The 49616-nt window shown below is 40.8% G+C and carries 45 protein-coding genes and 1 other RNA gene; 39 read left to right on the top strand and 7 right to left on the bottom strand.

What is annotated here, in order from left to right:
* The 7 genes from AXF17_RS08685 to uvrA all read left to right on the top strand — a co-directional run.
* The coding region (locus AXF17_RS08685) for a hypothetical protein (RefSeq protein ID WP_169711351.1) at positions 1 to 748 on the top strand (748 nt) is incomplete at its 5' end.
* A 95-nt stretch (positions 749 to 843) separates the two neighbouring features.
* Entirely contained in the window at positions 844 to 1227 is a 384-nt protein-coding gene (locus AXF17_RS08680) for a thioesterase family protein (RefSeq protein ID WP_094234672.1), read from the top strand.
* Positions 1228 to 1361: 134 nt separating this feature from the next.
* On the top strand, positions 1362 to 2480 hold the full coding sequence (locus AXF17_RS08675) for a cation diffusion facilitator family transporter (protein WP_094234671.1): 1119 nt from the start codon (positions 1362 to 1364) through the stop codon (positions 2478 to 2480).
* 23 nt (positions 2481 to 2503) lie between these two features.
* A complete protein-coding gene (locus AXF17_RS08670; RefSeq protein WP_094234670.1) occupies positions 2504 to 3766 on the top strand; it encodes an ArsB/NhaD family transporter in 1263 nt (420 codons plus the stop codon).
* Between the two features lie 19 nt (positions 3767 to 3785).
* Complete coding sequence (locus AXF17_RS08665; RefSeq protein WP_094234669.1) at positions 3786 to 4289, top strand: hypothetical protein; 504 nt, start codon at positions 3786 to 3788, stop codon at positions 4287 to 4289.
* A 68-nt stretch (positions 4290 to 4357) separates the two neighbouring features.
* A complete protein-coding gene (uvrB, locus tag AXF17_RS08660; RefSeq protein ID WP_094234668.1) occupies positions 4358 to 6331 on the top strand; it encodes an excinuclease ABC subunit UvrB in 1974 nt (657 codons plus the stop codon).
* Positions 6332 to 6352: 21 nt separating this feature from the next.
* Complete coding sequence (gene uvrA / locus AXF17_RS08655) at positions 6353 to 9205, top strand: excinuclease ABC subunit UvrA (RefSeq protein WP_094234667.1); 2853 nt, start codon at positions 6353 to 6355, stop codon at positions 9203 to 9205.
* A gap of 129 nt (positions 9206 to 9334) precedes the next feature.
* Here the strand turns inward: uvrA and AXF17_RS08650 are convergent, their stop codons facing one another.
* On the bottom strand, positions 9335 to 10372 hold the full coding sequence (locus tag AXF17_RS08650; protein ID WP_094234666.1) for an SPFH domain-containing protein: 1038 nt from the start codon (positions 10370 to 10372) through the stop codon (positions 9335 to 9337).
* Positions 10373 to 10752: 380 nt separating this feature from the next.
* Between AXF17_RS08650 and AXF17_RS08645 the strand changes: the two genes are divergently transcribed.
* Positions 10753 to 12150 (top strand): alanine/glycine:cation symporter family protein, encoded by a 1398-nt coding sequence (locus AXF17_RS08645; protein WP_094234665.1) that lies wholly within the window; start codon positions 10753 to 10755, stop codon positions 12148 to 12150.
* A 480-nt stretch (positions 12151 to 12630) separates the two neighbouring features.
* On the top strand, positions 12631 to 13632 hold the full coding sequence (locus AXF17_RS08640) for a helix-turn-helix domain-containing protein (RefSeq protein ID WP_094234664.1): 1002 nt from the start codon (positions 12631 to 12633) through the stop codon (positions 13630 to 13632).
* A 106-nt stretch (positions 13633 to 13738) separates the two neighbouring features.
* Here AXF17_RS08640 and brnQ read toward each other — a convergent pair whose 3' ends face one another.
* Positions 13739 to 15097, bottom strand: coding sequence for a branched-chain amino acid transport system II carrier protein (gene brnQ, locus AXF17_RS08635; protein WP_094234663.1), 1359 nt, complete (start codon positions 15095 to 15097; stop codon positions 13739 to 13741).
* Positions 15098 to 15396: 299 nt separating this feature from the next.
* Here brnQ and AXF17_RS09825 point away from each other — a divergent pair, with 299 nt between their 5' ends.
* From AXF17_RS09825 to AXF17_RS08610, 5 genes are read left to right on the top strand one after another with little or no spacing between them, the layout of a single operon-like run.
* Positions 15397 to 16080, top strand: coding sequence for an energy-coupling factor transporter transmembrane component T family protein (locus AXF17_RS09825; RefSeq protein ID WP_094234662.1), 684 nt, complete (start codon positions 15397 to 15399; stop codon positions 16078 to 16080).
* Positions 16077 to 17489: an ABC transporter ATP-binding protein gene (locus AXF17_RS08625; protein WP_094234661.1), complete on the top strand. Its 1413-nt coding sequence runs from the start codon at positions 16077 to 16079 to the stop codon at positions 17487 to 17489. The genes AXF17_RS09825 and AXF17_RS08625 overlap by 4 nt, the downstream gene beginning before the upstream one ends.
* Positions 17479 to 18069, top strand: coding sequence for an MptD family putative ECF transporter S component (locus AXF17_RS08620; RefSeq protein ID WP_094234660.1), 591 nt, complete (start codon positions 17479 to 17481; stop codon positions 18067 to 18069). Before AXF17_RS08625 ends, AXF17_RS08620 begins: the two co-directional genes overlap by 11 nt.
* A gap of 1 nt (position 18070) precedes the next feature.
* Positions 18071 to 19813 (top strand): ABC transporter ATP-binding protein, encoded by a 1743-nt coding sequence (locus tag AXF17_RS08615; protein WP_094234659.1) that lies wholly within the window; start codon positions 18071 to 18073, stop codon positions 19811 to 19813.
* Positions 19813 to 21531 (top strand): ABC transporter ATP-binding protein, encoded by a 1719-nt coding sequence (locus AXF17_RS08610; RefSeq protein ID WP_094234658.1) that lies wholly within the window; start codon positions 19813 to 19815, stop codon positions 21529 to 21531. The genes AXF17_RS08615 and AXF17_RS08610 overlap by 1 nt, the downstream gene beginning before the upstream one ends.
* Positions 21532 to 21757: 226 nt before the next feature.
* Here AXF17_RS08610 and AXF17_RS08605 read toward each other — a convergent pair whose 3' ends face one another.
* On the bottom strand, positions 21758 to 23203 hold the full coding sequence (locus AXF17_RS08605) for a nicotinate phosphoribosyltransferase (RefSeq protein WP_094234657.1): 1446 nt from the start codon (positions 23201 to 23203) through the stop codon (positions 21758 to 21760).
* 18 nt (positions 23204 to 23221) lie between these two features.
* Positions 23222 to 23641, bottom strand: a complete 420-nt coding sequence (locus tag AXF17_RS08600) for a hypothetical protein (RefSeq protein WP_094234656.1) — start codon at positions 23639 to 23641, stop codon at positions 23222 to 23224.
* Between the two features lie 161 nt (positions 23642 to 23802).
* Between AXF17_RS08600 and AXF17_RS08595 the strand changes: the two genes are divergently transcribed.
* From AXF17_RS08595 to ssrA, 4 genes are all read left to right on the top strand, one after another.
* On the top strand, positions 23803 to 24813 hold the full coding sequence (locus AXF17_RS08595; RefSeq protein ID WP_094234655.1) for an RluA family pseudouridine synthase: 1011 nt from the start codon (positions 23803 to 23805) through the stop codon (positions 24811 to 24813).
* The gene (gene lepB, locus AXF17_RS08590; protein WP_094234654.1) at positions 24806 to 25330 is read left to right on the top strand and encodes a signal peptidase I; all 525 of its coding nucleotides are present in this window, start codon (positions 24806 to 24808) and stop codon (positions 25328 to 25330) included. The genes AXF17_RS08595 and lepB overlap by 8 nt, the downstream gene beginning before the upstream one ends.
* Positions 25331 to 25356: 26 nt before the next feature.
* Complete coding sequence (smpB, locus tag AXF17_RS08585) at positions 25357 to 25824, top strand: SsrA-binding protein SmpB (protein WP_094234653.1); 468 nt, start codon at positions 25357 to 25359, stop codon at positions 25822 to 25824.
* Positions 25825 to 26001: 177 nt separating this feature from the next.
* Positions 26002 to 26353, top strand: a transfer-messenger RNA (tmRNA) gene (ssrA, locus tag AXF17_RS08580).
* Between the two features lie 350 nt (positions 26354 to 26703).
* Here ssrA and AXF17_RS08575 read toward each other — a convergent pair.
* Positions 26704 to 27381: a hypothetical protein gene (locus AXF17_RS08575; RefSeq protein ID WP_094234652.1), complete on the bottom strand. Its 678-nt coding sequence runs from the start codon at positions 27379 to 27381 to the stop codon at positions 26704 to 26706.
* A 208-nt stretch (positions 27382 to 27589) separates the two neighbouring features.
* Here AXF17_RS08575 and AXF17_RS08570 point away from each other — a divergent pair, with 208 nt between their 5' ends.
* From AXF17_RS08570 to AXF17_RS08550, 4 genes are all read left to right on the top strand, one after another.
* Positions 27590 to 28777 carry an oxygen-binding di-iron domain-containing protein gene (locus AXF17_RS08570; protein WP_094234651.1) on the top strand — a complete coding sequence of 396 codons (1188 nt, stop codon included), beginning with the start codon at positions 27590 to 27592 and terminating at the stop codon, positions 28775 to 28777.
* Between the two features lie 58 nt (positions 28778 to 28835).
* On the top strand, positions 28836 to 30221 hold the full coding sequence (locus AXF17_RS08565; protein ID WP_094234650.1) for a hypothetical protein: 1386 nt from the start codon (positions 28836 to 28838) through the stop codon (positions 30219 to 30221).
* Between the two features lie 577 nt (positions 30222 to 30798).
* A complete protein-coding gene (locus tag AXF17_RS08555; RefSeq protein WP_094234648.1) occupies positions 30799 to 32109 on the top strand; it encodes a M18 family aminopeptidase in 1311 nt (436 codons plus the stop codon).
* A gap of 11 nt (positions 32110 to 32120) precedes the next feature.
* The gene (locus AXF17_RS08550; RefSeq protein ID WP_094234647.1) at positions 32121 to 33191 is read left to right on the top strand and encodes an ankyrin repeat domain-containing protein; all 1071 of its coding nucleotides are present in this window, start codon (positions 32121 to 32123) and stop codon (positions 33189 to 33191) included.
* Positions 33192 to 33285: 94 nt separating this feature from the next.
* Here the strand turns inward: AXF17_RS08550 and AXF17_RS08545 are convergent, their stop codons facing one another.
* Positions 33286 to 34152, bottom strand: coding sequence for a DMT family transporter (locus AXF17_RS08545; protein ID WP_094234646.1), 867 nt, complete (start codon positions 34150 to 34152; stop codon positions 33286 to 33288).
* 186 nt (positions 34153 to 34338) lie between these two features.
* On the opposite strand from AXF17_RS08545, the gene AXF17_RS08540 reads away from it, so the two are divergent.
* Positions 34339 to 34914 (top strand): HD domain-containing protein, encoded by a 576-nt coding sequence (locus AXF17_RS08540; RefSeq protein ID WP_094234645.1) that lies wholly within the window; start codon positions 34339 to 34341, stop codon positions 34912 to 34914.
* 64 nt (positions 34915 to 34978) lie between these two features.
* Here the strand turns inward: AXF17_RS08540 and AXF17_RS08535 are convergent, their stop codons facing one another.
* Positions 34979 to 35290 (bottom strand): YhbY family RNA-binding protein, encoded by a 312-nt coding sequence (locus AXF17_RS08535; protein ID WP_094234644.1) that lies wholly within the window; start codon positions 35288 to 35290, stop codon positions 34979 to 34981.
* 98 nt (positions 35291 to 35388) lie between these two features.
* Here AXF17_RS08535 and AXF17_RS08530 point away from each other — a divergent pair, with 98 nt between their 5' ends.
* From AXF17_RS08530 to AXF17_RS08455, 16 genes are all read left to right on the top strand, one after another.
* Positions 35389 to 35706, top strand: a complete 318-nt coding sequence (locus AXF17_RS08530) for a hypothetical protein (protein ID WP_094234643.1) — start codon at positions 35389 to 35391, stop codon at positions 35704 to 35706.
* 45 nt (positions 35707 to 35751) lie between these two features.
* Entirely contained in the window at positions 35752 to 36045 is a 294-nt protein-coding gene (locus tag AXF17_RS08525) for a TIGR04197 family type VII secretion effector (RefSeq protein ID WP_094234642.1), read from the top strand.
* A gap of 15 nt (positions 36046 to 36060) precedes the next feature.
* Positions 36061 to 36381, top strand: a complete 321-nt coding sequence (locus AXF17_RS08520; protein WP_094234641.1) for a hypothetical protein — start codon at positions 36061 to 36063, stop codon at positions 36379 to 36381.
* Between the two features lie 11 nt (positions 36382 to 36392).
* On the top strand, positions 36393 to 41588 hold the full coding sequence (locus AXF17_RS08515) for a DUF6531 domain-containing protein (protein ID WP_094234640.1): 5196 nt from the start codon (positions 36393 to 36395) through the stop codon (positions 41586 to 41588).
* Between the two features lie 11 nt (positions 41589 to 41599).
* The gene (locus tag AXF17_RS08510; RefSeq protein WP_094234639.1) at positions 41600 to 42154 is read left to right on the top strand and encodes a DUF5104 domain-containing protein; all 555 of its coding nucleotides are present in this window, start codon (positions 41600 to 41602) and stop codon (positions 42152 to 42154) included.
* 33 nt (positions 42155 to 42187) lie between these two features.
* Positions 42188 to 42751, top strand: a complete 564-nt coding sequence (locus tag AXF17_RS08505) for a DUF5104 domain-containing protein (RefSeq protein WP_094234638.1) — start codon at positions 42188 to 42190, stop codon at positions 42749 to 42751.
* A 33-nt stretch (positions 42752 to 42784) separates the two neighbouring features.
* On the top strand, positions 42785 to 43339 hold the full coding sequence (locus tag AXF17_RS08500) for a DUF5104 domain-containing protein (RefSeq protein ID WP_094234637.1): 555 nt from the start codon (positions 42785 to 42787) through the stop codon (positions 43337 to 43339).
* A 32-nt stretch (positions 43340 to 43371) separates the two neighbouring features.
* The gene (locus AXF17_RS08495; RefSeq protein WP_094234636.1) at positions 43372 to 43917 is read left to right on the top strand and encodes a DUF5104 domain-containing protein; all 546 of its coding nucleotides are present in this window, start codon (positions 43372 to 43374) and stop codon (positions 43915 to 43917) included.
* A 20-nt stretch (positions 43918 to 43937) separates the two neighbouring features.
* On the top strand, positions 43938 to 44498 hold the full coding sequence (locus AXF17_RS08490; RefSeq protein WP_094234635.1) for a DUF5104 domain-containing protein: 561 nt from the start codon (positions 43938 to 43940) through the stop codon (positions 44496 to 44498).
* Positions 44499 to 44531: 33 nt separating this feature from the next.
* Entirely contained in the window at positions 44532 to 45095 is a 564-nt protein-coding gene (locus tag AXF17_RS08485) for a DUF5104 domain-containing protein (protein ID WP_094234634.1), read from the top strand.
* Between the two features lie 33 nt (positions 45096 to 45128).
* Positions 45129 to 45674, top strand: a complete 546-nt coding sequence (locus tag AXF17_RS08480; protein ID WP_094234633.1) for a DUF5104 domain-containing protein — start codon at positions 45129 to 45131, stop codon at positions 45672 to 45674.
* Between the two features lie 20 nt (positions 45675 to 45694).
* Entirely contained in the window at positions 45695 to 46252 is a 558-nt protein-coding gene (locus AXF17_RS08475) for a DUF5104 domain-containing protein (protein WP_094234632.1), read from the top strand.
* A gap of 33 nt (positions 46253 to 46285) precedes the next feature.
* Positions 46286 to 46831: a DUF5104 domain-containing protein gene (locus tag AXF17_RS08470; RefSeq protein ID WP_094234631.1), complete on the top strand. Its 546-nt coding sequence runs from the start codon at positions 46286 to 46288 to the stop codon at positions 46829 to 46831.
* Positions 46832 to 46851: 20 nt separating this feature from the next.
* The gene (locus tag AXF17_RS08465) at positions 46852 to 47406 is read left to right on the top strand and encodes a DUF5104 domain-containing protein (RefSeq protein WP_094234630.1); all 555 of its coding nucleotides are present in this window, start codon (positions 46852 to 46854) and stop codon (positions 47404 to 47406) included.
* A gap of 30 nt (positions 47407 to 47436) precedes the next feature.
* A complete protein-coding gene (locus AXF17_RS08460) occupies positions 47437 to 47982 on the top strand; it encodes a DUF5104 domain-containing protein (RefSeq protein WP_094234629.1) in 546 nt (181 codons plus the stop codon).
* 136 nt (positions 47983 to 48118) lie between these two features.
* The gene (locus AXF17_RS08455; protein ID WP_157682610.1) at positions 48119 to 49294 is read left to right on the top strand and encodes a DUF4317 domain-containing protein; all 1176 of its coding nucleotides are present in this window, start codon (positions 48119 to 48121) and stop codon (positions 49292 to 49294) included.
* Positions 49295 to 49616: the final 322 nt, after the last annotated feature.

Here is a 49616-nt window from a genome sequence, read left to right as displayed (position 1 = left end):
GTTCAGAAGAGAAAGCCGTGATATAGAAGGTGTGATTTCTGAACTTCATGAATTGGTAAATCAAGCTGATGATATAAAAGAAGAACAGCAGAGAGGAAATCATCAGGCAGTACAAAGCTTTGAGCTCTATTTCAGCAGCATTGATGATTGGAGAAACTTCGAAGAAAATGGTGGAATCAGAAATCTGAACGAAAAAATCGGAGAAACAACAGATCTCTTATACAAAGTTCTTCTGCCAATGGCGGGAATCCTGACGGAGATAGGTAGAGAGGATAATTCCCTGCCGCCAGAAATTGTCCCATATATCGGAAGTATCACGAAGGGGCGTGAAGAGCAGATTTTACAGGACAACTACAAAGCGGTTGCAAAACTTGCGCTGGCACGCGGAATCTATGTAGCACATCTCGGTTGGCTAGCTAAGATGGTTGAGATTGGAGCAGAGGTTGTTGCTGATCCTGGACTTAATGCGTATAACCATATGAGCATTTCTGTTCTCAATGGGCTCGGAGCGAAAGCAGTTAACTGGAGTCTAGAGCTGGCAAGTAATTCAGATGGGAATTATCCGCTTATGCAGACTGAACACAGATTCCCGATGGCTAGGCTAAAGGGTAAACGCGAACACGATGTAAGGATAGTAAACAACGAGTTTAGCAGTCAGTCGGTGGTTCTACCTTGTGGAGATGATTCGAACCTCAGCGAGAGAGTCTTGAAATGCTTACGAGAAGGGCGTTTTAGACTATATGTATAGTACTCAAAGCAACTTAGTTTATATCTGCACTTAATTTTATAATACGTTTGATTGATACTAAATACAGGCATATAATCACTGTTTGGAGAAAAGATATGGATACAGGAATTAAAGGTTTTAAAGAAATTACTGTGACGAAGGAACTCACGGCTATAAGCATGGGAAGTGGAGATCTCGAGGTATATGCGACACCGGCGATGATTGCACTCATGGAAGGAACTGCTTCAGAATCTGTGAAACCCGAATTTGAGGAAGGTCAAGGCTCTGTCGGAACAAGCATCGCGATTAAACATCTTGCTGCCACACCGGTTGGTATGTACGTGAGATGCGAATCTGAACTAGTCGAGGTGGATGGTCGCAGGTTGGTGTTCAATATCACAGCATATGATGAAAAGGATAAAATTGGCGAAGGAACTCATGAGAGGTTTATAATATCGAACGATAAGTTCCAGAGTAAGGTTAATAACAAGTTAGATTAACCAGTAACTGATGGGGTTTTAGTATTTGAATAATTAGTGGTTCCAGAGTAAGGTTAGTAGCAAGTTAGATTAACAGCTTGATTGGAATATTGTTATTAGATGGTAACAATATTTTGATGTCGAGGTGAGAAGAGATGAACGAACATACTAATAGAAATAGAATAATAATTAGAACGAGTATCATAGGTATAATTGCTAATATGCTTTTGGCTGGGTTTAAAGCGATTATAGGTACTGCTACGAATTCTATAGCCATTGTCATGGATGCTCTAAATAACTTGAGTGATGCATTATCTTCGATTATTACAATTGTGGGAACTAGATTGGCTGGCAAAGCTCCCGATAGAGACCATCCACTGGGACATGGAAGATACGAAGATTTAACAGCAATGGTCATTTCAGTAATCGTCCTATACGCTGGCATAACAGCGCTTCAGGAATCGATAAAGAATATCCTTCATCCAGAGAAACCATCCTATACGACGATTTCTCTAGTGATAATCGGAGCAGCGATTGTGGTTAAGATGCTTCTCGGCAGATATGTGAAATCCGTAGGAATCAAGGTTAATTCTAATTCACTCGTGGCGTCGGGAAGTGACGCGTTATTCGATTCTATTATTTCGATTTCAACTCTCGTGGCAGCAGGAATTTACATTGTGGCTGGAGTAAGCCTGGAGGCTTATCTAGGTGCATTTATAGCGGCATTCATAATCAAGGCTGGCATAGACATGCTTCGTGAGACAATCAGTAAGATTCTAGGTGAAAGAGCAGATAGTAGTCTGACGAATGAAATAAAAAATGCGATAACGGAGATTGAAGGCATTTATGGAGCATACGATTTGCTGCTTCATAACTATGGTCCTAATACCGTGATTGGAGAGGTTCACATCGAAGTGCCGGATACTTATACTGCATCGATGATTGATAACCTGACTAGAGAGATTCAGGAAAAGATATACAAGAGATACGGCATCGCTATTGCGACGGTAGGCGTATACTCGATGAATACAAATGATGATAAAGCGCTTGAAGTCAAGAGTGATATCACGAGACTTGTGATGTCAGAGGAGTTCGTGTTACAGATGCACGGCTTTTATCTTGATGAAGAGAAAGCGCTGATGATATTTGACATCATTGTTGACTTCAAAGCTCCGGATAGGACTCTCGTTCGCGATAATATAATAAAAAAAATCAAGGACAGATACCCGGATTATGAGGTGAGAATCACGCTCGATCTGGATATCAGCGATTGATTGAGATTAAAGGGGGATAGATGATGGAAATTATTTCTATTGTAGTGTTCGTAGTCGTCATCGGACTGATCATGAGTGAAAAGGTTCATAGAGCGGCGGCTGCTCTCGCTGGTGCTGTGGTACTCGTATTCACAGGTGTTATGAGCGGTGAGAAAGCACTCTCCTATATCGACTTCAATACTATTGGAGTTCTCGTGGGAATGATGACACTGGTCGCTGTAATCAGACAGTCGGGACTGTTCGAATATGTCGCAATTAAGGCGGCAAAGATGGTGCACGGAGATCCGTGGAAGATAATGATTGCTTTTATCTTAATCACCGCAATTCTATCTGGAATATTAGATAACGTAACGACGGTACTGCTCGTCGGACCGATGACTATAGCTATTGCGAAGATGCTTGAGATTAATCCGGTGCCATTTCTGATGACGCAGATTCTCGCATCTAATGTCGGAGGTACGGCAACACTCATCGGTGACCCTCCAAATATCATGATTGGAAGTGCTGCAAAACTCTCTTTTATGGACTTTCTCGAAAACACTGGCTTTGCCGTTGCGCTTGTAATCGTATTTATGATTATCACGATGCGCTTCAAGTATAAGAAGGAGATTAAGGTAGAGGGACTTGATACATCCAAGATTATGAATCTTGATCCAAATAAATCGATTACCGATAAGCCGCTACTTATCAAGGGAGTTGTAGTTATCGGACTCGTAATCTTGGGATTTATATTCCACGATAAGCTAGGATTAGAATCATCTGTAATTGCGCTTGCGGCAGCAGCAATTATGCTGATTATAGGTGGTACAAGTGTTGAGAATGCCATTCAGGATGTAGAGTGGACAACTATTGCATTCTTCATGTCGCTGTTCGTAGTAGTTGGAGGACTTACGGAAACTGGAGTTATCAAGCAGATGGCCGCAGTGGTAATCGAGAAGACAGCAGGTCACCCGGTTATGATGATGCTAATATTGCTATGGGCATCAGCTATTCTGTCATCTTTCCTCGATAACATACCTTTCGTAGCGACGCTTATTCCACTAGTGCTCGCACTAAAGGCAGACGGCATGGATGTTGAGCCACTATGGTGGGCAATTTCACTCGGAGCTTGTCTTGGTGGAAATGGAACGATGATCGGAGCTTCTGCAAACGTAGTACTTTCAGATATCAGTACGAAGCACGGATATCCGATTACATTTAAGAGCTATCTGCGCGTCGGAATGCCATTTATGATTGGATCAGTATTTATTTCGATGGTATTCCTGCTAGTTAAGTACGGAATGTAGCGGAGGATGGAGGCAACATATGGCAAATACATTTACCACAGACAGAGTTATAAGTGATATGATCAACATGATGGTCAAGCAGCTCGGCGCGACGACCGTTAAGACTATGCCTGCACATATCAACATATATGAGTTTGAGATCAGCGATGAGCTTACTATCAAATATATGCTGGATCTCAGACGTGACCATGCTATGTACCTGCGCAGGGTAAATCCATATCCGATGCTTCTCGGAAAATTTTATGGTGAGACGGACGTTGTGGATTTTATCAGACGCGACATAGCGAAGTTTAAAAATGCTAGTAAGACGGACAAGTTCAACCAGTTTATCGAACTCACAGATAATCTCACTCAATTCAACAGGGAGATTGAACAGCTTTTCCTAAATAGAAAAGTTCCAACAGCTGCATTTGAAGAGTTCTCTGAAGAGATGGAGCGCGTAAGAGAGACAATCGAGCAGATTGCCCGTGAATGCCCGATGCTCTACGAGGATGAGAGAATAATAGATATAGAGAACAAGTAATTGAACACGTGACAGTTAGCTGATTGTGTGGAAAAAGTTCCTTGCATGACGAGAAAGTCGAGGTTAATATGCCTGAATTCAAAGTTCATTCTGATTTTGAGATGATGGGTGATCAGCCCCAGGCTGTTAAGAAAATCGCTGAAAGCATAGAGTCTGGAAATCGTTTCCAGACTCTGCTTGGCGTTACTGGATCCGGTAAGACTTACACGATGGCGAAAATCATAGAGAAGGTGCAGAAGCCTACACTGATTATTTCGCACAACAAGACTTTAGCGGCACAGCTCCATGGTGAGATGAAGGAGTTTTTTCCTGAAAATGCAGTAGAGTACTTCGTGTCCTACTACGATTTCTACCAGCCAGAGGCGTACGTCGCTTCAACTGACACGTATATTGAAAAAGATGCCGATATAAACGACGAAATAGATAAGCTCAGACACTCCGCAACGGCGGCAGTACTCGAGCGTAGAGACGTTATCATCGTTGCCAGTGTTTCCTGCATCTACGGTCTCGGTAGTCCTGATTCATATAGAAATCAGCTCTTATCTCTGAGACCTGGAATGGAGATGGACAGGACGATGATGATGCGCAAGCTCATCGATATGCAGTACGAGCGAAATGACATCGACTTTCACCGCGGTACGTTTCGTGTACGTGGTGACATCATCGACATATATCCTGCTGGCGGTGAAGAGGCGGTCCGCGTTGAAATGTTTGGTGATGAGATAGAGGAAATCAAGGAGATGAACGCACTAACTGGTGAAATTACTGGTGTGCGCAACCATATCTCAATATTTCCGGCATCTCACTACGTAACCAGCAAGGAAGATATGCAGCTGGCGGTCGGCACTATAAAGGAAGAACTTGATGAAAGAGTAAAGTGGTTTAAGGAGAATGGTAAGCTCCTCGAAGCAGAGCGCATCACGCAGCGCACTAATTATGATATGGAGATGATGATGGAAATTGGAACCTGCAAGGGTGTCGAGAACTATTCGAGGCATCTGAACTTCCTGAAGCCTGGGGAGAGACCGTACGTTCTTCTCGATTATTTCCCAGATGATTTTCTGACCATAATCGATGAGTCTCACGTAATGCTGCCGCAGCTCCGTGCTATGTATAATGGAGATAGGGCCAGAAAGAGCTCGCTTGTCGATTTTGGATTCAGACTTCCTTCGGCACTAGATAACAGACCGCTCAAGTTTGAGGAATTCAATGAGGTTACGAACGACCTGCTATTTGTAAGTGCGACGCCAGGCAAGTACGAGCTTGAACACTCAAATGGGATAACCGCTGAGCAGGTTATTAGACCGACAGGACTACTCGATCCGATTATAGAGGTCAGACCGATTGAGGGTCAGATTGACGATATAATCGGAGAGATATATAAGACTGTAGATAAAGGCGAACGAGTTCTTATCACGACGCTCACCAAGAGAATGGCAGAAGACCTCACAGGATTCCTCAGAAATGAAGGAATCAAGGTCAGATATCTGCATTCAGAAATAGATAATTTCGAGAGATTAGAGATAATTAGAAACCTCCGCCTGGGTAAATTCGACGTTTTAGTCGGTATCAACCTGCTTCGTGAGGGTCTCGACCTACCAGAAGTATCGCTCGTTGCGATCCTGGATGCTGACAAAGAGGGCTTTCTTCGTACAGAGACCTCACTTGTTCAGACTGTCGGCAGAGCTGCGCGTAACCAGAACGGCAGGGTTATCATGTATGCCGACCGCATCAGCAAGGCGATGAGATATACCATCGATGAGACGGCCAGAAGACGAGAGCTTCAGGAAGCATACAACAAGGAGCATGGAATCACACCTAAGACTATTATCAAGCCTATACGAGATGTAATCGAGGCGACGAAGGCATATACTGGAGATACTGAGCTCAAGAATCCTAAGGAGATGACTACGAAGGAGCTGCAGCGTACGATCAAAAATCTCGAGAAGGAGATGAAACAGGCAGCCAAGGATCTTCAGTTCGAGCGAGCAGCAGAGCTCAGAGACCTGCTATTTGACCTAAGGAGCAGCAAGAGAGCATAAATAATTTGAAAGGGTATTTCTATGGAGAAGAACATAGTAATTAAAGGTGCAAAGGAGAATAATCTTAAGAGCGTGGATCTTACGATTCCTCGTGACAAGATGATTGTTTTTACCGGGCTTTCGGGCTCTGGCAAATCTTCGCTTGCATTCGACACGATATATGCGGAGGGACAGAAGAAGTACGTTGAGTCGCTTTCTTCGTATGCGAGACAGTTCCTGGGTCTTATGAAAAAACCTGATGTACAGCTCATAGAGGGACTTTCGCCGGCGATCTCGATAGACCAGAAGACCACTAACAAGAACCCGAGGTCGACTGTCGGAACTGTTACAGAGATATATGACTACCTGAGACTCTTGTATGCAAGAGTCGGTATCCCGCACTGTCCTGTTTGCGGCAGGGAGATTTCCAGCCAGTCTGTAGACACTATTGTTGATCATATCATGGCTAACGATGAAGGCACGCGATTAACCATCATGGCACCGATTATCAAGGGACGTAAGGGAGAGCACAAAAACGTAATTTCTCGTATCAAACGCGACGGATTTATCAGAATCAGACTCGATGGCGAGATGGTTAGGGTGGATGAGCAGGAGGAATTTGATCTCAATAAGAATGTTAAACACACCATCGATATAGTTATCGATAGAATTGTATTAAGACCTGAAAATAGAAGCCGTATCGCTGAGGCGATAGAGCTCGCTGTTAGAGAAGGTGAAGGCGCAACCAATGTGCTGTTTCAGTACAAGAGTGAAGATGGAACTACGAAGGACGTGGAGGAGACTTTCAGCACCCAGCTTGCCTGCCCAGAGCACGGCGTGGGAATCGATGAGATGGAGCCGAGAATGTTTTCATTCAATGCTCCATACGGCTCTTGCGAAACTTGCACTGGACTTGGCTTTACCCTAAAGATTGAAGATGAAAACGTCGTGACTGAGCCGGATAAGAGCATCCTCGATGGTGCGATGGGTCAGGTGTTCTCGACGATGGATGCGATGGGATTCTACAGACAGATGCTGAACCAGCTAGCAGTAGACCATAAGACTGACCTCAGTGTCCCATACAAGGAGCTGCCGATAGACTTTAGAAATGAACTGCTGCATGGAACTGGTAATCGCAAGCTCAAGTACACATATACCAGCAAGTCTGGACGTATATCCCATATGAATCATACTTTCGAGGGTGTAATTCCTAGTCTCGAGCGCAGATACGGAGAGACTAATTCAGACTATATAAAAGAAAAAATCGCTGGTATGATGACGAAGGCACTATGCCCGAATTGCCATGGCAAAAAGCTGAAAGACACCGTGCTGGCTGTTACAGTTGGTGACAAGAATATCATCGAGCTTACTGATATTTCGGTTGAACAGGCGATTCTATTCTTTGAGAAACTGGAGCTGACTCCGAGGGAGCAGCAGATATCGAGGCTTATCACTAAGGAAATCAAGGATAGACTCAGATTTCTCAAGCAGGTTGGCCTCGGATATCTGACTCTGTCGCGTGCCGCAGGTACGCTCTCAGGTGGAGAATCACAGCGTATCAGGTTGGCTACGCAGATAGGATCGGGGCTCGTCGGTGTGCTATACATCCTGGACGAGCCTTCCATTGGGCTCCACCAGCGAGACAACGACAAGCTGCTTGGTGCACTCAGGAACCTGACTGATATGGGCAACACGCTCGTTATCGTTGAGCACGATGAGGACACTATGAATGCTGCTGACCATATCGTGGATATCGGGCCTGGAGCCGGAATTTACGGTGGCGAGCTGGTGGCTCAGGGAACTATCGACGATATCAAGGCCTGCAAGGATTCTATAACTGGACAGTTCCTGTCCGGTGAACGCAAGATTGAAGTTCCTAAGACCAGAAGAGCTGGAACTGGCGCTTATCTTGAGATTATCGGCGCTAAGCAGAATAACCTCCGAGATATAAATGTCAAGATTCCAGTCGGAAAGCTCGTCTGTGTAACCGGTGTGTCGGGATCAGGAAAGTCATCGCTTATAAATGAAATCCTTTACAAGGGCGTTGCAAGCATCACGAACAAAGTGCAAGAAAAACCTGGCGAACACAAGGAGATTCGCGGTATAGAAAACTTCGACAAGGTTATCGATATCGACCAGTCGCCAATCGGACGTACTCCTAGATCTAACCCTGCAACATATACGGGAATGTTCGATCCGATTAGAGATCTATTTGCACAGATGCCTGAAGCGAAGATGCGTGGATATCAGAAGGGACGCTTCAGCTTCAATGTAAAGGGCGGAAGATGTGAGGCATGTCGCGGAGACGGTATAACCAAGGTAGAAATGCACTTCCTGCCAGATGTGTATGTACCGTGTGAAGTGTGCGGTGGTGCGAGATATAATCACGAAACTCTAGAGGTTAAATACAAGGGCAAGAATATTTCGGAAGTTCTCGAGATGAGCGTTACTGAGGCACTACCTTTCTTTGAGAATCACAAGGCTATAGAGAAATATTTACGCACGCTAGATGATGTAGGCCTCGGATACATTAAACTCGGACAGCCTTCTACACAGTTATCTGGTGGTGAGGCACAGAGAATCAAGCTCGCGACAGAGTTATCCAAGAAGAGCACCGGCAAGACTCTATACATATTAGATGAGCCGACAACAGGACTTCATTTTGCAGATGTCGAGAAGCTCATGTATGTGCTAAGTCGACTTGCTGATGAGGGTAACACAGTGGTTGTAATCGAGCACAACCTTGATGTAATCAAGTGTGCCGATCATATTATCGACCTGGGACCAGAGGGTGGCAGCGGCGGTGGAACCATTGTGGCTACAGGAACACCTGAAGAGGTTGCTAAGTGTGAGAAGTCATTTACGGGACAGTATCTACGGAAGATGCTTAAATAGTGACTATAGGACAAGAAATAGAAAAAAGGGCGGAGAGAAATCTCCGTCCTTTAGCAGTCTATTAAGTAGTGCTACGCACCAGCAATAATCGTCTAAACTCAATGTGGTGCGTCGAGATAGATTGCCTGATTAGATTATGTCTTCTCTTCTATTCTCTAGGTCAATCTCGATGCTTGCGTTAGTTCCGGCAACTTCTTTTGTTACTTTAGAAGATGTATCCTTCAAGCAGCTGTCATTGTAGCTTCCTTTGTCCGGAACAGGTAACTTATCAATCTCGGTATAGTCGCCAATTCCTAACGCTTCAGAAGCAACGCCAAGATTCGATACGATGCTCGCCAAATCTGTAGGCATAAATATCTTAGTTGCGCGGCCATCTGCGATATCTCTTAGAGCTTCTAGTCCCTTCAGCTTGAGAACTCCTTCGTTGATGTTAGCTTCCTTAAGCTTTTCAAGACCTTGTGCCTGAGCTTCGTATACGAGCCTGATAGATTCAGCCTCACCGACAGCTAGAGCGATTCGAGCTTCCTTTTCAGCTTCTGCAGCGAGAACTTTAGCTTCCTTATCTCCCTCTGCACGAGATACTACAGATTCCTTGTGAGCCTGTGCCTCGAGTACAGTCTGACGTCTCTCACGCTCCGCTCTCATCTGCTTGGTCATTACTTCTTCGATTTCTTCTGGTGGAATGATATTCTTGAGCTCTACGCGATTAACCTTTAATCCCCAAGCATCTGTTGCCTTATCAAGAATTACCTCCATATCCTCATTGATTTGCTCTCTAGAGGACAGTGTAGTATCAAGTTCCATTCCCCCTATGATACTTCTGAGCGAAGTTGCAGATAGGTTCTGGAGACCGGCGATTGGGTTTTCTACACCGTATGTGTATAGTTTAGGGTCAAATACTTTTGCAAATACAACTGAGTCTACACGTACAGATACGTTATCTTTAGTGATTACTGGCTGAGGAGGGAAGTCAAGAACTTGCTCCTTAAGTGAGATTCTGTTGATTACATTATCTATAATTGGAACTTTGAAGTGAAGTCCTGCGTGCCATGTGCAGAGATACTTTCCGAGTCTTTCGATTACATATGCATGCTCCTGTGGGACGATCTTAATACAGGAGAACAGCAATATTAGGAATATTAGTAATAAAGGAATTGTATAAAACATAATTAACCTCCTTACCAGAAATATAACTGGTTTCACTTGCTATTCTCATAATAGGAGCCATATATGTAAAAGTCAATGAGTTTAAGGTGTAAATAAAATCAATATTACAATTATTCCTATATGAAAATTTATAATGTGCAAAAATCGAATAAACTAGCGAATTGTTAATCTAATACATAGTAGAAGGTAACCAAAATTTAATCTATAAAAGTTATCATAGAGATAAATATTAATAAAAAATACTGATACAGTCCATTAAATTGTTCAATTTCACAACAAAACAAAAAATAATTTATTAACTTTACTAAATAGTATTGCAGGAACGCCAATAATATTTTAGAATTAAAACATGGATTTCACATTATTACAAGGAGTCATATATGCTTAAAATGATTGTTTTTTATAACGACAGGCTAAATGCTTTCATATGGGGTGTACCTTCGATGATTTGCATTATGGGAGTCGGAATTTGGCTGACACTTAACTCGCGCTTTCTTCAGTTTAGAAAATTCGGATATACACTGAAGCACACCTTCGGTGCGATGTTTGATAAAAAGGAAGCGGGAGACGGAGCGCTTACTTCGTTCCAATCTGTATGTACCGCGCTTGCGGGAACCGTTGGAACCGGAAATATCGCGGGTGTCGCCGGTGCTATCGCTTTAGGTGGACCTGGAGCTGTGTTCTGGATGTGGGTTTCTGCGTTACTCGGTATGTGTACGAAGTTTGCTGAGGTTACACTAGCGGTACACTTCAGAGAACGAAACGACCACGGAGACTGGGTAGGCGGTCCTATGTACTATATCAAAAATGGTCTTAGCAAAAAATGGGGCTGGCTCGCAGCAGTGTATTCTATATTCGGAATACTCACTGTATTCGGTACAGGAAATGCTACGCAGGTAAATACTATTACTACGGCTATCGATTCGGCTCTCGTATCTACAGGCGTATTCAAAAATGGTCTGCCATCGGGTGTAAATCTCGGTATCGGAATAGTGATTACGTTACTCGTGCTAGTAATCCTTATCGGAGGGATTAAACGTATTGGAAGCGTAACGGAAAAGCTGGTTCCGTTCATGGCTCTATACTACATAATCTTTGGACTTCTCGTAGTTATCTTGAACTACAAGAATGTTCCTGGAGTATTCAGAGACATCTTTGAAGGTGCATTTGCACCAAGAGCTATAACAGGCGGTGTTGTAGGTTCGATGTTCATCGCTATGAGAAGGGGTGTATCGAGAGGTATCTTCTCTAACGAAGCAGGTCTAGGTACTGGTTCAATTGCCCACTCATCAGCTGACGTAAGTCACCCGGTTCAACAGGGGCTATGGGGAATTTTCGAAGTTTTCGCAGATACGATTGTAATCTGCACGATTACAGCTCTCGTAATCCTCTGTAGTGGTGTTAAGATTAAATTCGGCGAGACTGCAGGTGCAGAACTCACAATCTCGGGTTTCACATCTACCTTTGGAAGCTGGGTTTCGGTAATGCTGGCTGTGGCACTTTGCTGCTTCGCCTTCTCGACTATCCTAGGCTGGGGGCTATACGGCTCAAGATGTATCGAATTCCTATTCGGTAAGGTTGCGATAAAACCGTTCATCATCGTGTATTCGTTTGTGGCTATTCTAGGAGCTACCGTGGATCTTGGAATCATTTGGAGCATCGCAGATACATTTAACGGACTCATGGTAATACCTAACTTGATTGCTGTTCTATTGCTATCAAGTACAGTTATCAGACTAACAAAGGATTATTTCGATAAAGAAAAGTCCGAAAAATAGAATTTATTTACTTTAAATAAACATCACGATTGAGACTCTCGTCCGCAAGGGCGGGAGTCTTTGTCGTAACAACCAAATCTCTCAAAATACGCATTTTTATTGTATAATACATAAGTGCAACTACTGATTGCAACCGTGAGTTGACAAATTTCCAAGTCTAGTTGGTGGTGAAAGGGGTGTCGCTACCATAAAATAAAATCATAGAATGCAGCTGCTCTATAAAGCGAAAATTAAAAACGAGAAAGAAATTCAAAAGAAGTTCTAATGGATTTGGAAATTTAAAAGCTTCATATCAACTATATAATATGAAGCGCAATACGCAATAGGAGACCAGCAATGAGATGGCAATACACTCCTATTAAGTAGTCAAGGCTACAGGGTAAAATAAAAAGTCCACAGTATCTGAATGTATTATGACACAAACAGTAAAATTGGAAAGGAGAGTATGATTTAGCTTCTAATTAATCATACAAGGGTATTATGATAATTGCAGAGAAGATAATGAGCCTACGCAAACAGTATGGTTGGAGCCAGGAGGAACTGGCAGATTTAATTGGTGTATCGAGACAGTCTGTATCGAAATGGGAGTCGGCAGCAGCGATGCCAGATATACAGAAGATAATCAAGCTGAGCGAAGTTTTCGAGGTTTCGGTAGACTATCTACTTAAAGATGAGATGGAATTGCCAGAAAGCACAAAAGTCGTTAGCACTGCAGATATAGGAGTGGATAATGACAGTTCGATTAAGATTGTATCGCTCGAAGAAGTAAATGAGTATATGGATGCTACAGAAAAGCATGCGACCAAGATAGCTTGTGCTGTGGCACTATTTATTCTATCTCCAGTAGCTAATCTGCTCGCTGAAGCGGTTGGAAGGGCAAATGATGGTGATATACTTGAGAGACTATCAATTACTATGTTGTTCCTAATGGTTGGAATAGGGGTTGCTTTATGCGTGATATCGGGTTTTGCCATATCTAAATATGAATATCTATCAAAAGAACAGATAAAGCTAGGATACGGTGTTGAGGCGGCAGTGAAGCGCAAATATGAACCGTTTAAGCAGGTTATGGGACAGCGAATAGCAGGAGGAGTGTTCCTTTGTATCGTCGGCACACTGCCAGGTATCCTCTTTGATAATGGGGATAAATACACTTTTGGTCTAGCGAAAGTATCGGCACCGATTATGCTGATAATGGTTGCAGTTGCTGTATATATGTTTGTTAAAGTGGGAATAATAAGTGGAGGTTATAGCAAGCTTTTTCAAGAAGGAGATTACACTCCGGAGCACAAGCGTGTTGAGCAGAAGATGGAGCCAATTGCTGGTCTTTACTGGATTACTGTAACAATCATATATCTGATACCGGGGTTTTTACTAGGTTATTGGAACAAGACATGGATTATATGGCCAGTTGCAGGAGTAATCTACGGAGCTATATACAAGCTATATGAGATACATCTAAATAGAAAGTACGATAAGTAAGTATCTGGCACGGAAACAATTAATTAAGTTACTAAGATATAAAAACTCCCTTTGAAGGAAAACCTCAAAGGGAGCTTTGTTTTGCTGTTAAGTTTATCTGAATTAGTTAAGCTGCTGCTTGAGTCTTATTGGACTTCACTGCATATAGCACAAGTCCTACTACGAATCCAACTACTGCTGGTACAACCCAGTCCATTCCGATATCGGATAGTGGTAGGAAACCTCCAATTGACTTGATGAATCCTTCCAGGTGTAGTGCAGAGATAGTCTCTGGAGGAAGACTCTTTAGACCGTCAAATAAAGCAGGCACCATAGTGAATCCGATTGACCATCTGTAAACTGTTGTGTGGTAGTTGAACAGTCCACCGATGAGGCTGACTAGTATGATAACAATAGTTAGCGGATATAAGAACATCAGTACTGGTATTGAGTAAGCGATAATCTTAACTAGTCCGAAGTTTGCAAATGTGAACGAGATAACTGTGAATACTACCGCCCAAGCCTTGTATGAAAGCTTGTTAGGGAACATCTCGCCAAATGTCTCTGCGCATGCAGTTACAAGTCCGATAGCTGTCTTGAGACAAGCTAGAGTGATCATTAGCGCTAGGAATACTCCGCCTACGCCGCCAAAGTAGTGGCTAGCTAGCTTGTTGAGAAGTGTTCCACCATCTGGCTGTACTTCGAAGATTCCTCTTGACTGAGCACCTGCAACTACTAGAGCTAGGTAGATAATAGCCATAAGCAGTGCGCATCCTACACCAGCAAGTGCTGTGGACTTAGCGATGTTCTTAGGCTCTTTAACACCCAGGTTTCTAACTGCGTTGATGATGATGATTCCAAATGCAAGTGATGCAAGGGCATCCATTGTGTTATATCCCTCGAGGAAGCCTCTGAAGAATGGGTGAGCTACGTACTCACCTGTTGGAGCAGCACTTGAAACGGAACCCATTGGCTTAACGAAGCACATAACGACTAGAACTGCAAGGAATGCAAGGAATAGTGGGTTGAGAACCTTACCAACGTTAGTAAGGATGTTTGACGGTCTTAGCGCAAAGAATAGAACTACTGCGAAGAAGCATAGGGAGAAAACTCCGAGCACTACTGGAGAGTCCTTGCCAACTGCTGGAACTACTCCGACAGAGTAAGGTACAGTAGCGGTTCTAGGAAGTGCGAAGAAAGGTCCTATAGTAAGGTATAGTAGACACGTAAAGAACAAGCTGTACGGTCTCGACACCTTGCATCCTAGGTCATAGAGACCTTCACTACGTGATAAGGAAATCGCAATAATACCGAGCAGTGGTAATCCCACTCCTGTAATGATAAAGCCGAAAGTTGCCGCTGCTGTGTGACTGCCTGCCATCTGTCCCATAAGTGCTGGGAAAATCAGATTACCTGCTCCGAAGAATAGTCCGAAGAGGAGGGAGGCTAGAACTACGTATTCCTTCATAGTGAATTTCTTATCCATTTTTTGTCCCCTTTTCAAATAATTTGTATAAATTTAATAAAGAGCATAGCATATTTTATTAAAAATCACAACATATTTTTTAAATTTTAAAAAATAGTACAAAAATGATACAACCTTAATATTAAAATTACGTCGACTAAAATGAAATGCAAGAAATATTGCTTTTATGTTGGAACAGGCTTATACTGATATGTAAGTTAGTTACGTCTAACCGATATGAGAGGTCGATGATTTGTTGCAACTGCACATGGAGAGAGTATGTCTGAATTATTGTTAACAGAACAAATGGATGTGGAAAAATGAAAAAGCGTAGGCGAAAAAGAATAAACCCGCTGACGCTTATCATAATCAATGCGGTTATCCCGATTGTTACTATGATATTTCCTTCAGATAAAAGTATTATTCTGGGCTTATGTCTTGGATATATAGCGTTATTTATTGCGGGCAAATATAAGACTGCTTTTAAATCTGTACTGTGGTTAGGTGTTGCTGTACTGATTTATATGATTAATGTCCTATATCTGCATAGTAGCGTTTTTGGAGCGATGCTTAAAATGACGATGTGTTTCCTGCCTTGCATACTCATAGCGATATTAATTGTTACTGATTATAACTCATCTGAGATATTGTCAGCACTACAGAGGCTGCATCTGCCCAAAATATTCATTATTGGCTTGACAGTAACAATTCGTTATATACCTACTTTCAGGAGAGAATTCCTAATAATCAAACAGGCTATGCACATAAGAGGAGTAAGATTCTCAGTGCTAAATCCTCTTCGTACTTTCGAATACTTGCTTGTGCCACAGCTTTTTAGGTGTGTAAGCTTGAGCTCGGAACTTACTGCAGCCGGACTTACCAAAGGAATAGCTTCAGATCAGAAGAGAACTAGCTATTTTGCCGACAACTTTCACAAAGTCGACTATATCCTGTTTATTTTCGGAACAATTGGCTTAATCGTGATCGTGGGAGGTTTTGTATGAGCAGTGTTATAGAAGCTAAAGATCTTTCGTTTATATATGAAGGAGAAAAAATGCCTGTACTTCGGGATGTCAACTTCAAACTTACGGAAGGAAATATAGTTTTTATCTCTGGATTAAGCGGTTCAGGTAAATCTACTTTGCTAAATATAATTAACGGTCTGATTCCGGAAGTTATTGAGGGAAAGGTAAGCGGAGAATTGCTTATTGATGGTAAGTCAGATCTTAACATGGTGGAGAGAAGTCGTATTATCGGTAATGTTTTTCAGAATCCACGCAGTCAGTTTTTCACTACTGATACCACAGCTGAGCTTGTATTTGCGATGGAAAACTTTGGGATAACTAAAGAAGAGATGGAAAAAAGACTCGGAGATATCACAGACAAATATAACATTAGATACTTGCTAAACCGTAATATATTTGAACTTTCTTCAGGGGAACGACAGATGTTGGCTCTAATATCCGCTCTGATTATGGATCCGCGCATTGTCATATTTGATGAACCATCTGCAAATCTTGACTACGGTAATGCCATGCGTTTGAGAAGGCAGCTCGCAGAACTTAAACGAGAGGGGATAACCGTTGTGGTTGCGGATCATCGATGCTTTTATTTACGAGGACTGATTGATACCGTTCTGCTTCTTAATGATAATACAGTAACTGAATATGATAGTGAAGAGGCGTATTTCAATGGTGGTTACGCAGCAAGAGCTGTGGACTTGTTTGAAGAAGATTATGGAGAACGAATTATTGCAAGGTCGAATTCAATCGATGTAATGCTTGAGAAGGTTTCCTATAAAAGAATTCTTACAAATGTTGATGCGGAGTTTAGACGCGGCGAAATTTCGACCATCATCGGTGTAAATGGTGCAGGCAAGACAACGTTGGCCAGACTTATCTCGAGAGTTGTGAAACCGGATAGTGGCAATATAGAAGTTGATGGACAAGCACTATATATAATGCAAGATGCAGATTATCAACTGTTCGGAGCATCGTGTCTCAAGGAGCTTGAGATTAGTAACATGGATAAGGAAATTAATCTGAATGCCTTGGAGGAATTGAGTTTGTACGATCATAGAGATGCTCATCCTCACAGTCTCAGCGGTGGACAGAAGCAAAGACTGCAGATGGCTATAAGCAAGGTAAGTGACAATAGAGTGATTGTTCTGGACGAGCCTACCAGTGGGTTGGATAAGAATTCGATGTATAACGTAATTAGGTTATTGGAATCGATGAAGCAGAATCACGCGATAATAATCATTTCGCATGACTACGAATTTATAAGAAATGTTGCAGATAAGGTGATGTATCTGACAGATGGATGTGTACAAGAATCATTCTATTTGGACGAGGAGAACATAGAACGGTTAAATAAAGCTTTTGAGAAGATGGAGGTTTTTTATGAACAATAAATTAAAGACTAAAGATTTTATTCTTATTGCACTACTGACTGCCGTGTATTTCATTATTTATATGTTGGCAATGCTCGTAATCACACCGCTGGGTGCGTTTGGACACGCTATAAGCCCTGGTATATGCTCGATTTTTTCCGGAACCTTAATCTATTTCATGTCCAGAAAGCTCGGCAAAATGTGGCAGTACACCATTATGACAGTTTTAATTATGGCGTGCTTTACACTCATTGGAGCCGGATATATTCCGTGGTATATAACATCTATCGGTATGGCTATTATTGCTGACCTTATCGCCTCACGAGATGGTAAGGATGTCAGTGTAAAAAAGGTATCGCTGGCATCAGGTGTTATGCACGTTGGTCAGGCTTGGGGTGCAATTATTCCGGCAACATTCTTTGTTAGTCGCTTTAAGCAATATTGGATTGAAAAAGGACAGAGCAGTGCTGAAATGGATATGCACATTAAATATTCTGCAGGTTTGTGGGGTGCAATTTCCACAGTGATGGTATTCATTTTAGCAATCATAGGTGTTTACTTAGGCTACTTTATACTTAGGAAGCATTTTAAGGAGGTGTAAGGTGGATGTTTTTAGGAAGTTATTCGGATACGCTGAGGAACGCAGAACCTGCATGATTATAGCTATGTTGCTTTCCGGAGCAGCAACTATATTGTCATTTGTTCCTTACTATTTTCTGTGGAAGATGCTGGATGAGATAACGAGGGATGCAAATAAAATACAGATCAGCAAGCTATCTTATCTCATATTTACAACTACGATTATATATATAGTCGTGTATCTGGGAGCACTCATATGCAGTCATCTATTTGCTTTCAGGATTGAAACAAATATGAAGAAGAAGGGTCTAAACTCATTACTTGATGCATCTTTTTCATTCTTCGATATGAATCCGTCGGGGCGCACAAGAAAAATCATAGATGATAATTCTGCAAACACGCATACAATTGTAGCTCATATGTTGCCGGACTCTGTAAATGCAGTACTGTTTCCAATATGCTTGATTATCTTGTCATTCATGGTGAGCAAGTATGTGGGAATCTTGATAATATTGGCGATAATTGCTGCGTGTATATGCTTCAAATTCATGTACTCTGACCGAGATATGATGAAGGACTACATGGGATCCTTGGAGGATATCAACTCCGAGGCGGTTGAATATGTGAGAGGAATACAGGTAATCAAGATATTTGATATGGTTGTTGAATCGTTCGAACGACTTTATAAATCAATTATCAAATATTCTGATGTAGTAAACCGACAGTGCCAGATGTGTAAAAGACCATATGTCATATTTCAAATATGTATGCTGTGCTTACCTGCATTAATCATTCCTGTTGCTTTTCGTATGCTTACTGATACATCTAACATTGGTGAAGTGGTAAGTCTTGTCGTCTTCTTTGCATCTTTTTCCGGGCTTCTGATGAACGCATTTATGAAGGTGATGTTTTTCAGTAAGAATTTCGAATTAGCAAAGGATGCGATTGATAAGCTTGAAAACCTTTTTGAAGAAATGGATAAGAATAAGCTAAATCATGGTGAAACTCCGGTAATGGCAGGGCATGATATTGAATTTGAGGATGTGACATTTAGGTACGAAGAGGGAGTAGATGTTCTAAAGAATTTTAGTTTGAAGCTTGTCGGCGGTAAGAAATATGCTTTGGTAGGCTCGTCAGGTAGCGGTAAATCAACTATCGCTAAACTCGTATCAGGGTTTTACCCGGTATCAAGTGGTGTGCTTAAGATCGGTGGTGTGGATATTATCAAGTATACGAGTGAAATACTTGAACATGAGATTGCATTTGTATTTCAGAACGCCCGATTGTTCAAAACCAGCATCTATGAGAATGTCAGAATGGGAAAACCGGATTGCACCTACGAAGAAGTTATGCTCGCACTTGATTATGCAATGTGCGGAAGCATACTCGATAAATTTGAAAATCGGGAAAACACAATTATCGGAGCTGAAGGAGTTCATCTGTCAGGTGGTGAGACACAAAGGATTGCAATTGCAAGAGCTATTCTTAAGGATGCACCAATCATTATACTGGATGAAGCAAGTGCTGCCAGCGACCCGGAGAATGAATATGAAATGCAGCAAGCTTTTTCCAAGCTTATGGAAGGGAAGACTGTGATTATGATAGCGCATAGGCTTTCCAGCATCAGAAATGTTGATGAAATACTAGTTGTTGAAGACGGCAAAGTGTCTGAACGAGGTTCTCATGAAGAGCTTATGTCCAGAGACAGCAATTATAAGAGGTTGCAGAATTTATATAATCAGGCAAACGAATGGAGGATATCGTAATGAAACATAAATTGCAAAGATATTTTTCCCTTACTGATAAAGGCATAGATAATATGATGAGGGCAGCTAGATCGTCATTTTTCAAGTATGTATCATTCATATTGCCGCCGGGTGTTGTCTTCATGTTTCTTAACGATTTGATATCAGGCAGGTTAAAGTCTTTATATTTTTATATGGGAATTTTGACCGCGGTGGCAATTGTAATGTATTTACTTACGGCCAGAGAATACAAGCTCACATATGACGTTACGTATGAGGAAAGTGTAAACCTCAGAATAGAGCTTGCAAAGAAGATTAAAGAGCTACCGCTGTCATATTTCTCTACGCACAATCTCTCAGACCTATCGCAGACCATAATGATGGATGTAAATAATATCGAGATGGCTATATCTCACGCTGTGCCGGAAAGTATAGGGTTTGCAGTCTTTTTTGTTATTATAACTGTAATGATGTGTATCGGTAATTTGATTCTTGGGCTTGCGGTTGTCATGCCAATATGGCTTGGATTTGCCTTTTTGTTTATTACCAAAAATCTTCAGACAAAAAAGATTAAGGTATATTACAAGAGTCTTCTCGAAAATTCAAATGCATTTCAAAATGCATTTGAAATGCAGCAGGAAATTAAGAGTTATTCGTTACAGGATGAGGTTAGAGCGGATATAGCATCAAAGCTTGAAAGCTCAGAAAAAATTCATATTTCTGCAGAATTTACAATGGCAATTAACAATGCAATCATAAGGGTTGTACCTCTTTTGGGTCCTGTTCTGGTGGCAGTTATAGGTGCGTCACTATATGCTAAAGGCAGTATCAGTCTTTTATACTATGTAGGCTATCTTATGGCAGTAACGACGATTTCTCATCAGTATGCAGCACTATCCGAATTCATTATGACTATGTTTTTCTTTGAAGACAGCTTTGGGCGAATCAGGGATCTGATGGATGAAAAAACACAGGCAGGTGAAGATAAAGAGATAAGAAATTATGATATTTGCTTTAAAAATGTTGAATTTCAATATGGAGACAATAAGGTCATAAACGGGACAAGTTTTATAGCTGAACAAGATGCCGTTACTGCGATAGTAGGACCTTCCGGCTGCGGTAAGACTACTGTGTTGAGATTGCTTTCTCGTCTATATGATTATGACAAGGGTGAAATCACGGTTGGTGGGGAAGATATAAAGTCGATTAGCACAGCTTCGTTATTTAGCAAAATATCGATTGTGTTCCAAAATGTTGAACTCTTCAATACCAGTGTAATGGAAAACATCAGACTTGGTCGCAAGGATGCAACTGACGAAGAAGTGCTTGCAGCTGCAAAACTTGCCAATGTAGATGAGATAGCTGCAAAGCTGCCTGACGGATATGCAACTATAATAGGTGAAAACGGTTCAAAGCTGTCGGGTGGAGAGAGACAGCGCATCTCGATAGCGAGAGCGTTCCTAAAGGATGCACCTATAATACTTCTTGACGAAATATCCGCTTCTCTTGATGTAGATAATGAGATGGAAATTCAAAGTAGCATAAATAAGTTGATAAAAAGTAAAACTGTAATTATCGTATCTCATAGAATGAAGTCAATCGAAAAGGCAGATAAGATTATAGTTATGGATGATGGAAAAATTGTCGATTCCGGCAATCATGACACGCTATTGAAAAATTCGAAACTATATGGTGAAATGGTGAGGAAATCGCATCTAACCGAGGATTATCTGTATTAGATTCTTACGGCTCAGCTATTACGTCTGTGCCCAATATCCATAATGTAGCAAATAATATAGGTGGATGCTTGAAACTTCATAATTTTGTGATAGGTAGTAATTTATTGACAGATGAGTATAAATTTAACTAGGTGTGAGCCGAATATGCAATAAATTGTAAAAAGTGACTGTACTGCAACCTAAATTGCGTGACAGTCACTTTTGTATCCCAATATCTCTGGAGGGCTTATCTTTCGTTAGGCAAATCATTATACTTGCTAAGCAGCTCATGCTTCATTGTCCACAGCTTGTTGGACAAGTCAACGTAGTACGTCTGAGGATTTTCAAATCTCAGCATCTCGCTCCAGAGCGTTTCAATCTGCTCTAGGCAATATGCACGGATATCCTCGAGATCAGGCGACTCGTATACGCACTCGCCTTTGTCGAATATCTTTACCATCAATTCCTTAACAGTGAAGTTAGTCAGCCTCTTGCGCTTCCAGATAGCATTTGGATCGAATATCTCAACACCGTCTCTAGTTGGAGCTTCTTCCTCGTGGAGTGCGATGAGGTCGCCCATAACCTTACCGGTATCCTTGTCAAAGAATCTGTATACCTTCTTGAAGCCTGGATTGGTAATCTTCTCGACGTTCTCTGATATTTTCATCTTCGGAACCATCACACCCTTGTTCTCGATAGCAGAGAGCTTATAAACTCCGCCAAATACAGGTTCTGACTTAGCTGTGATAAGTCGTTCACCAACTCCAAATGAGTTAATTTTCGCACCCTCGAGAATGATATCCCTGATTAACCATTCGTCAAGAGAGTTGGAAACTACGATATCGCAGTCCTCAAGACCATTTGCATCTAGGATTTCTCTCGTCTTCTTCGTTAGATACGAGATATCTCCGCTATCGATTCTAACGCCCATCTTGGCAGGCTTCATCTCTTTGAATACCTTGATAGCATTCGGAAGTCCTGACTTTAGAACGTTATAAGTGTCTATGAGTAGAACGGCATTGTCAGGATATATTCTAGTGTACTCCTTGAATGCCTCGTATTCGCTGTCAAATGTCTGCACCCAGCTGTGCGCCATAGTTCCGAGAGCCGAAACCCCGTAGTCTCTATCTGCGATTGCGCAAGCAGTTCCAGCGCATCCGCCGATGTAAGCTGCTCTAGCTCCGTAGATAGCTCCAGATGCACCCTGTGCTCTTCTGGAACCAAACTCCATAACAGGTCTTCCCTGAGCCGCTCTAACAACTCTGCTCGCCTTAGTCGCGATGAGACTCTGATGGTTAACAGTGAGAAGTATAAACGTCTCAATGAACTGCGCCTGAATCAGCGGACCAGTTACCGTGATAATCGGTTCGTGAGGGAATATCGGAGTACCCTCGGGAACAGCCCATACATCACAGGTGAATTTGAAGTCTCGCAAGTAGTCTAGAAATTCTTCGCTAAAAATTTCTTTTGAACGCAAATACTCTATATCTTCCTCTGTAAAATGCAGCTTCTTGAGATACTCAATTACCTGCTCGAGTCCCGCCATAATCGCGTATCCACCGTGGTCAGGAACTCTGCGGAAGAACATGTCAAAACACGCTTCATAGTCGCGCACGTCCGAATGGAAATAGCCGTTAGCCATGGTGATTTCGTAGAAATCCGTCAGCATCGTTAAGTTGTAATTATCAAGCATTGATTGTCTCCTGTACTCCTAGCCTACCAAGTCTGAAATTACAGACTCAACAGATGCACCCTTCTTAAACGAATAAGTGCCCGCATCTATATCTGATACATCGTGTCCCTGTGCCTTTACATCGGCTGCGAACTGCTTATAATCTGTGAAAAGATTCTTATCAATGAGTTCAGATACATCTGCCTCGCCGCCACCATTGATGGTAACACTTACGCTCTTCTTGAGGACACCATTCTTAAATGCGCTACCGTGCTTGAGTGTAGAGGCCGCGTTAAGAGTTTCCTCAGATTGCTTGCGGTTCGATTGACTTGCAAGAACCTGTGGGTATTTCATAATTACGTTGAAACGCCACACTATAACACCTGCTGCCATCATGACGATTATAATTGCGATTACAATGTCATTGGTGTTATGAAATAAATCCTTGAAATTCTTCATTCTAAATTCTCCTTCATGCTGCGCCACCAGACGCAACTTTACAGAGAATTATACATTCTTTTGCGAATGATTGCAAACAATAGAAGCACTCGGATACCTTGTTAATAAGCCGATTGCATGGTACAATATACAGCACGATTTAAAACAGAAAGCAGATTTAAATGAAGCAAATTGAGATAAATTCCAACGATGCAGGTAGACGCCTCGACAAATTCATGCGCAGATACCTTCCCAAAGCGACGCTTAGTACCATTTACAAGATAATTCGCAAGGATGTTAAGATCAATGGGAAACGCGAGGGCAACAATTATATGCTCGCTGAAGGAGATGTTCTTACGCTATATATCAGCGATGGTCTGATTGAAGAGTGGAGCGCTCCAGCAAGGAATGACAAGAGACCTAAAGTGCGCCGTAATTTCAAGATCGTGTACGAGGATGATGACATTCTAATCGCTGACAAGCCGTTCGGACTACTGACTCACGGTGACAGCAACGAGAAGAAAAACCATCTGGCTAACCAGGTCAAGGATTACCTTATAGAGACGGGTGCGTACAATCCGAGGGAGAAGGTATTTACACCAGCTCCTGTAAATCGCCTCGACCGCAATACGACTGGTGCTGTGCTGTTTGGTAAGAATAGTGCTTCGCTGAAGGCTCTCGGGGAGATGATTCGCGAGGACAAGGTGGATAGGTATTACATGACCATCGTGTATGGACATCTCGACGGGGAAATCGATCTCAGAGGTAGGCTGGTTAAGGATCAGAATACAAATACTGTTAAGATTCTAGATATCACGGACTCGAGGGGCCGTGAGATTGAGACTATCGCAAGACCTGTACGCAAGATTGGTGATTTCACGCTGGTTGAGATCAGACTCGTGACGGGAAGGACTCACCAGATTAGAGCTCACATGGCATCCGTTGGGCATCCTGTAATAGGAGACGTCAAGTATGCCAGAGGCAGGGCTACGGATGTCAATCGCAGACTGAAGCAGAGGTTCGGACTCAGCACTCAGCTTCTACACAGCTGTCGGATAACCTTCAAGGAAGGGGTAGGCACACTTGAGAGACTTACGGGGCAGTCGATAAATGTGGATTTACCAGAGGAATTTGAAAGAATAATAAACGGACTAGAGCTAGCCGCTAGAAGGAGGAACGCTAACAATGAGTGATTTTGCAAAGAGTTTAATCAAGGATATCCTTGTTGCGGCCGTGCTTGCGGCAGTCGTTCTAACGTTCGTCAGACCGACAATCGTTAAGCAGACGTCGATGCAGGATACGCTGAACCCTAATGACTATATTATTATGTCAAGGCGTGCTTACTCAGGCGATAAGGAGCCGAAGCGTGGTGATATCATCATCTTCAAGTCTGAGCTCCAGGATGAGAATGGCAAGGACAAGCTTCTGATTAAGCGTGTGATTGGTCTCCCTGGTGATGAGGTAACGATCGATGATGGCAAGGTGTATCTCAACGGCAAAGTATACGAAGAGAGCTACATCAAGGACGGATATACACCGGGTTCTGTCAATAAGCTCAAAGTGCCGGAGGGGGAGTATTTCGTGATGGGAGACAACCGAGTTGTCAGCATCGATAGTAGATACAGCGAAGTTGGCTGTGTCAAGAAGGATGCGATTAAGGGTAAAGCAGTTATTAGGCTGTTCCCGTTCAATAAGATAACTAGGCTATAATAAATAAATACTTTGAAGAGGAAGGCATGGCAAGAAGCAGGAAGGTAGTAGCTAATAATAAAAAGGCAAGACATGATTACTTTGTCGAGGAGACCTACGAGGCGGGAATCGCACTCACTGGGACCGAGATTAAGTCTGTTCGTGCTGGCCGCGTTAGCATCAAAGAGAGCTATGCGCACATTTATAACGGCGAAATTACCATTCTGGGCATGCACATCTCACCGTATGAGCAGGGCAACCGTTTCAACGCATCGCCGCTTCGTGAACGCAAGCTGCTGATGCATAAGCGCGAGATTTTCAAGCTGGCAGGACAGATTAAGACTGACGGTCTGAGCCTTATTCCTCTCAATGTATATATAAATGAAGCAGGTTACTGCAAAGTTGAGATTGGTCTCTGCCGAGGCAAGAAGAATTACGATAAGCGTGAGACTATTGCCAAGAAGGAGGCTAATCGCAAGATGGATAGGGCTATCAAGGATAGTCTGCGCAAGTAGTAAGATTATGGTTAGATGAAGGGTGTAGAAGGGATGCTGACCGATTAGCAAATGATGAGTAGCTAGGGGCTGATTAGATAGCGAAATATTGCTAGCTAGCTGTCTTCTGACCGACCATCGAGATGTTGCCGATTCTAACCTAAAAACAAACACCCTGCTGAAATCTACATAAGCTAGGGGGGCGTCAGGTTTCGACAGGAGTGTGGAACAAGGATAAGCGAGCCGTGGAGCCGAGCCACGTAAAAAGCGGCGGTTAAATTCAAACGCTAAACAGAATAACAATTTCGCACTAGCTGCTTAGTTCAGCACCGCGCGTCAACCGGTATTCACCTGCAGATAACGGATTTGGCGTCGATTATGCAGGAAAACCTTGCGTGAGCTCCCGGTAGCGTAAGGGAATAACGGGATAGTGATTGTGTAGTCTGCTGACTTGACGCCACATGAGCGAATTCTAAAGTATCAGCTGCGCTCGGAGAAAGTCCTTCGGAAATGCTCTTGGACGTGGGTTCAAATCCCACCGCCTCCACCAAAAAAATCGGCTCTGGTCATATTTGGCCGGAGCTCTTTTTATTCAAGCAATAACGAGATTTATATTCGGATTCTTACTGCTTGTATAATATCAATGGTTCAGGAGCTACATGCTGTATTCAATTTGGAGTGCGGCTATTTTTATTAGCTTGATATGGCGAAAAGGATATTACCATGTTTGATATTAATGATGAAAAAGTAGGAATTTGAATTATGGTTGAGTAGTATAATAAAAAACTGAACAAACGAACAGAGAGCACGATAAAAGCATTGAATAAACGCATAAATATTGGCAAGTAAATAATACTACTATAGATGAGAGAAAAAGCGCCAAATGGCGCTTTTTACTGTCTATTCCCCAACCGAAGACGCTGTATATGTCACATATTTTTTACTTCCGATAGAGTACTTAATCTCAAATATGCAGAACCAGATGTCATCTTCCTCACTATCTGAATCATCACTGCTTTTGCTGGAAGTATCATCTGCACTGTTACTATATGAGTCGCTGAACACTAGCTTATCTGCTGGGATAAATTCTGACAGATACATGCTCAGTTCTTCAGTCTTATGGTCGTAATCGTAGAGAACTCCGATATCTTGTCTCTTTTTTGGATTTACAGGCATCCCGGCAGCTGTATAGAGCGTAATGCTGTCAATATCAGGTGATTTCTTCTTAAATTTCTTATCCTGAAAACTAATCTTGATATAAGAATCATCTTTGTTCTTGAGAGATACATAAGGAACATCTCCCTCAACTTTACCGCAAGTTGAGCTAAGGATATTCAGCTTTCTTGATTTTGATAGCTTCGAAAATTTATCCAATTCATAGGTCTTAATGATAGCTGACCTAGACTCGTCAGCCGTTCTCACCATAACTTTGATATCGGTCTCATTTGTCACGCGATCCTTATCTGCTGTTGGTCTATATGCAATCTGCAAGAAGGCAAACATAAGAAGTAAGATACCAATAAATAATCCGATAAAGATGAGTAGCTTGTGATAACGGCTATTAGTTTTTGATGACATAGTGACACCTCTGGTTGATAATTGGTGCGAATGCTTATTATTGCTATAATATCATAAAAAATGGGGGGAGTTTTAGTGAGACAGAATTAATATATATAAAATGCCTGAAAAAACAAAACATAAAGCGGAGAAATTCGCGCTAAAATGATATAATATTACTCAAATAAATGGTTAAAACCATATGCAGTATGATTATAAGGAGTCTACCATGAGAAAGCTTGTAAAGGGTAACGTAAGTTGGGTCGGATACATGGACTGGGAACTCGAGATGTTCCATGGTGACGAGTATTCTGTTTTGAATGGGTCTAGCCAAAATGCATTTTTGATTGAGGAAGAGAAAACGATTCTGGTAGATACCGTATGGCTTCCACACAGAGATGAGTTTATAGAGAATTTGAGGGCTGAAGGAGTGCTAGATAAGATTGATGCGATTGTCGTTAATCACGGCGAGCAGGATCACTCAGGTTCGCTGCCAGCGCTACTAAAGGAGATTCCAGACACACCGCTATACTGCACTGCGGCATGTGTAAAGAGCCTTGAGGGTCAGTACGGACAGCAGGGATGGAACTTTAATGTGGTAAAGACTGGTGACAGTCTCGATATTGGAAACGGTAAACAGCTTGTATTCGTGGAGATGAAGATGCTTCACTGGCCAGATTCGATGGCGACATATATGACTGGTGAAAACATCCTGTTCTCGATGGATGCATTCGGTCAGCATTTCGCAGTTGAGGAGATGTTCAATGACCTTGCGGATCAGGCACTGCTTGATAAGGAAGCGATGAAGTATTTTGCAAATATCCTTAATCCTTTCGCTCCGTTCGTAACCAAGAAGCTTGAGGAAATCGCTAAGCTGAACTTGCCGATTGATATAATCGCTCCGTCGCACGGTGTGGTATGGCGTGACAATCCTGGTCAGATAGTTGAGAAATACGCAGCTTGGGCAGATGCATATCAGGAGAATCAAATTACTGTTGCCTATGACACTATGTGGGAGGGCACGACTAAGCTGGCACACGCAATCGCTGATGAAATTCACAAACAGTCGTCGGATACTATTGTAAAGGTTTATAACATCGCAAAGGCGGATAAGAACGAAATCATGACCGAGGTATTCAAATCTAAGGCTATTGTCGTTGGTTCTCCGACCTGCGTGAATGATGTTTTGACAAGCGTTGCGGGATGGCTATCGTTCCTCAAGACGCTTAAGTTCAAGAATAAGAAGGCTGCTGCATTCGGTTGCTACGGCTGGAGCGGTGAGTCGGTTAAGATTCTGCAGGCTAAACTCGCTGAGGCTGGGTTTGAGGTTTTGGAAGGAAATGTTCGTTCCTGCTGGAATCCGGATGAAGAGGACTTCGCAAAGATTCCGGCCATGGTTTCGGAGCTTGTTAAATAGTTTTGCCTAAAAATTTTATACTAGTTAATGCAGTTTTATTTTGGCTGAATAAGGTCTAATGGATATAAAAAAAGATAAAATCAATATACGGATCAACACAAATACAAATACAGATACAGATACGATAATGGATACTGAATATGGGTATATATTTCATTCAGAATTCTATGAAACCTTTATAAAAATATTTTTTTTGGTTGCTGCGATACTTGTAATTATTGTTGGGGTAAGTTTGTATCAAACCAACCCTATACAAAGTCAAAAGGTGGAGATAAGAGCTAAAATTGTTTTCGTTGAGACTGTTGTTTTATTATTATTTCTTTTACTAAGACGAAGTTATTTGGGATTTATTATCATAATCACCCCTAAAGGCATAATAATAAGAAAAGGTATATTTAGTAAGTTTTTTATTCTTGGAGAATACTATCAATATCTTCCTTGGGAAGATATTCAAGCTATAGTGAATATGGAGATAGAGGCCGGATTGTTTAAGCCGGAATACTATCTGTGTATTATCCTTGAAGAAAATGCTGCTACTTTATTTACAAGAAAAATCGTTATCCCGATGACTCTAATTGAAGTAGAATGCCGATCAGCTCTTGAAAATGCTATAAATGAGTATAAGCCAAACTTTATTGAAAAAAGCGAGACTCCAAAGTCGATTATATATAGCTACGTCAATACTGTAGAACAAACACATAAAGTAGCAAGCAATATTAAAACAAAAAGGCATACAAAAATTCAAAAACTTCGTGTTTTTTGGATTTTTGTTATCTTCATTTTTTTCGTATCAATACATGAAACAAAAATGTATCACAATGCAGATGATTCATTTTTCTTTATGCGTTATGATCTCGATATACTTAATTATTTTCCTGAAGATGATTTTGCTATGAAGTTTAATGTGCCAGAAAATTGGTTGGAGTGGAATATGAGATCTGAAGACAATATTCTAACCGGCACATATTATATAACACTCAAACCAAATAAGAAAAAGGATGATTTTTTTAATCACCAAGCAGAAGCAACGATATGTATGTGTGAAATAGATAATGACCTATATTCAGATTATAGTTCTCTAAATCTTGACGAATGGAGTTTGGTCAAAGAATCAACTGACACATATAATGTTAAATTAATGAATGAGAGTATTACATACCCTAAAAAAAATATTAAACAAACTCGAAGAGATTATCTTAAGTTGTTTTTATCTGAATATAATTCTGGTGATTATGAAGATGAATCTGTAAAACTGATGACAGAAATAATACTTGAATGTGAAGATAAAAAAATTTCAATGTTAATAGAAACCACTGAAAAACGGAATAAGTTTGGCAAGAGTTTAGAAGATGATAAAAATTTTGAAAACATGAAAAGGATGCATGAAAAAGTTATATCAGATGCACTTTTAGCAGCTGTTCTCGATAAACCGTCAAAATTATAGAAATAATAAAGTATTGCTAGTGTGAATACACTGGATATATAAGGGGGGGGAGTTTAATTGAATAGTAAAAAAGAAAATGTTGATAAAAAGATTGAACGTATTCACTGGAACTTAAAGTATAAACGAAAGTTTCTGCGAATATTATGGTTAATACCGGGCTATGTGTTCGCACTTTTTTTAATGGTAGTCACCGAGATGCAAGATGCTCACATATATTATTTTCTGATTTCATATGCCTTCAGTTTTATTGCGATTGTGTTATTATCTTATACATTCTTCAAATGGATATGTGGATCAAATGAAGAGGCTACAACACGCGAAAATGGCAAGTGTATAAAAAAATCTAGATTCAGATGATATGGGCTTTGAGAAAGTTAGGGAATCTAGAACAAATAATGCGCGTACCAAAACAAACTATGTAGGCGAAATCAGCGATATATCATGAAGAAGAAATAATAAGGCTGTGATATACTGCCTGCAATGGAATTGAATTAGAAATAGATTGCGCTATTCGGAAGGTGAGGGATATGTTGCACCAGCCGCTAGCGAGAAACACGGATAAATAAAGGGAGACTATATGACAGATTACAATAAGGGACTTATGTCGTTTCTGGATGAATCGCCGACTGCTTTTCATGCGGTTGCTAGTATAAAGAAAAAGCTTGTTGCGAACGGCTATTCCGAACTTGCGGAGTCAGAAAAGTGGGATTTGACCGAAGGAGGAAGGTACTTCGTCACGAGAAACGATTCGAGTATCATCGCATTTAGTGTGCCTCACTTTAACTTTACAGGATTCATGATTAGTGCTGCGCACTCGGATTCACCTGCATTTAAGGTTAAGGAGAATCCTGAAATTGTTGAAAATGGCTATGTAAAGCTTAATATCGAAGGATACAGAGGCATGCTCATGGCTTCGTGGCTCGATAGACCGCTGAGTGTTGCTGGCAGAGTGATTGTAAAAAGTGGCAATAGATACGAGGTGAAGCTCGTTAATGTAGATAGAGATTTGCTCATTATTCCAAACGTCGCAATTCACATGAACCGTGACGTTAACAAGAATCAGACGTGGAATGCGCAGGTCGATATGCTACCAATTCTAGGTTCTTCAGATGACACAAAGGGTTCATTTATGAGAATCGTGGCTGAAGCGGCCGAGGTTAATGAAGAAGAGATTATATCACACGACCTATTTATATATGCTCGTGATAAGGGCAAGGTCTGGGGCGGTAGTGACGAGTATATCTCGGCGCCACATCTCGACGATTTGCAGTGCGTGTATGGATGCCTCGAGGGATTCCTAGGTGCGAAGCCTTCAAGCAGTGTTCCTGTTCTGGCAGTTTTCGACAATGAAGAGACTGGCTCTCTCTCCAAGCAAGGTGCAGACTCTACATTTCTCGAAGACGTACTAAGGCGTATCTCTCTATCTTGTGGCAAGGATGAGGAGGGATATTACAGGTCAGTTTCGTCGAGCTTCATGGTTAGTGCAGACAATGCGCATGCACTGCATCCAAATCACCCTGAGAAGGCAGACCCTGTAAATAGGCCAGCGATTAACAAGGGTATTGTAATCAAGTTCAATGCGGCTCAGCACTACACGACAGATGCCGTGAGCTGTGCGGTTTACCGTGATATGTGCGAATCGAATGATATACCTGTACAGGTATTTACAAATAGGTCTGATTCGCGGGGAGGGAGCACCCTAGGTAACGTATCGAATGCGCATGTATCGATAAATACTGTCGATATAGGGCTGGCACAGCTGGCTATGCACTCGTGCTACGAAACAGCAGGTGCAAAGGATACCAAGCATCTTGCCTGTGCGATGACGATATTCTACTCAAAGACTTTTAGAACAGATAAATCAGGCACTTTTGAATTAGTGGACTAGGCGGAGGAAGTATGGCTAAGAAAAAGAGAAAGACACTACCTAGCGATTTCTATGAGATGATTCATAGAGGAGATATTGATGAACTAAAGGCGGTATTCGATAACTGTGAGATCACAGCTTATGCAGGTCGCTGCGATCTGAATACTGCTTTACATCACTACGGCGTTCCCGTTGAACTCGTTAGATGGCTAGTTACAGAAGGGCTCGATGTCAACACGTTAAATTCGTATGGACGCACGCCGCTTAATTTTCATGCTGGAAATAGTGCCGAGGTTATGAAAGTTCTATTTGAACTCGGCGGGGATGTCTCTAAAGCAGATAATTACGATAATACTCCGCTTCACAGTGCGGCATCAGGATACAGACCGGAGAATGTAAAGCTGCTAGTTGAACAAGGTGTGGATCTGGATGCTAAGAATAGGATATGGGAACGCACGCCACTTGAAGAGGCACTTGTATCTTGCCGAGGAATAGATATCGGAAGATGTGCTGAAGTGGCAGAGATTCTCGTGAATGCGGGAGCTAAAGTGACACCTGCTGTTAAGGATTATGTGAGGAAAATCGGCGAAGACACTGAGTTCCATAGGGAGGGTTTTCACGAGGACTATATCGAGGAGATAGATGCAGGGCTTGCCAAGCTATATAAGCTGTTTGACGTGGAACCTATAAAGAAGCGTAAGATTCACGACGGTGTATCTCCAATTATAGTTGAAGGCAGCGATTGGAAGGAGCAGTATGATAATCTCTGGGAGATGCTTATTCCATCTCATGGTGCGGCTAAGACTGTTCAGGGTGAAGTTATTAGAATTGCAGGGCGCGTTAGAGATGAAATGAACAGAAATGGCGGCTGCAACTGGAATCGAGATTATCGTATGATGCTCGATGATTTTGTAAAGCATGTCTCTACTGGTAAAGCACTATCTGAGGCGGAGCTTGAAGAGGTTAAGAGACTAGCTTCAAGCATAAGTCCTAGAGGTGATTTTGATGAAACCTTACTAGATAGGCTGTGCGAGCTGGCAACTAAGTGGGTGCTGCAGAATCCAGAACCTATTAAGCTGGAGGATCCGAAGTATAAGAGGTAGTGTTGCTCTACAAACATGCAAAGTGAAAATATTGAAAAAATGCCGCACTTCCCACTCGGGCAGCTGCGGCACACTTTTTATAAACTTATTTTCATTACTCGCTCTTCGACTTAAAGAAGATTATAGTAGAAGCCGTTATGATAATCGCATAGCCGATGAAACTGTAGATATCTGGAATCTCTCCAAACACTATGAATCCAAGCGAAGTCGTGAAGATAATCTGCGAATAATCATAGATTGAGATTTCCTTAGCTGGTGCATATCGGTATGCCCCAGTAATTGTGAACTGACCGCCAGCGGCGGCAAATCCGGCACCGAGAAGCATCATAAGCTGGTACATACTGATTGGCTCGTGGTATTTTAAGATAATCAGCGGCACCATGGCGAGGCAGCTGAATGCCGAGAAGCAGAAGACAATGACCGCCTTTTGTACGCCGTTTGAACCGAGCTTTCGCACCATGGTGTATGCAAGTCCAGCACCAACGCCACCGACAAGACCAGCAGCCATTCCTAGCGGATTTCCGGAGAAGCCCGGCTTGATTACGAACAGCGCACCGGTCATGGCGAGCATTAGGCAGAAAACCTGGTATCGCTTAGGAACCTCTTTGAGGAGGATGATCGAAAATATAATCGTTGCAAATGGCGAGAGTTTATTAAGCATGCTGGCATCGGCAACCATTATATGGCTCACCGCGTAGAAATTTCCGAGGATTCCGATAGTGCCTGCAGTTACTCGCACGAGCATCGGGATGTAGTTCTTACGCCCGATTACAAGCGGTTGCTTGTCCTTGATGAGTACGATTGCGGCGATTATTGCAGCGATTAGGTTTCTAAAAAAAGCTTTCTCAACAGCTGGCAAATCGCCCGCAAGCTTGACGAAAATTCCCATTAGCGCGAAGCAAAATGCCGAAGTGACTATCAGCAGGATGCCTTTGTTTTTGTTATGTATTGTTTTTCCCATTCTGTTTATTCCATTCTGTTCAAATATATTTATACACGTGTACTAGGGAGTGCACGGTAAGTGATTATGCAATTTAGATATCTACTATTCTATTGTATGTCATTAAATCAGTCAAATGCGATATATAGCCAATGCAAGTGCTTTGTGTTAGAATTCAAGTTAGTACATTTATAAAGGAGAAACAAAATGGGCGAGCATATTACGAGAGAGCAGGCTAATGAGCTGCTACACAAATATGTAAAGGGCGAGAACTACATCACGCATTCTTATGCAGTTGAAGCGATAATGCGAGGGCTTGCAAAGAAGCTTGCTCCTGATGAGATAGAGTTCTGGGGAAACTGCGGATTGCTGCATGACCTAGACGAGGAAACTGCTGATTGGCGTACAGATATGTCTACGCACGGACCTGTTTCGGCGCAGATTCTAAAGGATGAAGGCTACGATGAGCCGGTGATGGCACGGGCTATTTGTGCGCATAACCCGGAGTCGGGCGTTATTGCGAAGTCTACTCTTGAGATTGCACTTCTTGCCGCAGACCCAATGAGCGGTTTCTGCAAGGCTGTTGCACAGATTTACCCAGATAAGAAGATTGCGAGCGTTAAGCATAAGTCGGTAAATAAGAGATTTAAAGAGACGAGATTTGCAGCAGGCGCAAACAGACAGTACATGGCGGCTATCGAGGAAATCGGAGTTAGTTTCGATGATTTTATCGATATTTCGCTGGAGGCGATGCGCGAAATCGCTGACGAGATAGGACTGTAAATGTAAAAGCACTTAGCATCCAGAAATGGGCGTTAAGTGCTTTTTTTCAAGTAAAGTCAAATTATTATTTGTGAGGCGCCTTCGGCAGCTCGATTTTAACATTCTTAGGATTTCTCGCCCTTCTGTAGAGCACGAAGCGGCGGCCGATTGCAGCGACGAATTCAGCGTGGAGCATCTCTGCAAGTTCGCTGCACACCTCGGTCGGGTCGAGTAGTGAGCCCTCCTGAATCTGTCCTTTTACAAGCTCATTTGCCGTAAGGTTCTCGTCGATAGAGCGGATGATATTCTCCGTGAGATCCGCCTTGCCAATATATACTGTAGGCTCGATTTTCTGCGCGAGCCCTTTTAGATAACTTCTTTGTTTGCCTGTGAGCATGTGTTCTCCTTGATATTTCTGAAATGTATTATAGAATTAATTGTATGCACTATATTAACACAACAGTGAGCGCTAATCCATAAAGAGGTAGTAGAAACATGGCAGACGGAAGATGGGTTATGACGGAAAATGAGCTAAATAACGTAGTTTCCGGTTTTAAAGAAACGGATATCAAGGCTCTGCCAAATGCAGGTAAGAGCATTGCGGTAGACGTCCGAGGGGGCGTAGGCGATGCGTGTAGCCGAGAGATGAAGTATAATGAGATATGCGCATTTTGCGGATCGGACAAGATGCGTGTTGGATTTGGTAAATACGGTCAGGGCTTCGGCTGCCGCTCGTCCAAGTGCGAGTCATGCGGAGGCGTGACCGACTTCGTGTATAAGGATGAAGTGGGGAAGTTTTTTAGTAGGTTGTAAAGTAGGAATATTAGTATAAAATTAATCTAACAAGGAAGGAACATTATGTCAGATATACAAATTGTAAAAGGTGAAGTGGCGAATACCGCAGCTAAATTAAGTGCGGGATCCACTTTAGTAATGGTAGATGAGCTTCAGAGGGATGAAGAGTCGACAATAACTGCAGTCGCAAGTGCCCAGACCTTGTATGAAGATTTTTCCAAGGTAGTAAATCAGCTTAAAGAACAGATATCTGATGATTCTGCAAAGCTGTTTAAAACAGATTCACTATTTGCAAGGTGGGATTCAGGGACAGCGAGAAAGTTCGCAGGAAGACATAATCGCAAGTCTGTAAAGTAGAATAAGGGATTTATAATGAGTGTAGATGACAGAAGAGAACTTATAAACGCGAGAAAAAAGCTGGAAGAGCAACTAGAAGAGCTTGAAGCTGCAGAGAAAAAAATCAAATATAACGAAGATATTTTTAGTGAAACATATAGAAATATAAGGATTATTGAAGAACAGCGTGAAAAATATTCGCATGATAAGGAAATGGTGAATTTACTTGATGATGCATATCTAAGTATGAGAGATAGCGAGAGACTACTTGAAGAGATAGCGACCGAAATAAAAGAGTCTAAACAAAAAAGCAGAAACAGACTAGAAGATATTAATGAAGAGTTGAGCCGGAAATAGAGGGAGAATGTATGGGCGGAAGAGTCGTAAATCCTCATTGCATTAAAATGCAATGCGATAGCATGTTAAATGGAATTTCCAAGGTTATAGAAGCTACCGAGAATATCAATTCAACCATAGATAGCTTTGCCTCAAATGGGAATCTAAGCGGTAACTGGTATATACATGCTTGCACGCACATGATGGGAGTAAAAAAGATAGTACATGGACTATCTTCTCTTGCTGATATTGTCAAAACTGACTGCAATACATTGATAGATGCTGTAAGTGGTGAGATATTGCGAGAAGATGATATCAATGATGATATAAGAAAACATAAAAATATTATTGCAGGTATTGATGCTTCGCTACTTTTGTGTACGACTTTAATGTTATGTCAGCCAACTACAGGTGTTGCACTTAGTCAAACAATATATAATTTGAGACATTCTAAAGAAGTTGAGCTCAATGTAATAACTGTTCTAGAGAACAAGATTAAGAAAATAGATGAAATAGAAGCTACTACCAAAGATTTGTTTCTTGAAAATGGCAACTTGATTTCGCTAATGAAAACAGGGTTATCAGCATTAGCAACTTCAACAGCTAATGGCTTCAGTTTGCCGGCAAATCAGAAGTGGATGAAAGAAATCGATGAAGCTATCAATGTTGCAAAAGCTAAAGCACTAGAAAATGCAAAGGGCAAATATGATATAACTCATGCCTTTAGTAAAGATCCGGTAAACCTATCATCTGGTAATTTTATTTATGAAAAGGATGATCTAGTTATTGGTGGCAAGACACCTCTAGTGTTTGGGCGATTTTACAATTCGATAAATACATATAAAGGTGAGTTTGGAAATAGCTGGAATCATAGCTTCGAAGTAAAACTTTTTATTGAAAAAAGCACTGATGGCAAAGAAAAAGCTAAGATTATTAGAGAAGATGGTAGAGAAGAATCGTTTACCTTCATAGGAAATGAAGGCGTGGTAAATTTTGGTGCAAGTATTGGAAAGTTAAGCAAAACCAGTTCCGGATACATCTATGAGACTGAAGATTATACAAAGTACATCTTTAATTTCAAAGGTCAGTACATAAAAAGAAAAGATAAGAATCGTACAGCTATAGATCTATTATATGAGGACGGACTGCTCGTGAGCATTAAAAAGTCTTCGGGTGAGGGATATACGCTTGAGTATAATGATCATCAGATGATAGATATCGTAACTGACCACACAGGACGTACAGTTAAATATGAATATGAAAAAGGTACGCTTTCAAAAGTAATAATGCCAAATGGAGGAGCGTATAAGTATTTATACGACTCACGTGGCTATCTGTCTGAGATTGTTAACGCAGATAATGTAAGTACAATCACAAATAAATATGATTCATATGGAAGAGTCTTAAGCCAGACATTTCCGGATCAGAGCTTTATGTCCTATAGGTACGATGATGAAAGTGGAAGGACTGTACAAACTGAACGCAACGGTGCAGTAAGCTATCACTATAACGATAGTCGGCTGAGAACTATAAAAAATGTGTATAGCGGTGCGGAGGAGCGATTTAGCTATAACAGTAGAGATAAAAGGACTGCCGAGATTGATAAAAATGGCGGAAAAAGAGAGTTTCTGTACAATGAAAATGGTAATGTAACAAAAACAATAGATGCTGTTGGAACAGAAACAATAATAGAGTATGACAGCAAAGGAAGGCCTGAAAAGCTCATCGTTGACGGTAAACTTAAAGTTAAAAACAGATATAGTATATTTGGAGAAACGCCAATTGCTATTGAAGATGGAATTGGCAGAAAGACGCTCTTTAGACACGATAAGAATGGCAATGTGTGTGAGATTATTAATGCTGAAGGAAGCATTACATCATTCAGCTTTGATGAACGAGATAATATAGTTGAAGTTTGTGATGAAAGAGGCGGAAAGCAAACTTATACATGGGATGCCCTCAATAGACTTTCAAGCACAGCAGATGCTAACGGTAATACAAGGCAAATTACATACGATGATGAGAGTAACATTACTGCAGTAATTCAGCCGGATAAGAGCAACATAACTTTTGAATATGACAAAGCAGGCAGAATGATTAAGGAAACTGCTCCGAATGGTGCGGAAACAACATATAAATATAACTGCCTTGGTTTTCCATCCGAAAAAACAGATCCACTCGGTAGAATCACAACATATACATATGATGAAATGTGGAACCTCAAGGAAGAGATACTTCCTAATGGAGGATGCATTTCTTATGAATATGATAAGAATAATAGGCTGATTCTGCAGGTTGACCCTGAAGGTGGAAGACGGACCTATGTGTATGATGGCATGGGCAACCTTGTCATGGAGACAGATGAGGTTGGAAATGTAACGGAATATGAATATAACGGAATAAATAGACTCACTAGTGCGAGATATCCGGATGGAGCTGAAGAACATTTCTACTATGATGGTTCAGAAAACATAATCAAATATACGGACAGAGGCGGAAATGATTATTCATTTATATATGATGCAGCAGATCAGCTAATAGAAGAGATCGACCCTATTGGGAATAGCAAAAAGTATGAGTATACGCCAATCGGCAGGATAGCATCACGAACTGACGGTTCAGGGTGTACTACCAAGTATAAGTATTATCCAGGTGGCGTTTTGAAATGCATAATTCATCCAGATGGGGCGACGGAGGACTTCGTTGTTGATCCTGCAGGTAATATCACAGAATATTCTGATGTGAACAATTACAAGAGGTTTTATAAGTACGACTGCATAAATAGGCTTATTGAAGTCAAGGGTGAAAATGGGGAGAGAATAGCATACACCTATGATGCCATGAATAACGTAACGTCTAAGACAAATGCAGACGGAGGAGCGTCATTTTACGAATACTCTCTTTCGGGCATGCTCATTAAGGTTACAGATGAGCTCGGCAACGAAGTAGAGTACGATTATGATGCCATGGATCAAATTACTGAAGTGCGCCGTATATCAAAGGGAGAAAACGCATCTCATGTAATGAAGTATGTAAGAGATTTGATGGGAAGGGTGACAAAGTCCATTAATCCGCTCGGAGATATTGCGTCTTTTAATTATGATGCAAAAGGTAGGCTAATAGAAAAAACTGATAGAGACGGATTTGTAACTAAAACCACGTATAACTCGCTCGATAAAATAACAGAAATTCTCTATGCGGATGGAAGCTTTGCAAGGTTCGCATATGATTTGCTTGGAAAAATCAATAAAACAGAAACCACAAATGGTTCAACATTAATCGAACATGATAGCATGGGGAGAATGATAAAGGAAACGTATTCGGATGGTCAAACTACAGGCTATGTGTATGGTAAATCTGGCGAGAGGACAAGTATTACTTATCCTGATGGGGCTACAGTATATTATAGATATGATAATAAGCACAGACTTTCTGAAGTTGTGGATGAGGGAAGCTCCATCTTATATCATTACGATGAACTAAACAGGCTAGCAAGGCGTACTATGCCTAATGGCAGTAGCACATCATATGAGTACGATAATATCGGCAGGCTGCAAATGCTAACACATTCTAGTGATAATGAAGTCATAGATAGACAACGTTACGAATACGATATAAGAGGCAATATATCGTGTATTGAAAAGGAGAGAAACGGGTTTAGTGAACATAGCGGCTCATTTAACTACAAATATGATGCCATCGGCAGACTGATAGAGGTGACGAGAGAGTCGAAAGCACTTAGGGAATATCAGTATGATGCTTTTGGTAACAGAACCAAGAAGATTGTAGGTGGCAGTGAAACCACTTATTCATATAATGAAGCAGATCAGCTTGTGACAAAGACCGAAGGCGCATCAAAAACACTATACAGGTACGATAGACGAGGAAACATCACTGGCGTGATTGTTGATGGCATCTTAGCAAAGAATTTTGTATACGGTGCAGCAAATAGACTTGATAAAGCAATCGACAGCAACGGTCTCGTGTCCGAATACATATATGATGCAGCAGGTCAGAGGGTAAAGGAGATTATCGATAGCGTAGAAAGCGAATATATAGTTGACCACTCCAAAGAACATAGCAATCTGATTCAGAAGAAGAGAAATGACATCAGCCAGCGGTTTATATGGGAAGATTCAATCCCATTAGCTATGAAAGGCGAAGAAGATTATTATTACCTAGCTGATATACAGGGAACGCCAATGCGCCTCGTGGGTGCTGATAGTGCAATTATCGAGAGCTATGCGTATGATGAATTCGGCAACGAGCTAAATGGCATGGATAGAGAAAGCATACAGCCATTTACCTATACAGGTTACCGCAAAGATGTAGTGAGTGAAACGTACTTTGCACAAGCAAGAGAGTATATGCCTGATGCAGGAAGATTTGCAGGTGAAGATATCGTTAGTGGCAGTATCACTAAGCCTCTCGCGATGAATCCATACAATTACTGCCTTGCGTCGCCGCTAATAATGGTTGATAGAAATGGAGCATTCCCAAGCGTAGAAACTGTAGTGGATGGTACATTCGATTTCCTTGGAGGAACTGGAATCTTACAGGGCAACCCAGAGGGCAGGAACTGGTTATTATCTAAATCACGAGAACTAGCAGAGACTCCAATTCCAGGATTTTCATCGACAAATGCAAGTGACTACGCAGCGGCCTTATCCAAATCAAGGATAGGAGAACAGGCTATAGGCGTAACCCTTAATATGGATAGGGACTCTAATGGTGTATATCACGCTAGGCGAAACTGTATACAAGCTATGGGTGGTTACAATGACACTTATGACTATGTGTTTAAGTCGTTTACGTCTGCAGGTATAAATAAATTCGATTTTGTTAGTGATGGTAAAAAGTATACAATCTGGATGTGGAAAGGTGATTACTATGGTCTAGGAGCCGGTGCTGAAACAGGAATATACAGAGGCAGCGGCTACCACAAACTCACATACCAAGATAGCAAACTCATAATGAAGCTCTCTCTCTATGACAAGTTTGGAAGGCAGATAATGAATTACGAACCTGGTAATCCACAGTGGTGGATAACAGGATTCAATCCTGAATATCAAGATGTTAATTATAAAAATCTTAGAGTTGAGGGAATGATCGACTTTAGTAAAGAGCCTGAACTTTGGGATGCATTTATAAAAGAGTATGGATATGACGCGCTACGATTAGGTATTTGTGTAGACGAGAAAAATAAAACTATTTATTACAGGTGGTAAAGAGGTGTGCAATGAAGAAAATAATGTGTGTTATGATGTGTCTGCTCATGATTATATCGACAATATTCTGTCTTGGAGGTTGTAAAAGCAGAACAGATGAGATGGTTGACTTGGAGACTTATACAACTAAACAGATGAATAAAACTAAAAAGCAGGTCATCACGTGCATAAATGAACAGGACAAGGAAGGTCTCAAGAAGCTTTTCTCGAAGGATGCACAAAAACATATTGAGGATTTAGATGGGAAACTTGACCAGCTTATAGGGGCTTTTAACGGAAATAAAATTAAAAGTGCAAAAGGTCTTAGTCCCGCATTTGAGGGGTCAGCAGATGCACATCCATTGCATATCTACGGCAAGTACCATCTCACACTAAATAGTGAAGGGAAGTCTATACTATATATTAGTCTTTGTAAAAATGATGATGATCCAGATAAAGAAGGGGTGTTTCAAATAGAATTGAGAGTATTCTCTAGAGAAGAAACGCCTAAAGATTTTAACGGTGGTCCATACAAAGATGATTACGGAATATTCATTTATACTCTTCAAAATTACCCAAAGGAATAAATGTTGTTTACTTGCTGAGCGAGGTGCGGTGCAATGAGAAAATTAACATGTGCATTATTATGCCTACTAATGATTTTATCAACAGCATTCTGCCTTGCCGGCTGCAAAAGTCGTGAACAAAGACTAAACGAAGAAACTGCATATGAAGAAACACAAATGAAAGCTGTTAGGGAAAAGGTTATTAGATGTATAAAAAAGGATGATAAAGAAGGGCTAAAGAAGCTTTTCTCAAAGAGTGCACAAAAGGATATCGAAGATTTAGATGGTAAGATAGATGAATTGCTCGAAGCATTTAAAGGTAAGTCAATAGTGTCTGTAAAAAGTGAATCTGCTGGTTCTAGCAGGACGAACGATTATGGTAAGAAATCAATAATAATATATGGAGATTATACCCTTAAACTTAGTACCAAAGGAAAGTGCACAATTTTTATAAGCTTCTGCGACAAGAATGATGAAAATTCAGATGATAAAGGTGTGTTCCAAATGGAATTAAGAATGTTTTCTAAAGAAGAAACTCCAAAAGATTTTAGTGGGGGTGCATATCAAGATGACCACGGTATATTCATTTATACTCTTCAAAACTATCCAAAGAAATAAATGTTGTTTACTAGTTGAACGAGGTGCGGTGCAATGAGAAAATTAACATGCACATTACTATGCCTGCTAATGATTTTATCAACAACATTATGCCTAACAGGTTGCAAAAGCAGAACAGATGAAATGGCAGATCAAGAGATTTATACAGAAAAACAGATGAACAAGATGAAAAATAAAGTCATCAAGTGTATAAATGAACAAGACAAGGAGGGTCTCAAGAAGCTTTTCTCGAAGGATGCACAAAAACATATAGAGGATTTAGATGGGAAACTTGACCAGCTTATAGGTGCTTTCAATGGGAATAAAATAGAAAGTGCAAAAGGCCTTAGTCCAGCATTTGAGGGTTCTGCAGATGCACAACCCCTGCATATCTATGGTAAATACCATCTTAAACTAAAAAGTGGTGATAAGTATATAATACTTATCGACATATGCGATATAGATGATGAGAATAAGGAGAAAGAGGGCATATTTCAATTAGATTTATTGACCTTCTCAAAAGATGAGGTGCCAGAAGATTTCCATATGGATGGCAGTGAGGATGACTATGGTATATTCATCTATAACAAAGATGGAACTGAGCAATAATAAGTAAGTTAGCTGATTGATTGGAGGATACAATGAAAAAATCAACACTTGCTATACTATGCCTACTAATGATTTTATCAACTGCGTTCTGTCTTGCTGGCTGCAAAAGCAGAACAGATGAAATGGGAGAACAGTCTGTGTATGCAGAAAAGCAAATGAAATCGGTTAATAAGAAAATTGTAAAATGTATAAATAATAAGGATGAGAAAGGATTAAAATCGTTATTCTCAAAGAATGCACAGAAAGAGTCAGAAGAAATGGACAATAGGATAAGTGAGCTGATAAGTGCATTTAACGGTGCAAAAATTAAAAGTGTTGAAGGGAAAGAGCCAGGGTTTAGTGGTGATTCTAACACACAACCTATTAATATTTATGGCAGCTATACATTTAACCTAAGTAATGGTGAAAAATATGTTATGTGGATAGATTTTTGTTCTATGGATGATGAGAATAAAGAGAATGTCGGGCTGTATATGATAGAGATGATAGATTGTACTAAAGATAAACTACCAAGTGATTTTAAGTGGGATGGAATTAATAACGATAAACCTGGTGTATTTATACACCATATCAAGTAATTAATAGTAGTGGTTATAAAATGAAGAAACTGATAAGTGTTGTAATGTGTCTATTGATAATTTTATCAATAGCATTCTGCCTAACAGCCTGCAAAAGCAGAACTGATGAAATGACTGACTTGGAGACTTATACAACTAAACAGATGACTAAAACGAAAAAGCAGGTAATCATCAGGTGCATAAATGAACAGGACAAGGAAGGTCTCAAGAAGCTTTTCTCAAAGGATGCACAAAAACACATAGAGGATTTAGATGGTAAACTTGACCAGCTTATAGGTGCTTTTAACGGAAATAAAATTGAAAGTGCAAAAGGAGAGGGTTCTGGATTTGAAGGGTCGGTAAGCACACAACCAATACATATATATGAAGATTATAATATTACACTCAACAATGGAGATGAGTATACATTGTTTGTTAGTTTTTGTGACAAGAATGACAATGAGCCAGAGAAAGTTGGTTTGATTCAGATTGAGTTAAGAACCTTTTCCAGTGAAAAAACTCCCAAAGATTTTAGTGGTGGTACATATAGAGATGACTACGGAATATTCATTTACACTCTTCAAAATTACCCAAAGAAATAAAAGTTGTTTACTTGCTGAACGAGGTGCGGTGCAATGAGAAAATTAACATGTGCATTACTATGCCTGCTAATGATTATATCAGCTGTGTTCTGTCTTGAAGGCTGTAAAAGTCGTGAACAAAGGCTAAGCGAAGAAACTGCATATGAAGATGCACAGATGAATGCAATGAATAAAAAAGTCGTTAAATGCATTAATGAACAAGATAAAGAAGGTCTCAAGAAGCTTTTCTCGAAGGACGTACAAAAACACATAGAAGATTTAGATGGTAAGATAGATGAAATGCTCGAAGCATTTAAAGGTGAGTCAATAGTTTCTGTAAAAAGTGAACCTGTTGATTCAAGTAGGACGTATGATTATGGAAAGAAATCAATAACAATATATGGAGATTATGAGCTTAACCTTGATAATGGAAAAAAGTACATATTACTTATAAGTTATTGTGATACGGATGATGAGAATAAAAGTAGTGTTGGAATTTTTAAGTTAACATTGCTTACTTTTTCTAATGAAATGTTACCTGAAGATTTTCGAATGGGCAGTAGCGTAGATGACCACGGTATATTCATTTATACTCTTCAAAACTATCCAAAGAAATAAATGTTGTTTACTAGCTGAACGAGGTGTGGTGTAATGAGAAAATTAACATGTGCATTACTATGCCTGCTAATGATTTTATCAACTGTGTTCTGTCTTGAAGGCTGCAAAAGTCGTGAACAACGGCTAAGCGAAGAAACTGCATATGAAGATGCACAGATGAAAGCGATGAATAAAAAAGTCGTTAAATGCATTAATGAAAAAGATAAAGAAGGGCTCAAGAAGCTTTTCTCAAAGATTGCACAAAAGGATATCGAAGATTTAGATGGTAAGATAGATGAACTTTTTAATGTATTTGATGGAAAAGTAATCAAAAGTGTACGAGTAAGTTCTAAAGTAACGGATGGTTCTGTTAATGTCCAACCTTTTAGTATTATTGGGAAATGCACATTTTCTCTAAACAGCAAAAGGCAATATATTGGATACATAGATTTTTGTGATAAGGATGATAACAACAAAGATAATGTAGGTCTTTATATGATTGAAGTATGCACGTGCTCACGTGAAGAATTGCCTGAAGAATTTACTTGGGAAGGTGTTAATAGTGGAAAATCCGGTATATTCATCCACTATATCAATTAATCTATAATAGCGGTGACAAAATGAAGAAACTGATAAGTGTTGGACTGTGTCTATTGATGATTCTAACAACAGCATTCTGCCTAACAGCCTGCAAAAGTAGAACAGATGAAATGGCAGATCAAGAGATTTATACAGAAAAACAGATGAACAAGATGAAAAATAAAGTCATCAAGTGCATAAACGAGCAGGATAAGGAAGGTCTCAAGAAGCTTTTTTCGAAGGATGCACAAAAACACATAGAGGATTTAGATGGGAAACTTGACCAGCTTATAGGGGCTTTTAACGGAAATAAAATTAAAAGTGCAAAAGGTCTTAGTCCAGCATTTGAAGGAGCTGCAGATGCGCAACCTCTGCACATTTACGGAGACTACGACTTAAAACTTAGTAATGGTGAGAAATATGAAATACTTATAAATATATGTGATATAGATAATGAGAACAAAGAAAAAGAAGGACTATTTCAAATAGTACTTATGACCTTTTCAAGTGATGACTCGCCAGAAGATTTTTACATTGAAATTAACGACGACGACTACGGGATATTTGTTTATACCCTGCAAAACTATTCAAAGGAATAAATATCATCTGCTAGTCGAACGAGGTGACTTAAAATGAAAAAATCAATAAGTGCCATACTGTGCCTATCGTTAATTTTATCAACAGCATTCAGCCTTGCTGGCTGCAAAAGCAGAACAGATGAAATGGCAGAACAGTCTGTGTATGCAGAAAAGCAAATGAAATCGGTTAATAGGAAAATTGTAAAATGTATAAATAATAAGGATGAGAAAGGGTTAAAATCGCTATTCTCAAAGAATGCACAAGAAGAGTCAGAAGAAATAGATGGCAAGATTAATAATCTGATAAACATATTTGATGGTGTAAAAATTAAAAGCATTGATGGTGAAGAGCCAGGATTTAGTGGCGATTCTAACACACAACCTATTAATATTTACGGTAGCTACACGATTAATCTAAACAATGGTGAGAAGTATGTGATGTGGGTGCAGTTTTGCTCTATGGATGATGAGAATAAAGAGAATGTTGGACTTTATATGATAGAGATGATAACCTGCACCGAGGATAAGCTTCCAAGTGGCTTTAAGTGGGATGGTGTTAATAGTGGAAAACCCGGCATATTCATCCACTACATCAATTAATCTATAATAGCGGTGACAAAATGAAGAAACTGATAAGTGTTGTAATGTGTCTATTGATAATTTTATCAACGACATTCTGTCTAACTGGCTGCAAAAGCAGAACAGATGAAATGGTTGACTTGGAGACTTATACAACTAAACAAATGAATAAAACGAAAAAGCAAGTCATCAAGTGCATAAATGAACAGGATAAGGAAGGGCTCAAGAAGCTTTTCTCGAAGGATGCACAAAAAAATATAGAGGATTTAGATGATAAACTTGACCAGCTTATAGGTGCTTTCAATGGGAATAAAATAGAAAGTGCAAAAGGAAGTGGAACAGATTTTGAGGGATCCGCAGATGCTCAACCACTGCATATCTATGGGGATTATACTCTCAAACTCAGTAATGGAAAAGAGTATTCTATGTTTATTAGCTTTTGCGACAAGAATGATAAAAGCCAAGATAAGGCAGGGTTGATTCAAATAGATTTGAGGGCATTTTCTAAGGAAGAAACGCCAAAAGGTTTTCACGGAGGTGTGTATAAAGATGATTACGCTATGTCTGTACATACTTTAGAAAATGCTACGCAATAACAGCATGCTGATTTACATTGGGAGGATACAATGAAAAAATCAATAAGTGCCATACTGTGTCTACTATTGATTTTATCAATAGCATTCGGCTTTGTTGGATGCAAAAGCCGTGAACAAAGGCTAAATGAAGAGACCGCATATGAAGATGCGCAGATGAAAGCGATGAATAAAAAAGTCGTTAAATGCATTAATGAAAAAGATAAAGAAGGTCTCAAGAAGCTTTTTTCAAAGGGTGCACAAAAAGATATTGAAGATTTAGATGGCAAGATAGATGAGCTTATACATGTATTTAAAAGTAATAAAATACTGGGTACGAAGAATGATGCCCACGTAACATCAGGCTCTCCAGAATCTCAGCCATTAAATATTACTGCGAATTACATCTTTAAATTAGATAATGGAAAACAATATGTAGGGTGGGTTAGCTTTTGTGCCATAGATGATAAAAATAAGGAGAATGTGGGACTAAAGCTAATAGAGATATGTAACTGTTCACCAAAAGAATTGCCAGAAAATCATATGTGGGATGGAATTAATAGTGGAAAACCAGGTATATTCATCCACTATATAAATTAAACTATAGTAGGGGGGCAAATTAAGAAATATCTAAAGACGTCTAAAAGAATATAAACGTATACGATTACAGAATATTCATTTATTGCAAATGTATACTTTGCAACAATAAACATAAATATTGTGAATGGGAGACAAGATGAATCGCAAGGAAATTAGAGAAATTAAGAAGAGATTTAGTCCAGATATGAATAATTTTGGGCATATTTACGGTTGCTACGTCAATGCTGCGCGAGAGGTTATTACGTACATGGATTCGCCGACGATGCTCATGGAAAATGAAGAGCGTGAGATGTACATGAAGACTCTAAAGAAGGTGCTGTCTGGTGCGCTAGGCAGAAATCTACTAGATGTTGAGTTCTCAACGGCTCAGGTCGAGGATAGCGATGAGCATAGGCTGCTTCAGACGCTCAGAACCTCACACCTCAGCAACGAGACTATGCGCAAGATTCTGTTCCAGAGAATTATCGATAGCGTGGACATGGGTGATACCGGCTATGCTATTTTGCTTGCTGCTGATGCCTATGATGTGCCATATAAGGATAGCGGTAGTGACGAGTGGTCAGAAGAGTCGACGGATCAGTTCGAGTATTTCGTTTGCTGTCTGTGTCCTGTAAAAGACCCGAAGGGTGCACTCAGATACCTTGCCGAGGAGAAGAATTTCCGTGGAGTGTCGACTGGTAGCATCCTCGGTGCACCAGATATGGGCTTCATGTTCCCGACCTTCGATGATAGGATGACTAACATATATCAGGCGCTCTACTATACGAGGAGTTCGGCTGACGTTCATAGCGATTTTCTCAAGGCGGTGTTCAACCTAGACAAGCTGCCGATGGCTGCGAATACTCAAAAGAACGCATTTGACAGTGCACTGGCCGATTCGCTCAAAGATGAGTGTGACATCGATGTTGTGAAGGCACTTCATAGCCAGATAGGGGAGAAAATCGATATCCTTAAGGAAGTTAAGTCCGATGAGGCACCGGAGATTCACATCAATGAGCTCGAGGAAATTCTCATGAAGAGCGGAACCTCTGACGAGGCAATCGAGAAGTTCCATGATACGTGTAAACAGTACTTTGAAGGGGAAGAGTTCTTCAACCCAGAGAACCTAATTAATCGCAAGCAGTTCAAGATTGAAACACCTGAGGCGAATATCAGTGTGGATCCAGAGCATGCCTTTGGAATAAAGACTGAGGTTATAGATGGACGCAGCTATCTGATGATTCCAATCAGCGAGGGCATCACTGTGAATGGTGTGGATGTGAGCCTGCCTGATGCTGGAGAAGGCGAAATTTCGGAAGGCGAAGAGGCGTAAATGCCGATGTGATGGATTATCATTGAGAGAGCTACAATAAAGGAAATGAAAACAGAGAGCTTAGACCGTGGGGCTAGCTCTCTGTTGTGTTTGTGGTGTGCCGGGCATGGCACAGTTCTTACTGGTGAGAGTCCAGTCACGGGTATTTACCGCCAAGTGTAGCGAACCGCAAGCGGAAAGCAGTAATGCTCAAGTGAAGGAAGCGGTGTAGCAAAGCCATCGAGCCTACGAACAGAAACCGGATACAAGGCTAAACGGTGGGTGAGGTTGCTACACAAACCGAAGCCCAAAAGGTAAACGTATCACCGAGACAGTAAATCCG

Origin of the sequence: Mogibacterium pumilum, assembly GCF_002243385.1 — a bacterium.
In the GTDB taxonomy this organism is placed as follows: Bacteria; Bacillota; Clostridia; order Peptostreptococcales; family Anaerovoracaceae; genus Mogibacterium; species Mogibacterium pumilum.
This window is presented reverse-complemented; position numbering and strand designations above follow the sequence as displayed.

Bases quoted from the DNA above. Each gene is read 5' to 3' on its own strand.
- AXF17_RS08680 (WP_094234672.1), top strand. From the start codon at position 844: ATGGATACAGGAATTAAAGGTTTTAAAGAAATTACTGTGACGAAGGAA.
- AXF17_RS08675 (WP_094234671.1), top strand. From the start codon at position 1,362: ATGAACGAACATACTAATAGAAATAGAATAATAATTAGAACGAGTATC.
- AXF17_RS08670 (WP_094234670.1), top strand. From the start codon at position 2,504: ATGGAAATTATTTCTATTGTAGTGTTCGTAGTCGTCATCGGACTGATC.
- AXF17_RS08665 (WP_094234669.1), top strand. From the start codon at position 3,786: ATGGCAAATACATTTACCACAGACAGAGTTATAAGTGATATGATCAAC.
- uvrB (WP_094234668.1), top strand. From the start codon at position 4,358: ATGCCTGAATTCAAAGTTCATTCTGATTTTGAGATGATGGGTGATCAG.
- uvrA (WP_094234667.1), top strand. From the start codon at position 6,353: ATGGAGAAGAACATAGTAATTAAAGGTGCAAAGGAGAATAATCTTAAG.
- AXF17_RS08650 (WP_094234666.1), bottom strand. From the start codon at position 10,372: ATGTTTTATACAATTCCTTTATTACTAATATTCCTAATATTGCTGTTC.
- AXF17_RS08645 (WP_094234665.1), top strand. From the start codon at position 10,753: ATGCTTAAAATGATTGTTTTTTATAACGACAGGCTAAATGCTTTCATA.
- AXF17_RS08640 (WP_094234664.1), top strand. From the start codon at position 12,631: ATGATAATTGCAGAGAAGATAATGAGCCTACGCAAACAGTATGGTTGG.
- brnQ (WP_094234663.1), bottom strand. From the start codon at position 15,097: ATGGATAAGAAATTCACTATGAAGGAATACGTAGTTCTAGCCTCCCTC.
- AXF17_RS09825 (WP_094234662.1), top strand. From the start codon at position 15,397: ATGAAAAAGCGTAGGCGAAAAAGAATAAACCCGCTGACGCTTATCATA.
- AXF17_RS08625 (WP_094234661.1), top strand. From the start codon at position 16,077: ATGAGCAGTGTTATAGAAGCTAAAGATCTTTCGTTTATATATGAAGGA.
- AXF17_RS08620 (WP_094234660.1), top strand. From the start codon at position 17,479: ATGAACAATAAATTAAAGACTAAAGATTTTATTCTTATTGCACTACTG.
- AXF17_RS08610 (WP_094234658.1), top strand. From the start codon at position 19,813: ATGAAACATAAATTGCAAAGATATTTTTCCCTTACTGATAAAGGCATA.
- AXF17_RS08605 (WP_094234657.1), bottom strand. From the start codon at position 23,203: ATGCTTGATAATTACAACTTAACGATGCTGACGGATTTCTACGAAATC.
- AXF17_RS08600 (WP_094234656.1), bottom strand. From the start codon at position 23,641: ATGAAGAATTTCAAGGATTTATTTCATAACACCAATGACATTGTAATC.
- AXF17_RS08595 (WP_094234655.1), top strand. From the start codon at position 23,803: ATGAAGCAAATTGAGATAAATTCCAACGATGCAGGTAGACGCCTCGAC.
- lepB (WP_094234654.1), top strand. From the start codon at position 24,806: ATGAGTGATTTTGCAAAGAGTTTAATCAAGGATATCCTTGTTGCGGCC.
- smpB (WP_094234653.1), top strand. From the start codon at position 25,357: ATGGCAAGAAGCAGGAAGGTAGTAGCTAATAATAAAAAGGCAAGACAT.
- AXF17_RS08575 (WP_094234652.1), bottom strand. From the start codon at position 27,381: ATGTCATCAAAAACTAATAGCCGTTATCACAAGCTACTCATCTTTATC.
- AXF17_RS08570 (WP_094234651.1), top strand. From the start codon at position 27,590: ATGAGAAAGCTTGTAAAGGGTAACGTAAGTTGGGTCGGATACATGGAC.
- AXF17_RS08565 (WP_094234650.1), top strand. From the start codon at position 28,836: ATGGATATAAAAAAAGATAAAATCAATATACGGATCAACACAAATACA.
- AXF17_RS08555 (WP_094234648.1), top strand. From the start codon at position 30,799: ATGACAGATTACAATAAGGGACTTATGTCGTTTCTGGATGAATCGCCG.
- AXF17_RS08550 (WP_094234647.1), top strand. From the start codon at position 32,121: ATGGCTAAGAAAAAGAGAAAGACACTACCTAGCGATTTCTATGAGATG.
- AXF17_RS08545 (WP_094234646.1), bottom strand. From the start codon at position 34,152: ATGGGAAAAACAATACATAACAAAAACAAAGGCATCCTGCTGATAGTC.
- AXF17_RS08540 (WP_094234645.1), top strand. From the start codon at position 34,339: ATGGGCGAGCATATTACGAGAGAGCAGGCTAATGAGCTGCTACACAAA.
- AXF17_RS08535 (WP_094234644.1), bottom strand. From the start codon at position 35,290: ATGCTCACAGGCAAACAAAGAAGTTATCTAAAAGGGCTCGCGCAGAAA.
- AXF17_RS08530 (WP_094234643.1), top strand. From the start codon at position 35,389: ATGGCAGACGGAAGATGGGTTATGACGGAAAATGAGCTAAATAACGTA.
- AXF17_RS08525 (WP_094234642.1), top strand. From the start codon at position 35,752: ATGTCAGATATACAAATTGTAAAAGGTGAAGTGGCGAATACCGCAGCT.
- AXF17_RS08520 (WP_094234641.1), top strand. From the start codon at position 36,061: ATGAGTGTAGATGACAGAAGAGAACTTATAAACGCGAGAAAAAAGCTG.
- AXF17_RS08515 (WP_094234640.1), top strand. From the start codon at position 36,393: ATGGGCGGAAGAGTCGTAAATCCTCATTGCATTAAAATGCAATGCGAT.
- AXF17_RS08510 (WP_094234639.1), top strand. From the start codon at position 41,600: ATGAAGAAAATAATGTGTGTTATGATGTGTCTGCTCATGATTATATCG.
- AXF17_RS08505 (WP_094234638.1), top strand. From the start codon at position 42,188: ATGAGAAAATTAACATGTGCATTATTATGCCTACTAATGATTTTATCA.
- AXF17_RS08500 (WP_094234637.1), top strand. From the start codon at position 42,785: ATGAGAAAATTAACATGCACATTACTATGCCTGCTAATGATTTTATCA.
- AXF17_RS08495 (WP_094234636.1), top strand. From the start codon at position 43,372: ATGAAAAAATCAACACTTGCTATACTATGCCTACTAATGATTTTATCA.
- AXF17_RS08490 (WP_094234635.1), top strand. From the start codon at position 43,938: ATGAAGAAACTGATAAGTGTTGTAATGTGTCTATTGATAATTTTATCA.
- AXF17_RS08485 (WP_094234634.1), top strand. From the start codon at position 44,532: ATGAGAAAATTAACATGTGCATTACTATGCCTGCTAATGATTATATCA.
- AXF17_RS08480 (WP_094234633.1), top strand. From the start codon at position 45,129: ATGAGAAAATTAACATGTGCATTACTATGCCTGCTAATGATTTTATCA.
- AXF17_RS08475 (WP_094234632.1), top strand. From the start codon at position 45,695: ATGAAGAAACTGATAAGTGTTGGACTGTGTCTATTGATGATTCTAACA.
- AXF17_RS08470 (WP_094234631.1), top strand. From the start codon at position 46,286: ATGAAAAAATCAATAAGTGCCATACTGTGCCTATCGTTAATTTTATCA.
- AXF17_RS08465 (WP_094234630.1), top strand. From the start codon at position 46,852: ATGAAGAAACTGATAAGTGTTGTAATGTGTCTATTGATAATTTTATCA.
- AXF17_RS08460 (WP_094234629.1), top strand. From the start codon at position 47,437: ATGAAAAAATCAATAAGTGCCATACTGTGTCTACTATTGATTTTATCA.
- AXF17_RS08455 (WP_157682610.1), top strand. From the start codon at position 48,119: ATGAATCGCAAGGAAATTAGAGAAATTAAGAAGAGATTTAGTCCAGAT.